The sequence below is a fragment of the Demequina flava genome, assembly GCF_000975035.1.
Classification (GTDB): Bacteria; Actinomycetota; Actinomycetes; order Actinomycetales; family Demequinaceae; genus Demequina; species Demequina flava.
Map to the genome: position 1 here is coordinate 1,000,295 of NZ_BBRA01000001.1, position 56,590 is coordinate 1,056,884.

At 65.9% G+C, this 56,590-nt stretch carries 52 protein-coding genes and 1 tRNA gene (2 of these 53 cut by a window edge); 22 read left to right on the forward strand and 31 right to left on the reverse strand.

The features are described from left to right. Positions 1-139, forward strand: the end of a protein-coding gene (locus AOP74_RS04750; RefSeq protein ID WP_061961194.1) for a hypothetical protein. Its footprint begins 488 nt before the window's first position; 139 of the gene's 627 nt are visible here — the last part of the coding sequence; its start codon lies off the left edge, out of view; the stop codon is at positions 137-139. Between the two features lie 5 nt (positions 140-144). On the opposite strand, the gene radA is transcribed toward AOP74_RS04750, so the two are convergent. Next, positions 145-1,518 carry a DNA repair protein RadA gene (gene radA, locus AOP74_RS04755; RefSeq protein WP_061961195.1) on the reverse strand — a complete coding sequence of 458 codons (1,374 nt, stop codon included), beginning with the start codon at positions 1,516-1,518 and terminating at the stop codon, positions 145-147. A gap of 81 nt (positions 1,519-1,599) precedes the next feature. Between radA and AOP74_RS04760 the strand changes: the two genes are divergently transcribed. Both AOP74_RS04760 and AOP74_RS12335 read left to right on the forward strand, forming a co-directional pair. Further along, positions 1,600-2,859, forward strand: a complete 1,260-nt coding sequence (locus AOP74_RS04760) for a hypothetical protein (protein ID WP_061961196.1) — start codon at positions 1,600-1,602, stop codon at positions 2,857-2,859. Between the two features lie 139 nt (positions 2,860-2,998). Beyond that, complete coding sequence (locus tag AOP74_RS12335) at positions 2,999-4,078, forward strand: lytic polysaccharide monooxygenase (protein ID WP_061961197.1); 1,080 nt, start codon at positions 2,999-3,001, stop codon at positions 4,076-4,078. A gap of 124 nt (positions 4,079-4,202) precedes the next feature. Here the strand turns inward: AOP74_RS12335 and AOP74_RS04770 are convergent, their stop codons facing one another. Beyond that, positions 4,203-4,856 carry a TetR/AcrR family transcriptional regulator gene (locus AOP74_RS04770; RefSeq protein WP_061961198.1) on the reverse strand — a complete coding sequence of 218 codons (654 nt, stop codon included), beginning with the start codon at positions 4,854-4,856 and terminating at the stop codon, positions 4,203-4,205. 76 nt (positions 4,857-4,932) lie between these two features. Between AOP74_RS04770 and AOP74_RS04775 the strand changes: the two genes are divergently transcribed. Further along, entirely contained in the window at positions 4,933-6,387 is a 1,455-nt protein-coding gene (locus AOP74_RS04775; RefSeq protein WP_061961199.1) for a DHA2 family efflux MFS transporter permease subunit, read from the forward strand. Here AOP74_RS04775 and AOP74_RS04780 read toward each other — a convergent pair. Together AOP74_RS04780 and AOP74_RS04785 are read right to left on the reverse strand one after the other, a co-directional pair. Further along, positions 6,350-7,408 carry an aminotransferase class V-fold PLP-dependent enzyme gene (locus AOP74_RS04780; RefSeq protein WP_152649169.1) on the reverse strand — a complete coding sequence of 353 codons (1,059 nt, stop codon included), beginning with the start codon at positions 7,406-7,408 and terminating at the stop codon, positions 6,350-6,352. The two genes, AOP74_RS04775 and AOP74_RS04780, sit on opposite strands and share 38 nt — an antisense overlap. A gap of 41 nt (positions 7,409-7,449) precedes the next feature. After that, positions 7,450-8,055: a dienelactone hydrolase family protein gene (locus AOP74_RS04785; protein WP_061961201.1), complete on the reverse strand. Its 606-nt coding sequence runs from the start codon at positions 8,053-8,055 to the stop codon at positions 7,450-7,452. A gap of 76 nt (positions 8,056-8,131) precedes the next feature. Between AOP74_RS04785 and AOP74_RS04790 the strand changes: the two genes are divergently transcribed. After that, complete coding sequence (locus AOP74_RS04790) at positions 8,132-9,004, forward strand: LysR family transcriptional regulator (protein ID WP_061961202.1); 873 nt, start codon at positions 8,132-8,134, stop codon at positions 9,002-9,004. Positions 9,005-9,007: 3 nt separating this feature from the next. On the opposite strand, the gene AOP74_RS04795 is transcribed toward AOP74_RS04790, so the two are convergent. The 5 genes from AOP74_RS04795 to AOP74_RS04815 all read right to left on the reverse strand — a co-directional run bounded on the left by AOP74_RS04795 (position 9,008) and on the right by AOP74_RS04815 (position 14,335). After that, positions 9,008-9,493 (reverse strand): methylated-DNA--[protein]-cysteine S-methyltransferase, encoded by a 486-nt coding sequence (locus AOP74_RS04795; protein WP_061961203.1) that lies wholly within the window; start codon positions 9,491-9,493, stop codon positions 9,008-9,010. Continuing rightward, positions 9,480-10,973, reverse strand: a complete 1,494-nt coding sequence (locus AOP74_RS04800; protein WP_061961204.1) for a DNA-3-methyladenine glycosylase 2 family protein — start codon at positions 10,971-10,973, stop codon at positions 9,480-9,482. The genes AOP74_RS04795 and AOP74_RS04800 overlap by 14 nt, the downstream gene beginning before the upstream one ends. A 78-nt stretch (positions 10,974-11,051) precedes the next feature. Beyond that, positions 11,052-12,914, reverse strand: a complete 1,863-nt coding sequence (locus AOP74_RS04805) for a carbohydrate-binding domain-containing protein (protein WP_061961205.1) — start codon at positions 12,912-12,914, stop codon at positions 11,052-11,054. 15 nt (positions 12,915-12,929) lie between these two features. After that, positions 12,930-13,712 carry a polyphosphate polymerase domain-containing protein gene (locus AOP74_RS04810; protein ID WP_061961206.1) on the reverse strand — a complete coding sequence of 261 codons (783 nt, stop codon included), beginning with the start codon at positions 13,710-13,712 and terminating at the stop codon, positions 12,930-12,932. Further along, positions 13,709-14,335, reverse strand: a complete 627-nt coding sequence (locus AOP74_RS04815; protein WP_082095994.1) for a DUF4956 domain-containing protein — start codon at positions 14,333-14,335, stop codon at positions 13,709-13,711. The genes AOP74_RS04810 and AOP74_RS04815 overlap by 4 nt, the downstream gene beginning before the upstream one ends. A gap of 171 nt (positions 14,336-14,506) precedes the next feature. Here AOP74_RS04815 and AOP74_RS04820 point away from each other — a divergent pair, with 171 nt between their 5' ends. Both AOP74_RS04820 and AOP74_RS04825 read left to right on the forward strand, forming a co-directional pair. Then, on the forward strand, positions 14,507-15,190 hold the full coding sequence (locus AOP74_RS04820) for a response regulator transcription factor (RefSeq protein ID WP_061961207.1): 684 nt from the start codon (positions 14,507-14,509) through the stop codon (positions 15,188-15,190). Further along, positions 15,187-16,581 (forward strand): sensor histidine kinase, encoded by a 1,395-nt coding sequence (locus AOP74_RS04825; RefSeq protein ID WP_061961208.1) that lies wholly within the window; start codon positions 15,187-15,189, stop codon positions 16,579-16,581. The genes AOP74_RS04820 and AOP74_RS04825 overlap by 4 nt, the downstream gene beginning before the upstream one ends. Here the strand turns inward: AOP74_RS04825 and AOP74_RS04830 are convergent. Further along, positions 16,533-17,054: a hypothetical protein gene (locus tag AOP74_RS04830; RefSeq protein WP_061961209.1), complete on the reverse strand. Its 522-nt coding sequence runs from the start codon at positions 17,052-17,054 to the stop codon at positions 16,533-16,535. The two genes, AOP74_RS04825 and AOP74_RS04830, sit on opposite strands and share 49 nt — an antisense overlap. Positions 17,055-17,134: 80 nt before the next feature. Here AOP74_RS04830 and AOP74_RS04835 point away from each other — a divergent pair, with 80 nt between their 5' ends. Beyond that, the gene (locus tag AOP74_RS04835) at positions 17,135-17,908 is read left to right on the forward strand and encodes an NYN domain-containing protein (protein ID WP_061961906.1); all 774 of its coding nucleotides are present in this window, start codon (positions 17,135-17,137) and stop codon (positions 17,906-17,908) included. Here the strand turns inward: AOP74_RS04835 and AOP74_RS04840 are convergent. The 5 genes from AOP74_RS04840 to AOP74_RS04860 form a co-directional block, all read right to left on the reverse strand. Then, entirely contained in the window at positions 17,886-19,493 is a 1,608-nt protein-coding gene (locus AOP74_RS04840) for an ABC-F family ATP-binding cassette domain-containing protein (RefSeq protein ID WP_061961210.1), read from the reverse strand. The genes AOP74_RS04835 and AOP74_RS04840 overlap by 23 nt on opposite strands. Before the next feature lie 168 nt (positions 19,494-19,661). Next, positions 19,662-20,090 (reverse strand): cupin domain-containing protein, encoded by a 429-nt coding sequence (locus AOP74_RS04845; protein ID WP_061961211.1) that lies wholly within the window; start codon positions 20,088-20,090, stop codon positions 19,662-19,664. A gap of 10 nt (positions 20,091-20,100) precedes the next feature. Continuing rightward, positions 20,101-20,355 carry a DUF4287 domain-containing protein gene (locus tag AOP74_RS04850; RefSeq protein WP_061961212.1) on the reverse strand — a complete coding sequence of 85 codons (255 nt, stop codon included), beginning with the start codon at positions 20,353-20,355 and terminating at the stop codon, positions 20,101-20,103. After that, complete coding sequence (locus AOP74_RS04855; RefSeq protein ID WP_061961213.1) at positions 20,352-21,353, reverse strand: SRPBCC family protein; 1,002 nt, start codon at positions 21,351-21,353, stop codon at positions 20,352-20,354. Before AOP74_RS04855 ends, AOP74_RS04850 begins: the two co-directional genes overlap by 4 nt. A 12-nt stretch (positions 21,354-21,365) precedes the next feature. After that, the gene (locus tag AOP74_RS04860) at positions 21,366-21,713 is read right to left on the reverse strand and encodes an ArsR/SmtB family transcription factor (RefSeq protein WP_061961214.1); all 348 of its coding nucleotides are present in this window, start codon (positions 21,711-21,713) and stop codon (positions 21,366-21,368) included. A gap of 165 nt (positions 21,714-21,878) precedes the next feature. Between AOP74_RS04860 and AOP74_RS04865 the strand changes: the two genes are divergently transcribed. Beyond that, complete coding sequence (locus AOP74_RS04865; protein ID WP_236683719.1) at positions 21,879-23,651, forward strand: beta-N-acetylhexosaminidase; 1,773 nt, start codon at positions 21,879-21,881, stop codon at positions 23,649-23,651. A gap of 82 nt (positions 23,652-23,733) precedes the next feature. After that, positions 23,734-25,662 carry a cation:proton antiporter gene (locus AOP74_RS04870; protein WP_061961215.1) on the forward strand — a complete coding sequence of 643 codons (1,929 nt, stop codon included), beginning with the start codon at positions 23,734-23,736 and terminating at the stop codon, positions 25,660-25,662. Between the two features lie 80 nt (positions 25,663-25,742). Here the strand turns inward: AOP74_RS04870 and AOP74_RS04875 are convergent, their stop codons facing one another. From AOP74_RS04875 to AOP74_RS04885, 3 genes are all read right to left on the reverse strand, one after another. Further along, positions 25,743-27,425, reverse strand: coding sequence for a DHA2 family efflux MFS transporter permease subunit (locus tag AOP74_RS04875; protein ID WP_236683720.1), 1,683 nt, complete (start codon positions 27,423-27,425; stop codon positions 25,743-25,745). 150 nt (positions 27,426-27,575) lie between these two features. Continuing rightward, complete coding sequence (locus tag AOP74_RS04880) at positions 27,576-28,244, reverse strand: DsbA family oxidoreductase (protein ID WP_061961216.1); 669 nt, start codon at positions 28,242-28,244, stop codon at positions 27,576-27,578. 29 nt (positions 28,245-28,273) lie between these two features. Then, positions 28,274-30,262: a GMC oxidoreductase gene (locus tag AOP74_RS04885; protein WP_061961217.1), complete on the reverse strand. Its 1,989-nt coding sequence runs from the start codon at positions 30,260-30,262 to the stop codon at positions 28,274-28,276. 141 nt (positions 30,263-30,403) lie between these two features. On the opposite strand from AOP74_RS04885, the gene AOP74_RS04890 reads away from it, so the two are divergent. From AOP74_RS04890 to AOP74_RS04910, 5 genes are all read left to right on the forward strand, one after another. Further along, on the forward strand, positions 30,404-30,841 hold the full coding sequence (locus AOP74_RS04890) for a hypothetical protein (protein ID WP_061961218.1): 438 nt from the start codon (positions 30,404-30,406) through the stop codon (positions 30,839-30,841). Beyond that, the gene (locus AOP74_RS04895; protein WP_061961219.1) at positions 30,838-31,347 is read left to right on the forward strand and encodes a hypothetical protein; all 510 of its coding nucleotides are present in this window, start codon (positions 30,838-30,840) and stop codon (positions 31,345-31,347) included. The genes AOP74_RS04890 and AOP74_RS04895 overlap by 4 nt, the downstream gene beginning before the upstream one ends. Next, the gene (locus AOP74_RS04900; protein WP_061961220.1) at positions 31,347-31,574 is read left to right on the forward strand and encodes a helix-turn-helix transcriptional regulator; all 228 of its coding nucleotides are present in this window, start codon (positions 31,347-31,349) and stop codon (positions 31,572-31,574) included. Before AOP74_RS04895 ends, AOP74_RS04900 begins: the two co-directional genes overlap by 1 nt. A gap of 82 nt (positions 31,575-31,656) precedes the next feature. After that, positions 31,657-32,352 carry a DUF4386 domain-containing protein gene (locus AOP74_RS04905; RefSeq protein ID WP_061961221.1) on the forward strand — a complete coding sequence of 232 codons (696 nt, stop codon included), beginning with the start codon at positions 31,657-31,659 and terminating at the stop codon, positions 32,350-32,352. Next, complete coding sequence (locus AOP74_RS04910) at positions 32,349-33,371, forward strand: NAD(P)-dependent alcohol dehydrogenase (protein WP_061961222.1); 1,023 nt, start codon at positions 32,349-32,351, stop codon at positions 33,369-33,371. Before AOP74_RS04905 ends, AOP74_RS04910 begins: the two co-directional genes overlap by 4 nt. Here AOP74_RS04910 and AOP74_RS04915 read toward each other — a convergent pair. Next, on the reverse strand, positions 33,355-33,816 hold the full coding sequence (locus AOP74_RS04915) for a hypothetical protein (protein WP_061961223.1): 462 nt from the start codon (positions 33,814-33,816) through the stop codon (positions 33,355-33,357). The two genes, AOP74_RS04910 and AOP74_RS04915, sit on opposite strands and share 17 nt — an antisense overlap. Positions 33,817-33,931: 115 nt before the next feature. On the opposite strand from AOP74_RS04915, the gene AOP74_RS04920 reads away from it, so the two are divergent. Continuing rightward, positions 33,932-35,260, forward strand: coding sequence for an MFS transporter (locus tag AOP74_RS04920; protein WP_061961224.1), 1,329 nt, complete (start codon positions 33,932-33,934; stop codon positions 35,258-35,260). A 79-nt stretch (positions 35,261-35,339) separates the two neighbouring features. Here the strand turns inward: AOP74_RS04920 and AOP74_RS04925 are convergent, their stop codons facing one another. Continuing rightward, entirely contained in the window at positions 35,340-35,591 is a 252-nt protein-coding gene (locus tag AOP74_RS04925) for a DUF6458 family protein (RefSeq protein WP_061961225.1), read from the reverse strand. Positions 35,592-35,882: 291 nt separating this feature from the next. On the opposite strand from AOP74_RS04925, the gene AOP74_RS04930 reads away from it, so the two are divergent. The 3 genes from AOP74_RS04930 to AOP74_RS04940 all read left to right on the forward strand — a co-directional run bounded on the left by AOP74_RS04930 (position 35,883) and on the right by AOP74_RS04940 (position 38,459). Then, positions 35,883-36,794, forward strand: coding sequence for an aldose epimerase family protein (locus AOP74_RS04930; RefSeq protein WP_061961226.1), 912 nt, complete (start codon positions 35,883-35,885; stop codon positions 36,792-36,794). Positions 36,795-36,931: 137 nt separating this feature from the next. Continuing rightward, a tRNA-Gly gene (locus tag AOP74_RS04935) sits at positions 36,932-37,005 on the forward strand. Between the two features lie 83 nt (positions 37,006-37,088). Next, the gene (locus tag AOP74_RS04940) at positions 37,089-38,459 is read left to right on the forward strand and encodes a UTP--glucose-1-phosphate uridylyltransferase (protein WP_061961227.1); all 1,371 of its coding nucleotides are present in this window, start codon (positions 37,089-37,091) and stop codon (positions 38,457-38,459) included. 27 nt (positions 38,460-38,486) lie between these two features. On the opposite strand, the gene AOP74_RS04945 is transcribed toward AOP74_RS04940, so the two are convergent. Both AOP74_RS04945 and AOP74_RS04950 read right to left on the reverse strand, forming a co-directional pair. Continuing rightward, positions 38,487-39,383, reverse strand: coding sequence for a DUF4190 domain-containing protein (locus tag AOP74_RS04945; protein WP_061961228.1), 897 nt, complete (start codon positions 39,381-39,383; stop codon positions 38,487-38,489). Between the two features lie 692 nt (positions 39,384-40,075). Beyond that, positions 40,076-41,926 (reverse strand): bifunctional copper resistance protein CopD/cytochrome c oxidase assembly protein, encoded by a 1,851-nt coding sequence (locus tag AOP74_RS04950; RefSeq protein ID WP_152649171.1) that lies wholly within the window; start codon positions 41,924-41,926, stop codon positions 40,076-40,078. Between the two features lie 106 nt (positions 41,927-42,032). Here AOP74_RS04950 and AOP74_RS04955 point away from each other — a divergent pair, with 106 nt between their 5' ends. Further along, positions 42,033-43,160: a winged helix DNA-binding domain-containing protein gene (locus tag AOP74_RS04955; protein ID WP_061961230.1), complete on the forward strand. Its 1,128-nt coding sequence runs from the start codon at positions 42,033-42,035 to the stop codon at positions 43,158-43,160. A gap of 4 nt (positions 43,161-43,164) precedes the next feature. Here the strand turns inward: AOP74_RS04955 and AOP74_RS04960 are convergent, their stop codons facing one another. From AOP74_RS04960 to AOP74_RS04975, 4 genes are all read right to left on the reverse strand, one after another. Beyond that, entirely contained in the window at positions 43,165-44,616 is a 1,452-nt protein-coding gene (locus tag AOP74_RS04960; protein ID WP_061961231.1) for a dihydrolipoamide acetyltransferase family protein, read from the reverse strand. A gap of 10 nt (positions 44,617-44,626) precedes the next feature. Continuing rightward, positions 44,627-45,640, reverse strand: a complete 1,014-nt coding sequence (locus AOP74_RS04965) for an alpha-ketoacid dehydrogenase subunit beta (RefSeq protein WP_061961232.1) — start codon at positions 45,638-45,640, stop codon at positions 44,627-44,629. Further along, a complete protein-coding gene (locus AOP74_RS04970; RefSeq protein ID WP_061961233.1) occupies positions 45,637-46,761 on the reverse strand; it encodes a thiamine pyrophosphate-dependent dehydrogenase E1 component subunit alpha in 1,125 nt (374 codons plus the stop codon). Before AOP74_RS04970 ends, AOP74_RS04965 begins: the two co-directional genes overlap by 4 nt. Before the next feature lie 127 nt (positions 46,762-46,888). After that, a complete protein-coding gene (locus AOP74_RS04975) occupies positions 46,889-47,665 on the reverse strand; it encodes a hypothetical protein (protein ID WP_152649172.1) in 777 nt (258 codons plus the stop codon). Between the two features lie 533 nt (positions 47,666-48,198). On the opposite strand from AOP74_RS04975, the gene AOP74_RS04980 reads away from it, so the two are divergent. Continuing rightward, positions 48,199-49,167 carry a glycosyltransferase family 2 protein gene (locus AOP74_RS04980; RefSeq protein ID WP_061961235.1) on the forward strand — a complete coding sequence of 323 codons (969 nt, stop codon included), beginning with the start codon at positions 48,199-48,201 and terminating at the stop codon, positions 49,165-49,167. Further along, positions 49,164-50,528, forward strand: coding sequence for a polysialyltransferase family glycosyltransferase (locus AOP74_RS04985; RefSeq protein ID WP_061961236.1), 1,365 nt, complete (start codon positions 49,164-49,166; stop codon positions 50,526-50,528). Before AOP74_RS04980 ends, AOP74_RS04985 begins: the two co-directional genes overlap by 4 nt. Here AOP74_RS04985 and AOP74_RS04990 read toward each other — a convergent pair. The 5 genes in view from AOP74_RS04990 to AOP74_RS05010 are tightly spaced (at most 11 nt apart) and all read right to left on the reverse strand, a layout consistent with a single transcriptional unit that may run on beyond the window. Beyond that, entirely contained in the window at positions 50,503-52,593 is a 2,091-nt protein-coding gene (locus AOP74_RS04990) for an acyltransferase family protein (protein WP_061961237.1), read from the reverse strand. The genes AOP74_RS04985 and AOP74_RS04990 overlap by 26 nt on opposite strands. Further along, entirely contained in the window at positions 52,587-53,855 is a 1,269-nt protein-coding gene (locus AOP74_RS12420) for a DUF6716 putative glycosyltransferase (protein ID WP_369345491.1), read from the reverse strand. The genes AOP74_RS04990 and AOP74_RS12420 overlap by 7 nt, the downstream gene beginning before the upstream one ends. After that, complete coding sequence (locus AOP74_RS05000) at positions 53,845-54,720, reverse strand: N-acetylneuraminate synthase family protein (protein WP_061961239.1); 876 nt, start codon at positions 54,718-54,720, stop codon at positions 53,845-53,847. The genes AOP74_RS12420 and AOP74_RS05000 overlap by 11 nt, the downstream gene beginning before the upstream one ends. 11 nt (positions 54,721-54,731) lie before the next feature. Further along, positions 54,732-55,889 (reverse strand): acylneuraminate cytidylyltransferase, encoded by a 1,158-nt coding sequence (locus AOP74_RS05005; protein WP_061961240.1) that lies wholly within the window; start codon positions 55,887-55,889, stop codon positions 54,732-54,734. Continuing rightward, on the reverse strand, positions 55,876-56,590 hold the 3' portion of the coding sequence (locus tag AOP74_RS05010) for a hypothetical protein (protein ID WP_061961241.1). Its footprint extends 257 nt past the window's final position; the window shows 715 of its 972 coding nt (coding positions 258-972); its start codon lies off the right edge, out of view; the stop codon is at positions 55,876-55,878. Before AOP74_RS05010 ends, AOP74_RS05005 begins: the two co-directional genes overlap by 14 nt.

Here is a 56,590-nt window from a genome sequence, read left to right on the forward strand (position 1 = left end):
CCAAGTGGTGTGGCCAGGCATCTGGCAGGACGAGGACTGTGGCGGGCCCATCAGCGATGTGCGCGCCGGAACGTACTCAGCCGCCGTCTCGGTTGGCGGGATCGCCGCAGAGCCGGTGCCCTTCACGATGGTGGAATAGCACCGCTACTCTCGCGGGATCGCGGCAGCCACGGCGTCGCGCAAGGTCGACACCCGGTGCACTCGGATCCCTGCCGGGTCTTTGTCCGCGCTACCGGAATCCGGCACGATCACGTCCGTGAAGCCAAGCCGCGCCGCTTCCGAGATCCGCTGCGCCATCGCGTTCACTGGCCGCACCGCGCCCGAAAGCGCCACCTCCCCGATGGCTGCGAAACCAGCCTTCACCGGAGCATCGGCCCGTGCGGATGCGAGCGCCAAGGCAAGGGCGACATCGGCTCCAGGCTCGGTCACGCGGGCCCCGCCAATCGTCGAGACGTAGACATCATCCGCAGCTACCGCGAGGCCCACGCGCCGGTGCAAGACGGCCAGGATCATAGAGACCCGCGCGGAGTCGATGCCTGACGTCGCGCGCCGCGGATTGCTCAGCGCACTGGGCGCCACGAGCGCCTGGATCTCAGCGGGCAGTGGGCGTTTGCCGTCGATCGTGATCGTTGCGCACGTGCCCGGCACCTGCGTGCCCTCTCGCGACAAGAACAGTCCGGACGGATCGGCAACGCCTTCAATTCCGGTGTCGTGAAGCTGGAAGCAGCCCACCTCATCGACCGAGCCAAAGCGGTTCTTGATGGCGCGCAGCAGGCGGAGCTGCGAATGTTGCTCGCCTTCAAACTGACACACGACGTCGACAAGGTGCTCCACGATGCGCGGCCCGGCGACCGAGCCGTCCTTGGTCACGTGCCCCACGATCACCATCGCGAATCCGCGGCTCTTGGCCTGCTGGATCAGCGCGGATGCGACTTCACGCACTTGGCTCACGCCACCCGGGGCGCCATCCACCTGTGCCGATGCGATGGTTTGGATCGAGTCAACGATCAGCAGTTGCGGTGCCACCTGGTCGATGTGGGCGAGCACCGCGCCGAGGTCGGTCTCGGCGGCAAGCATGAGGCCCGGTTCGAGGGCGTCGATGCGTTCGGCGCGCAGGCGCACCTGTCCGGCCGACTCTTCACCGGTGGCGTAGAGCACCTTCTGCTTCTCCCGAGCTGCCCGCGCAGCGACGTCGAGCAGCAGCGTGGACTTACCGACGCCCGGCTCGCCCGCCAACAAGATGACCGCACCGGGGACCAGTCCGCCGCCCAGCACGCGGTCGAACTCCGCGACACCTGTCGATCTCCGTTCCGAAGCCGTCGAGTCAACGTCGCTGATCGCGGTCGCGGGATTCGTCGCAGCGGTCGCCTTTGTCGCAGGACCAGCAGGGGCGGCCCCGGCTTCTTCAACCGTTCCCCACTGTTGGCATTCGCCGCAGCGGCCGACCCACTTCACGGCGCTCCACCCGCACTCGGTGCAACGGTATGCGGGCTTGGATGAACGGGTCGCGGAGGGCATGGCCCTACGGTATCCGTGCCCTGTGACACGCGCGGGCACGTCTGTCACGCCCGTGTCGTACCTGCGCCGTACGCTGGGGTCATGGTGCAGGACAAATCCGGCAAGTCAGTGACGTGGGCCCCTGTCAACGCGGAGCGCGAACCCGTCGCACCCTCCAAGCCGTCGTTGCCCACCACGGGGTCAATCCCACGTGTGCCGGTGCCCATTGACGGCGAGGACGGCGAGGTCATCGCGCCCGTCGAGCAGCCCTCCACCGACGAGGTCATGCCAGCCCCAGGCGCCAACCCGTGGCAGCCAGCTGACGGTGACGCCCCCGCCACCAGTGCCGACGCCATTCGCGAACTGGGGGATTCGGCGGTGCGTTCCGCCTCGCTGTCGGCCTCGGGCGCACCCACACCCCTAGGAGGTGTTCCGCAGGTGACATCCTTTGAACCCGAGAACAAGCCGGGAGCAGTACGGCCAGGATGGGTCGCCGGCGACCCCCGCAACAACGCCCCCGAATCCGCGTCGCAGTGGTCCGCGACCACGCCCCACGAGGGCTCTCCGGAGACGCCCGTGTCCCCTGCGTCCCCGGCATCGGCGCCCTCGACCGACTCGGCGCCCACCCCTGACCAACCGGACGACGCCACGGAGGTCATGTCACCCGTGCCCACCTTTGGTGACGAAGGCCCGGCGTATGAACCTCAGGTTCCCGCAGCATCGGCCGATGCTCCTTCCGCACAAAGTGCGGACGGCTCAGATGGCGCGCTGCCTCCCCAAGACGAGGCCAGCGGCGACAAGAAGCCAACGCCCTGGTACGCCGGAGCACCGTTCCTCGTTGTGGTGGGACTGCTCGTGCTCGGCGGCATCGGGTTTGCCGTCTACCAGGCGTTCTTCACGGCAGAGGACGTGACGCTGACCCCAGAAGTGCTCATCGAAGCGCCCGCGGAGGCGGCTGGCGATCCCATCACTCTCGAGGACCCCACTGACTTCCTGGCGGCCATGCCGGGCACGGTTGGTGCATACGTCATGACGGACGCAACTCCGGTTGACCCAGAAGAGGCAGGGCTCAGCGTCACGCCCGCGGAGGTCAACGACGTCACGTACTCCGATGGCACCAGCGAGTTCGCGGTGCGTTCCATCCAGCACTTCAACGAAGAGGACGCGACGGATCAGTACGCGGCGCTGTCTGAGGGCGGATCGGACCCGCAACCGGTGAGCGTGGGCGGTGCGGAAGTAGGCGAACGCGTGACTCTCGAGGGTGATCCCACGAGCTACATGTGGCGAAATGGCACGGCGGTCTTCGAACTCACAGGCCCCGCGGACCAGATCGAATCGTTCTACGGGCAGTTCCCGCTGTAAGGGAGACCACCACATAGGGGTTTGCCACAATTGTGCGGCCTCATGCTCGTTCCTACCCTCAGGAAGAGGTGCGCGCCGGCGCCAGTGCTGGCCACCGGGTCTTAGACCGCGCATCTTCACCTCAACCTGGGAGTGATCGATGCACACCATGACCATTGCTGGTCTGGTGCACGGTCGCGGAACTCGACTCGCCATGGCGGCGATTCTGACGGCGCTTCTCGCTGTCATCGTGGTTCCGGCCGTCACCTCCACCCCTGCCGCAGCGCACGGGTGGGTCACGTCTCCGCCGAGTCGGCAGGATCACTGTGCCGCAGGCACCACGTCCTTCGACTGCGGTCGAATCGCCTACGAGCCGCAATCCGTTGAAGCGCCCAAGGGTTCCATGCTGTGCTCAGGCGGCTCCGACTTCGCAGTCCTCGATGACGAGTCCCTGCCCTGGCCGCGCACGCAGACCGGCACGGACGTCACGTTCCAGTGGAAGCTGACCGCCGCGCACTCAACGGCCACATGGGAGTACTTCGTAGATGGTGAGCTCTTCGCCACCTACGATCAGGGCGGCCAGCAGCCACCGTCGAACATCCAGCACACCCTGACCGGCCTGCCTGAGGGCGATCACACCATCCTCGCGCGCTGGAACATCGCGGACACAGCCATGGCGTTCTACAACTGCGTGGACCTCACCATTGGCGAGGGCGGCCCCAACCCCACGCCATCCCCGACGCCCACGTCGACGGGCACACCCACGCCTACCCCCACGCCGACGACCACCGGCACCCCGGTTGAATGCGCGCCGGCGTGGAACGCCGACACCGTCTACAACGGTGGCCAGACCGTCCGCTACAACGGTTCCGAGTGGAGCGCGAAGTGGTGGACCCAGGGCGAGACCCCCGGCGGCCAGTGGGGTCCGTGGAACAACCTGGGCGAATGCGGCAATCCCACGCCCCCTTCGCCAACACCGACGCCCACGCAGACATCCACACCGTCGCCAACACCTACGCAGACGTCGAGTCCGACGGCGACGCCCTCGCCGTCACCCACGTCGACCGGCCTGCCCACGTGCAGCACCCCGGACTACGAGCCGGGACGCGTCTACATCGGCGGCGACACCGTGTTCTTTGCCAGCGGGAAGTGGAAGGCGCGCTGGTGGAATCAGCAGGAGCCGGCCAACCAGACCTGGGGGCCGTGGGAATTCATCGGCCAGTGCGCGGATCCTCGCTAGAGCGTTTCAATCCGCCTCCCCAGTAGGGCACCTGGGTCACTTTCTTGCTCAGAAGTGACCCTCAGGTCCCACTGGGGAGTGCGGGCACGCCCGGGCGCAAGGGCGGCACGGGCGCCGGCAGTGCTTAGCGGCCGCCGTCCAGCGGAATCTGGCCCCGCGACAGTTCGATCAGCGTGGTCGAGGTCTCGCCAAAGGTGCAGGCCATGAGTTCGTCGGCGGCAGGGTCGCCCGCGGCGTCCGGCATGCGCATCGCGAGCAGCATGGTGGTAAGCATGCCACGGCCGAAGAACGCGTTGGCCTCCTCGGGGCTCAACCCGGCATCTTCGCGAACCACCCGGTAGACCCTGAGAAAGCACTGCCGTGCCAGGGACCCGAGACCCTCGTCGTGGCCCAACGAGAACAACTGCAGCAGCGTCAGCAGGATGCCACGGTCGACCACCAGATTGATGTACGCCACCGACAGCGCCAGGGTCCTGTCGTGCGGGGCCTCGTCGCCGGTGAAGTCGGCGATGGTGGTGCGAAACGCGTCGACAACCTTCTGGGCGGCGCGTTCGGCCGATGCTCGGAAGAGTTTTTCTTTCCCGCCAAACATTCGTACGACGTAGGCCTGGGATACGCCGGCTTGGCGCGCGATGGCATCGGTGGTGCCTCCCGAGTAGCCACGCTCGCCAAAGACCACGGAGGCGGCGGCAAGAATCTGCTCGCGGCGCACGTCCGCGCTGAGGCGTTCACCGCGCCCTGCGGGAGCGGTCGTTGGGTCAAACTCGGAGGCGGACATCTTGACATGTTATCAACCGATAACTAACGTACTTTCTTGTAGTAATCAGTTGATTACATCAAGAAGGGATTCCGACATGACCGCCACCCGGCGCACTCCTCTCACACTCGTGATCATCGCGGCTTCGCTGCCCATGTTCATGGCGATGCTCGACAACCTGGTCGTCACCAACGCCTTGCCCGCACTCGCGGAGGACCTGGGCGCCTCCATCGAGCAATTGCAGTGGTTCATCAACGCCTACTCACTCAGCTTCGCCTCATTCATCCTCATGGCCGTCGCGCTTGGCGACCGGCTGGGCAGGCGCCGCATCTTCATGGGCGGAATTGCGCTCTTCACGCTCGCATCGGTGGCCTGCGCGCTCGCGACCACACCTGCCCAACTCATCGTGGCGCGCGCCATTCAAGGCATGGGCGCAGCCGCACTCCTGCCGCTGTCCCTCGCGCTGCTGGCCGCGAATGTCACCCGCAAGCAGCGTCCGCTCGCCATTGGCATCTGGGGCGGCATCTCGGGCCTGGGCGTCGCGCTCGGCCCGATCATCGGCGGCGCGGTCGTCGAGGGCATCAGCTGGAACGCCATCTTCTGGCTCAATGTCCCCGTGGGACTCATCGCGATCCCCCTCGTGCGCTTCGCACTTGCGGAATCCCGCGGCGACCGCGCCCGTCTCGACCTCCCCGGGCTGGTGCTGGGCATGACGGGCGTCTTTGCGCTGGTGTTCGGCATCATCCGCGGCAACGAGGCCGGCTGGTCCAGTCCCCAGGTGCTTGCCGGCCTGATCGGCGGAACCCTCCTCTTGGTGAGCTTCCTTGCCTGGGAGAGGCGAGCATCGGCCCCACTCCTGCCTTTGACGCTGTTCCGCGATAGGTCGTTCTCCGTCGCGAACGTCGTGGGACTGACCTTCAGCCTTGGCATGTTCGGCGCGATCTTTATCCTGATCCAATTCCTTCAGGTGGTGCAGGGGTACTCGCCTCTCGAGGCCGGGCTCAAGACGATGCCGTGGACCATGGCGCCGCTGATCGTCGCGCCCATCACGGGCCTTCTCATGCCGCGCATTGGCACACGTATTCTGATCGTCACCGGGCTCGCGGCTCAGGCCGTTGGCCTCGCGTGGATCGCGGCGGTCATGACGCCGGACGTCGCGTACTCCGCGTTCGTGCCCGCCTTCATTCTGTGTGGCGTCGGCATGGGAATGGTGTTCGCGCCGTCATCCACCGCGGTGCTCGCCAACATGCGGGACGCGGACCACGCCAAGGCCTCGGGCACCAACTCCACGTTGCGCGAGATTGGCGTCGCGCTCGGCATCGCCATCCTGACCGCGGTCTTCACGGGCACCGGCGGGGACTTCACGCCAGAGGGCTACACGGATTCCGCGATCATCTCCGTCTTTGTGGGGGCGGCGTTCCTCGCGCTCACGGCAGCGATCGCGACGCTCCTGCCGTCACGAGCAGATGAAGCCCGTTCCCAGGGCAACGCGGACGTGGTCGACGCCGAGCCCGCTACACCGCTGCAGCCAGCACCGGTCGTAGTGCGGTAACCGCGCGGCGGACGTCGGCCTCGTCGTTGTAGATGTGGAATCCCACCCGGACGCGCCCGGCGCGCTCGGCGGCACGGATTCCCGCGGCGGCGAGGTCGCACGGCTCGGCCGGGATGGAAACGATCGCGCTTCCGGCAGGGCGCAAGCCGAGCTCCTGGCGGAACAGGTCGGCCAGTCCGGACGTGTGGGCGTAGGCCTGGCCGATGCTGTGGCTGGCTAGGAGCTCGAGCGCAGCCACACCTGCGGGAACCAACTGCCACGGCGGGGAGGTATCGAGGCGCCGGGAATCGGCACTGAGTTCAGGGGTGGCTCCGTAGAGGTGTTCCCAGGGCTTGTCGGCTCCGTACCAGGAGGCACACACGGGACGCACCCAGAAGGCCTCAGGACGGACAGCCGCGAACGCCAAGCCGCGCGGCGTCGTGAGCCACTTGTATCCGGAGGCCACCACCACGTCGAAACGCGTGGAGTCGATCGGCAGCCACCCAGCCGACTGCGAGGTGTCGACAACCGTCTTGGCCCCTGCAACTCCGGCCCGATCCGCCAGGGCATCGAGGTCCACCACGCGACCGTCGCGAGACTGAGCTGCGGACACGGCGACGAGGTCAACGCCCGAACGCACGCTCTCCACGAGGCGGTCCAGTGGCACACGGGTCACCGTCAGACGGGGATCGGTGGCGAAGGGCCACAGCATGGACGTGAAGTCTTCCTCCGCGACGAGCACGTGTGCGCCGTCGGGCAACGAGGCGGCAACCATGCCGACTACCTGGGACGTTGAGCCCGCGAGCGCAATGTCGGCAGGACGGGAGCCCACGATCTTTGCGAACGCCACACGCATCCGCTCAACGCCGGCATCGATCTCGGAAAGGACAAGCTCGCCGTGCTCCCAGGCGCCGGTCGTTGACTCCAGAGCCCGCGCGGTCTGGCGGGCGGGCAGTCCGTAACTCGCCGTGTCGAGGTAACCGCGCGAGTGGCGGAACGCTGAGGCGATCGTGTCGTTGAGCATGCCTCCAGGTTGCGTCACGGACCGGACACCAACAAGATGCCACGTTTTACATCTAGACCTCAATCAGGCTGAGGTATTGCGATGGGAGGCGCATCCAGCCCTGCCAGGAAGTCCGTCACGTGTTCGTAGAGCCGATGCGAATCTTCAGCGTCGTAGTCATCCCAACCTTCGAACGCGAACAGGTGTCCTTCCGCGTCGTAAAGCACTTCCTCGCACAGGCCGCCCGCCATCACCATGAGCGCGGCGTTGTCTTCAGGTTCCGCCCAAAAGTCCTGGCGCGACCAGTGCAGTTGTGCGCTCAGCCGCGACGGCCACATTTCACAGTTCACCCACGCGGGGCCAATCCCCCCGTGGACCATGACAAGCCCTTCCGCTCGGTCGTCCTCGAGCGCCAGAATCTCCGCGACCGCTGCGCCGAGCGAGAACCCCATGTAGACGATGGGGCCGGGCAGCCTCGTCAACTGTTGTGCCGTGAGTTCGGCGAAGTGAAGCGGACCACCTTCGGCGTCCGCGAAGGTCACGGCGTGATCGAGGTCATCGAACTCGACGCCGTCGTAGAAATCTGGGGTGAGAACCTCGTGCCCGTCTGCGCGCAGCGCCCGTGACCATTGCTGCACGTGTTCGGTTGGGCCCAGTGCGGAGTGGAGCAACACCACCGTTGTCATAACTTCCTCCTGAGCGGGGAGGACGTCGCAGTCCGCGCCCCGCCGTTCTTTACGTGTTCAATGCCATGATGGCCTGATGATCGACGTGGAGCGACTTCTAATCCTGCGTGAAGTCGCGCGCCACGGGTCAAAGGCCGCCGCCGCGCGCGCACTCCAAATCGCCGAACCCACCGTCGCGCACCACCTCAAATCGCTCGAACACACCGCGGGCGTGCCGCTGACGATCCGGGTGGGCAGGGTGACGCGGCTTACCTCCGCCGGGGAAGCGCTCCTTGAGCATGCCGACGCCATTGCCGCGTCCTTGGCCAGCGCGGAACGGTCGCTCGCGCAGCACGCCGACCTCTCTGGCGGCCGGTTGCGGATCGCGTCCTTCACCTCGTTTTGCGCAGTGGCGCTGCCGGCACCCCTAGCGCAGTTCGCGCGACGGTACCCGGGCATTGAGGTCGGCCTGGTCGAGACCGAGACCGACGACGCGCTCCAAATGCTCCACGATGGCGTCGTCGATTTGGTGGTGGGGTTCGCCGACGACGCCACCCCCGCCCCGGATGATCTGCCCATCCGGTGGCTCGAGCACGACGAGTACCTCGCGGTGCTCCCCGCCCATCACGCCCAGTCCAGGCGCGCCACGGTGGACATTGCGACGCTTGCGTCAGACACGTGGATCTCCGGCTGTCAGCGGTGCCGTGCCCACCTTCACGCGTTGGCCGCGTCTGGGGGCTTCGAACCTCAGATCGCATTCCAGACAGAGGACTACGTGACCGTGCAACGGCTCGTCGCGGAGGGCCTAGGCGTCGCGATCCTGCCGCGCATGGCACTCGCCGCCAGCCCCGAGGTCACCGGAATCGTGACAGTGCCCACGGCTCCCGTGTCGCATCGCGAGGTCTTCCTCGCCCTGCCACGAGAGCCGTCCGCTGCGGCGAAGACCTTTGCGGGACTCATCGCTCCGTGAGGCTCAGGCTGCTGCTCGTTCCCGATCGAGGAGCGACCGCTTGACCTCAACTCCCCACGCGAATCCGGTCATTGCGCCGGACGCTCCGGTCACTCGGTGGCACGGGACAAACAACGCGACCGGGTTGGCTCCGCACGCGGCCCCAACGGCCCGGCTCGCCTTCGGGTTGCCCAGCGCTGCGGCAAGCTCGCCGTAGGTCCGGGTCTGGCCGGCGGGAATCTCGCGCAACGCGTCCCACACCGCGGCCCTGAACTCGGTTCCCGGCGCCGCAATCGGCACTGCCATCGCGGGCCTGGGGTCGCCGTCGTAATAGGCCACCACGGCATCGGCCGCAGTCACGTCGCCACGTACGCCCGGCCCCCCGTCGAGGCGCGACCGGGCCGCGAGCGCCGCGGGACCCTGGGTCCACCCGGCGGCGACCACGGCTCCCTCATCTTCGATCACGACGAACGGTCCGTCCGGGGTGTCGAAGGTGTCATGAACGCGCATCTGTCTGTCCTTTCTCGAGTGACGCGGCGCGCCACAGGTGCATCATGAGGTAGCTGCGCCAGGGCGCGAGCGAGGCGGTCTCCGCCACGAGTTCGCGCGGCGCATCGAAGCCCAGCGTCCGGGCCCCTGCGCGCACCGCCACATCTCCCGTGAGGAGGATGTCGCTTGCCCCAAGGGTCCGGAGGGCGACGTATCCGGCGGTCCACGGGCCGATGCCGGCGAGACCTTCGAGCGCCGCCATACCTTCGGTGGTGGAGACGCCGGGGTGGAGGGCGACGGTGCCTTCTGCGAGGGCCGCGCAGGCTCCGAGCAATGCAGACCGGCGGGCGCGGGGACCTCCCAGATGGGCGTCCCCGGACTCGGCAATCTTTCCCGGCTCGGGGAAGACGCTGGTGACGCCGTCGACCGCCAGGGCCGGCGGCAGGGGCTCGCCGAGCGCATCCACCAGTCGCGCCACCGCAGTGCGTGCGGCGGCAACCGTGACCTGTTGGCCCAGGATCGCCCGCACCACCATCTCTGCGCCATCCACCGCGCCCGGAACCCGAATCCCCGGGGTCCTGGCCACTGATGGCGCGAGGCGCGGATCGGCCGCGAGCGCCGCGTCGATCGCGACCGGGTCAGCATCGAGGTCCAGTAGCCGGCGGGCGCGCGCGAGCAGCTCCGGTAGATCTGCGAGATCGGTGAGGCGCGCAGTGACGGTCACCTCGGACCGCGCAGGTTCGAGGGTCATCACTGCTGGTCCGCGCGCCAGGCGGAGGGAGCGGGTGTAGGCGCCATCGCTGGCGATCTCCACGCCCGCAATTGCACGCCGCGCGAGCCAGGCAAGAACACCCGCACCATCGAATGGCTCCCGCACGCGCAGGCGCAGGGTCACCGTCCCGGCCTCAACGCCTGCCGGTCCGCGCTCCGCCGCACGCGCATGGCCGCGCACCTCGGTGGGCGTCATCCCGTAGACGTCGCGGCAGGTGTCGTTGAACTGCCGCAGGGAAGCGAACCCGGACGCGTGCGCGACGTCGACGACGGGCATCGCGGTGGAGACGAGGAGCTGCCGCGCCGTCTGCGCGCGTTGCGCGCGAGCAAGTGCGAGGGGCCCGGCGCCAAGTTCCTCCGTGAGGATGCGGCCAAGCTGTCGCGACGAGTAGCCCAATCGGGTCGCCAGGCCCGGCACGCCCTCGCGATCGACGACCCCGTCGGCGATCAGGCGCATGGCGCGCGCGGCGGTGTCCTGGCGCAGGTTCCACGCAGGACTTCCCGGCGTTGCCTCCGGCAGGCAGCGGCGGCACGCGCGATACCCCGCTTGGTGTGCCGCAGCCGATGTCAGGTAGAACGTGCAGTTCCCCGGCTTGGGTGTCCGAGCTGGGCACGAGGGCCGGCAGTAGATTCCCGTCGACTTCACCGCTGTGAAGAACTGCCCGTCAAACCGCGCGTCTCTGCCATGCACGGCGGCATAGCGTGCGGCGAAGTCAGCGGGGGCGGTCACACCTCAAGGATGCCCCCGTCCCCGCTGACACGCTCGCGGTTTTCGGACATTGCTGTCGTAGCGGTGTCAGGGCCCGCCTTACTCGGCCGCGACGGTGCCCGCTTCTGTTCCGCCCGTCACCGAACCGTCGGTGACGAGCCCCGCCGTGGCGGTGCCCGTCACGTCACCGTCGTAAATCACGGTGTACGTGTCACCGGCCACAACATCCGCGCTGGAGAACACGATCGACGCGGCGTCCTTGTCTGCGGTGTACGAGGCAACCAAGTCGCCCTCGGCGTCGACAATTGCGATCGAAGAGCCCGCCGTCACCGTCTGACCAAACATGATTCCGATGACCGCCTGATCCCCTGCGTCCGGAGCCTGGGCCATGCCAGAAGCGCCCGCGGCGACAATCGTTCCGCCGTCCATCGAGAAGCTGCCGTTGTAGTCAAGGGCGCCCTCGCGGTCGGTCGTCGGGCCAGCGATCACCACTGTTCCGCCGGTCATGGAGATGTTGCCGTTGGAGTCCAGGCCATCCGACGTGGAGTTGATGGTCCACGTGCCGCCCGTGATGTCGAGCAGCACGCCGTCAAGGACCTCGTCGCCGGGGCGTAGAGCCGCCTCGTCGATCGCGACCTCGGAGTCAGTCGCCGTGGTCGTGTAACTGGCCTGAACAGTGGTGCCCTCCGAAGAAGCGTCGGGCGCGGTGTCGCCCGCGGTCGTCGCGTCGGGGGCCGTGGTGTCGTCACCCGGGCGTCCGCCACGCTGGTCCGTGCCGCCGGGGAAACCCTCGTCCGTCCCCTCACCGGGCATCGTGCTTTCAGTGTCGTTGATCTCCGAGACAGAGCCGTCCCCGACCTGCATGCCGTCATCCTCGGCCGTGATGTCGCCCGTACCTCCGTCGAGGTGCATGATCGCGGCCTCGAAGCCTTCAAACGACTCGGTGACCACGATCTCGCCATCGGTGACGCGCATGATCCCGTTGGTCGTGATGCCGTCGTCTCCTGCAGCGATCGTGAGTGAGCCGCCTTCGATCGTCACCTGGTTCTCTGCATCGATCGCGTCGGTGCCGGCCGTGATGTCAATGACGCCATCGGTGATCCACACCACACCCACGGGGTAGGCGGAATCATCGGAGTCGAGGACGTTGTCGGACTTCAATCCGTCGCCGCCAGCGTTCACGGTGACGTCACCCTCCAGCACCACCAGGTGGTCCTTGCCGCGCAGGCCGTCATCCGTTGCGGTGACGTCCACGCTCCCGGAGTCAATGACGAGAGTGTCTTTCGAGGTGATGCCGTCTGCCGCGACGCCGTTGACCTCAAGCGAGCCCGAGCCCGTGATCCACAGGTCAGAGGTCGAGTAGATCGCCGCGTTCTCTTCGCGCGAGTCGTCATCGACTGCGTCCGCAGAATCGGACACCGTGTTGGTCGTGCCGTCCTCCAGCCCTAAGACGACCCAGTCGGCATCCACAACGTTGATTCCGGCCACGTCCTCAGCGGTGATGTCCACGCCATCAAGAACCAGGACCACGTCGGCTCCATCCCCATTGACGACGACCTGCCCGGCGCTCAGCTCACCGGACAACACGTACGTCCCCGACTCCGTGATGGTCACGGTGTCGCCGTCGACGGTGGCGCCCGAACCGTCCACCGTCGAGGCGCCGTCGGCCAGCGTGATCTCGGTTGCGCCGACCGTCGAGTAGTCGAGGTCCACCTCTTCGATGTCGAGGTCGGCGTAGTCGGCCTCGACGCGGTCTTCCGTTGCGATCTGCTCGACGTCTGCGGACTCCGTCGTGTCGTCCGCGGACTCACCCGTGCCCGTGGCGGCTGGGTCGACGGCTTCCTCGACCGCGACGGCTGCCGCCGCGGCCTCGTCGTCCGCGCTGATCGCCGCAGAGCAGCCTGTCATCAGCAGTGCGCCGAGGGTCAGCCCGGCGAATATTTGTGTGGTGCGCTTCTTCATGATGGGGAACCTTCCTTAGGCGCCGGCTCGAACCGGCTCGACGAGTGAGACGTGGCCACGCAGCGTGCGCGACCATCGGTTGTGAGGCAGCTCGGGGTGGAGGGCCGCGAGCGCCGTGCAGTATTTGGAAACTTTGGATGGGCGCACGCCGTGGGCCCACAGCGCGCGGTCGACCTCTCCGGCCCGCGAGGCGGACTTCGTTTCGACGATCAACACGTCGCCAAAGGACGCCGCGCGGCCGTCCGTCGCAATCCCCTGGACCTGTGAGTCCACGGTGACCCGAGCATCGGCCGTCAGAAGAGTTGTCCGCATGTACCGGGTGGTGACCGCGGGCGTGAGCTCGGCTGCGGCTGCCGCGATCGCGGGGAAGCCGGAGACGAACTCGAAGGCCTCCCGGGGCAGGTCCGCATCCTCATCGACGTGCATGTCGAGGAACTCGCGGTGCTTCACGGTGTCGCCTGTGCGCGAGCGGAGCTTCACTTCGATTGCGTGGGTGTCCGTGTCGATGTAGGTGCGGGTGCGGACCTTGTAGCGGCGCGGACGCCGATGCGCCGCCGCGCGGTAGCAGTCCCAGCCCGGGGTGTCGTAGTAGGTGGACGCGTAGCGGAACGCGCGCGTGCCGTCGATCTCGAGCACGCGGGGTGCGGGCGCGAGAGACCCGACAACCAAGGCCCAGGTCCCGGGATCCACGAGGTACTTGCGGTCCACGCGCTGCTGGAGCGCGGCGGTCTCATTGATCTCCGACAGCGACACGGGCGCGAGGCCCTGTGCCCATGGGAGGACCGATGCCGGGGTCATCGTGCGCTCCCGGCTGCCACCGGTGCGGTGTGAGCCGTAGGGCGTAGGGCCGATGCTTGGGTCGCCTTGGCGCCGCTACCTTCCCGCACCGCGTAGCGGACGTCGCACAGGGTGGTCTGCTGCACCAGGTCCGTCTTGCGAATCACGACGCGCTTGATGTCGGCGTCGAGGAGGTCCTCAAGCATGAGCGCGGCCTGGGTTTCCGTGCTCACTGCGCGGTCGAGCATCACCTGCTGAGTGCGGGCTGTCGAGAAGAGCTTAGGGCTGTCGCCCACGGCAATCGCGACCAGGAGGATGCCCATGAGGGACAGGCCCACCGCGCCGTTGATGCCGGGGAATCCGCCCAGGAGACCCAGCGCAATCGCGGTGAAGTAGTAGGCGATCTCCGAGTGGTCCATCTCGGTGGAGCGCAGGCGGATGATCGACAGCACCGCGAATATCCCGAGACCGAATCCGAGCGACACGTCCGCTGTGGCCATCGCGTAGGTGACTCCCATGACGCCAACGTTGATCGACAGGAACGCGACGATCATGTCGCGGCGCCGGTGCCTGGGGAAGTAGAGGCCGAACACCAGCACGGTGATGGCGATGAGGTCGGCGGCGATGAGTGCGTAGATGGACATGTGAGTCACCTCGGAAGTTCAGGAGGCTCGACGGTCGAGCCGGGGTATGTCTCCATAGAAGCGATCACGCCTGGGAACTGGCTGGGAGAGACGGCACAGGACCCTGGGATTGTCGTCTTGCCCTAGGAGTGGTCCCAGCGTTCTCCTAGGCTCAGGTGCTTGACTGGTCTCATGACCGACCGACGCATCCTGGTAGTAGACGACGAGGACAACCTGCGCACCATGCTCGTGGCCGCCTTGAAGTACGAGGGCTACGACGTGATCCAGGCTGTCGACGGCGCTGACGGCTTGCGTGCGGTCAAGGAACACCGCCCCGACCTGATCGTGCTCGACGTGATGATGCCCAACGTGGATGGCTTCGCGATGTGCCGGCGGCTACGCGATGCCGGCGACCGCACCCCCGTCATCTTCCTCACCGCACGCGATAGCTCCGAAGACAAGGTCGAAGGGCTGCGCATTGGCGGAGACGACTATCTCGATAAGCCGTTCAACCTGGACGAGCTCGTGGCCCGCGTCGAAGCGGTGTCGCGGAGGTTCGAGCGTGAGCCTTCGTCGTCCGACACCTATGAAGTTGCGGACCTGGTGCTCGACGACGTGTCTCATCGCGTGACGCGCGCCGGCACCGAGATTTCTTTGTCTCCCACGGAGTACCGCCTGCTCATGTACTTGATGCGCAATGTGGGCCGAGTGCTCTCGCGCGGTCAGTTGCTCGAGAATGTCTGGGGCTACTCTGCGGATGACGACCCCGCGGTGGTCGAGACCTACATCGGATACGTGCGTCGCAAGGTGGACGCCGTGGAGCCCAAGCTCATCCACACAGTCCGCGGCGCGGGCTACACGCTGAGGGCTCCGTGAGCGCCCGGCGAACTCTGTCACTGCGTGACCGGCTTGGCTTGGGGTTCCTCGCAGTCGGTGTGATCTCTGTCGTCGTGGCCATCATCGTGGCGTTCACGACGCACCAGTTCTTGATGTCTCAGATGGACGACCGGCTCGACAGTTACGCGGGCCCGGGCTTCTACGACCAACCCATTCGCAGCCTCCCGGACAACCTCCAGCAGTTAGAAGATGAGGAGCGTCCGTCAGAGGCAACGCGGGGATACGTCGATGCGAACGGCACCTTGTACGTCTTTGTGACGAGCAATATCGAGGGAGCGACGGACGCCGTCCCCGTCATTCCCCTGGAGCAGTTGACCGCTGACAGCACGCACTTCACGGCGCCCGCGTCTGAGGGCTCGAGTGAATTCCGCGTGCTAGCCCGCCCTGCTGGGAACGGGTGGGACATCACCGCGCTTCCCCTTGATGATGTGAAGGCCGCGACCAAGCAGCTGATCTTGATCGAGGCCATTGGGATTGTGCTCATGCTCGGCACGCTGGGCCTCGTGGCGTGGTGGGTCAACCGCTTGGGAATCGCGCCCATGCGGCGCATGGTCGGAGCATCGACCCAGATCGCCGATGGCGACCTCGATGTCCGCCTCGACACTAATCAAGGCGGATCCGAGACCAACGAGTTAGCGCACTCACTTAATCAGATGATCGAGAAGCTCACGGACGCGCTTACGGAGCGCGAAAAGTCGGAAGCCCGGCTACGCGAGTTTGTCGCCGATGCTTCACATGAGCTGCGCACACCCCTCACGACGGTCTTGGGGTACGCGGAGCTGCACCGCCGCGGAGCGCTCGCTGATGCTGAGAATCAGAACGACGCCTGGGCACGCACCGAGGCCGAGGCAGCCCGTATGCGCAGGCTCGTCGAGGACATGCTCACGCTGGCCAAGTACGACGCCGAACCTCACCTCGACACCCGCGATATCCACCTGGGCTCACTCGCGACCGAGGTCGTGGCCGACGCGACGGTCGCCTACCCCGACACCACTTTCGTGTTTGCGGGCGGCGAGGCAACCGTCCTCGCCGACGGCGATCGCCTGCGCCAAGCACTCCTGAACGTCATCGCCAATGCCGCGGTGCACGGCGGCGACACGGTGACCGTCTCCGTCGCGGCGAGGGACGAGACTGCCACGATCCGCGTGCACGACAACGGTCCGGGCATGACGCCGGAGGTCGCTGCGCGAGCCACCGAGCGCTTCGTGCGCGGCGACACCTCCCGCCAGCGCGCGACCGGCGGAGCGGGCCTCGGCCTCGCGATCACTGCCGCAATCGTGGATGCCCACGGCGGCACGCTGTCGGTGGAGTCCTTACCCGGTCAGGGCACCTCGGTGACTATCTCGCTACCGGCCGCTGCCTCGGAGTGACGCGAACGCTCGACTGCCAGCTTGATCAGCGGAAGAGCGACCGCCACCGCCGCGAGGAGTTGCACAGCCGCGTTGCGTCCGCCGTGCTCGACCCAGCCCTGCCAACCTCCGCCATAGGGAATCGCGCCATCTTGGACGAACGCTTCGACCCCTATGGGCCAGACCGTGTAGGACACGACCACCAGCGTGAGAGCCGATACCCCAAAGCCGATGGCGAGAGCGGTGCCCGCTGCGCGCGTACCTTTGAGGACTCCGAGGATCAACGTTGCCGCTACCAGCGCCCCCGCAACGGCCCCGCCGAGCAGCCACCACACGGGCACTTGCGGGCCAATCACCCAGACAACTTCGTTGGAGACCGGATCGAGCCTCACTCCATCCATCGAGGCGCTGATGCGCATGTCGGCGTAACCGAGCGCGAGCACCGCGACAAGACCAAGAGCGATTCCTACGAGGGCGTTGACAAAGACCTTCATGCCCAACCACCGTACAGACGCCCATGTGGGGCAAGTCCGGCTTCCGACTCCAGCCGATGTGGGTGTGGAACAGTGAGCACATGGCCACCACTCAGGACCAAGCCCGCCTCGCAGTGCTGATTGACGCGGACAACGCACGTGCCGAACACCTGGAGCGGCTGCTGATCGAAGTCGCGAAGTACGGCACCGCCAGCGTCCGTCGTGCTTACGGCGACTGGACCACACCGCAATTGGGTCCGTGGAAGGAGACTCTTCTCGCTCACTCTGTGCAGCCAATCCAGCAGTTCGGGTTTACGAAGGGCAAGAACGCCACGGACTCTGCACTCATCATCGATGCAATGGACATCCTCCATGCGGGCACGGTTGATGGCTTTTGCCTCGTCTCGAGCGACTCGGATTTCACGCGCCTTGCCGCGCGTATCCGCGAGCAGGGACTGAAGGCGTATGGGTTTGGTGAACGCAAGACGCCCGCACCCTTTGTGGCGGCCTGCGACACCTTCGTCTACGTCGAAAACCTTCGTCGCGACTCAGCACCACAGGAAAGCGAACGCAAGCGAGACTTCACCACCGACCCCGAACTGGCCAAGTGGCTCGCCGAGGCTGTCGACACTGCTTCACGTGACGACGACTGGGCACACTTGGGTGAAGTCGGAAGCAACCTGTCGCGCTTGCGGTCCGATTTCGATACACGCACTTGGGGCTTCAGCAAGCTGAAAGACCTGATGAAGGCCCACCCCGCCTACGAGGTCAAGAACGTTGCCACGGGAGAAGGTCGCCCCACGGTCGTACAGGTGCGCCGGAAGCCCAAGGCGAAGCGGACGCAGCCGAAAGCTAAGTCCAAGGCCGGTCAGTAAAGCCGGCCGCATCGAGCACCCACTCACGGGTAGGTCCCATTCGGGCCACGGCGTCGGCGTCGTGACTCACCACTACGAGGGCTCCCCGGTAGTCCGCGAGCGCCTCGAGGAGGTGCTCGCGCGTCGCGAAGTCGAGGTTGTTCGTGGGCTCGTCCAGCAACAGCAACTGCGGTGCGGGGCGCGCCAATAGAACGGCCGCGAGCGCCGCGCGGAAGCGTTCGCCGCCCGACAACTGTCCTGCGAGCGCATCGCCGGAGGCACCTCGAAAGAGGAAGCGTGCCAACTGCTCGCGTACGTCATGCGGACTCGCTCCCAAAGCGTGCCTGTGCACGTTCTCCACCACGGACAACGCCGGGTCCAACACATCCAGCCGTTGCGGCAAGTACCCCACCGGCACCATCACCTCCGCGTCGCCGGCCAGCGGAACCACGGCATCGGCCGTATCCACGGGTAGCAATGCGCGCAACAGCGTGGTCTTGCCCGCGCCGTTTGCGCCAGACAGGACAATCCGCTCGGGACCCTGCACGAGTGCGTCGACCACCGTCCCGGTGCGAAGGCGCGCGTCAGCCAGCCGCGCCACATCACGCCGAGGCGGCACGTCCGTTCCGGCCAGGTCAATGCGCACTTCGCGATCGGTGCGCGCCGCGCCCTTCGCCTCGTCAAGGCGTTTGGCAGCGGCATCGGCACGGTCCTCGTGGACGGCTGTCGCCTTCGCCTGTGTGGCCTGCGCGCTGGCCTTGCGCGCGTTCGCCACAATCTTCGGCATCCCTTGTGCGGACTTCGCACCGGCCCGTTGACGCTTGCCCTCACCTTCGATGTGCTTGCGCAACTCGCGCTGTTGCCGGGCGGCCTCGGACGCTGCTGAACGCACCTCCGCCTGGGCGCGCTCACGTTCGGCCTCCTTGGCTTGCTCGTAGTCGTCAAGACTTCCCCCAAACCACCTGAGCGAGCCATGACTGAGTTCGCCGATCGAGCGCACCCTGGCAAGGACGCGGCGGTCGTGACTCACCACGAGGGTCGCCCCACGTCGCCGCTCAAGTGCCCCGAGGACCTGTGCCGTCGCGGCCTCGTCGAGGTTGTTTGTGGGTTCGTCCAGGAGCAGGACGTCGGGGTCGGCGTGGAGGGCCGATGCCAGGGCCAACCTGGTGATCTCACCTCCAGAGAGTTCGCCAACAGTGCGGTCGAGGGTGTCGGATGGCAAACCTAGAGAGACAAGGGTGGCGGTCGCACGCTCATCCACGTCCCAGTCGTCGCCGATCAGGTCGAAGTGGCTCTGGGCCACGTCCCCCGACTCGACCGCACGCAAAGCCGCGCGGATCGGCGCCAGGCCCATCGCAGCATCGGTCCGCCCCTCGGGGTCTAAGGCCACGTCTTGTGGCACGTACTGCACGCGAGGTGGACGGTTGACGGTTCCCGAGTCTGGCGCGAGTTCGCCTGCCAGGACTTTGAGGAGCGTGGATTTACCGGTGCCGTTGGTGCCGACTAGGGCGGCCAGTCCGGAGTCAACCGCGCCAGTGACGTCCGTGAGGACGCGGGCGCCGTCGGGCCAGGAAAAGTGAAGGTGAGAAAAGGACAAGGAAGACATGAGGTTCTCGCAGATGCGTCTGGGGCAGAAATGCCGGTGGCAGATGTGCGCATGGCCAGACGAGCGTGTCTGGCGAACCTAGATCTTCAACGGAGTGCTCCAAGCAGCTCGGGGTGATGTCCTGCTCTCAGGATAACCGACCGCGGGGGTGACCGACCGGGATCAAGGTCACCAGGGCATCGGCCGGTCAAAGATGGGCTTAGCGTCATTGGGTAGTTCCGGCAGGTCGCCGCCGTCACCGCGGATGCAAAACCACGTCAGCGGCTCGGTTCCCTCGGGGTCGCAGCGCCAGGTGCGCAACACGCCCTGACCCACGCGGATCACCGTGCCGGGTCCCACGTCGACGAGTTCGTCGTCCAGGCCCATCTGGCCGCGACCGGTCAGGAACACGAAGAGCTCTTCCACGGACGAGTGCGCGTGCCAGTACCCCGCCTCCTCGCCCGGAATCATCGAGTTCACGGACATCCCAATGAACTGCATGGGCAGTTCCTGATCGACCACGCGGCGCCCGTCGCGCTCGCGCGCAGGCACGAACCCGCCGTAGTAATCACGCCAGGATTCGATGGGACCTAGATCGATGCGCTGAAAGTCGCTCATGCCTCCCACGCTACTTGGCGAGCTGGCCCTTCACCCACGTGACGATGGCATTTGCGTGACCATGGCCGATGCCGTGGGTCTCCTTGAGGCCCGCCACCACTTCCATATGGGGCTTGCCATCCTGGAGTTCAGTCGTGGCGATGTCGATCCAATGCTGCATGGGCTCGCCATACTTCTTCTCGATGTTCGGGAAGTAGGAGACGGGTCCAGCGAGTGTCGCTCCTGGTTCGAGAACGGGCGCGTCGATGTGGCGCAGATCGCTCATGCCAGCACCTCCCGCTCAAGCCGTGCGTAGGACTCTTCCATCCCGTCGCCCATGCCGGTTTCGAGGATGATGTCGCGCAACTGTGAGTCGGGGTATGTGATGACGACGGTCAATAGCGTGCCGCCGTCGCGCGGCATCAGGGTCATCTCGTTCAGCGTGGACGGTGCATCCATGCCGATCATCGACTCCGTGTTGACGGCGCGGTGCGGCGCATCAAACTCGAGGACCTCCCCGGTGAAGCCAAACCGCTGGGGCGCGTCAGCATGGGCTCCCTGCTCCTTGAGAAGCTCAGCGGTGGGCTCCCACTCGTAGCGGAACGTCTCCCCCACGGCCGTCGCGACCTCGCACACCGGCATGGTCCAGCCATCGGGTCCGAGCAGCCACTTCTGGAGGAGGTCCTTGTCGTGGTGGGCGGCCCAGACCTGCTCCGCAGTGCCGCGGATGAGGCGAGTGACGCGGACCTGGGTGTCGCCGAGCAACTGAAGGTCGGCCTCGCCAGCGGCGAAGCTGGTGAGGTCCGCGAGGACGTCGTCGATCTGACTCATCGCGGAGGTCAGGCCCTCTTCCATGCCCATACCCAGGAGTTGCTCGAGCTGGTCGAGCGAGCCGAAGTGCGTCGTCGTGATGAGGCGCGACCCGGCGTCAGTGTCCTCGAAGGTGAAGACGATCCGCATTGTCGGCATCTCGGAATTCTCGTTGCCCTCGGCATCCGCGAAGCCGTCACGGACCTCGAACGAGTGGCCGGGATCCACCGCGAGGAACTCCCAGAACCCGGGAGATGTCTGACCGTCGGGTCCGTTCATGACGTACGCGCTGCGGCCGCCCGGGTAGACGTCGTGACGCGTGAACGTGGCGGGCCAGCCCTCAGGCCCCCAGAACTTTTCGATCTGGCGCGGGTCGGTGTACGCCTCCCACAGACGAGTGCGGGGTGCGGCGAAGTCCGCGGTCACCGTCATGGTGAGCGCGTCCAGGTCCTTGTCAACAGAGGTAACAGGCATGGTGGTGACCTTTCAGTCCGTGGTGCTGTCTGATTCGAGGAGAGCGTCCAAGCGGGAAATGCGCTCTCGCCAGATCTGCTCGTAGGCGTCCAGCAGGCGCTGGGCGCGACGGATTGACTCGGGGTTGCCTCTCACAAGGCGCTCCCTTCCGGAAGCGTGCTTGGTCACGAGACCCGCACGTTCCAGGACTGCGACGTGTTTGCTGACCGCCGCGAAGGACATGTCGTACGCGCCAGCGAGCGTGGAGACCGAGGTCTCTTGCACCAGGGTCCGGCGGACGATGTCGCGGCGCGTGGAATCGGCGAGGGCCCGGAAGATTCGGTCGACCTCGTCATCGGTGAGTTCAGTATCTACAACCATTTGGTTATACGTTACGACGACCGCGGGTGCGCGTCAATAGGAACGGGACAATGCTGACACCTCGAGGACTGAGGCGGTAAGGCGAGGCGGCGACGACGGGCCACGAGATTGATGCATCCTCGAACTTAATCGACTTTGCTACCAGGGCAGACGTACGCTCGTTCAGTGACCGATGGCATGCTCGCATTAACCCCCGCCCCCGTCCGCTGGACCCCGGGCGACGACTCTTGGACCCCGACCGGCGCGCTGACCGTGCGCGCGCCCGAGGCCCTCCTCCCCGCCGCCCGCCGCTGGGCCCGCGACACCACCGCAGCGTTCGGCCCCGATGTGGCGCTGACGGTCACCGACGAACCCCAACCAGATGTGGCGTTTGCCTTTGGCGAGGGGATCCGCCCCGGCGGATACGTCCTCGACATTGAACCCGCAGGCGTCACCGTCACGGTCGCTGACCTCTCGGGCGCCCACAGTGCGGTGCAGTCACTGCGACAGCTCGCCGGGCCCCAGGCCTTCCGGACTGCCGCGATCGCGGAGCGCCCGCTGAGCATCGGCACCGGCCGCATCGAGGATCACCCGCGCTTTGGATGGCGCGGCGTGCACCTGGACGTATCGCGACACTTCATGCCCGCGCGCGAAGTCATCCGCTTCATCGACAACGCCGCTGCGCACCACTTCAACGTGTTCCACTTCCACCTCACGGACGATCAGGGCTGGCGCATGCCGATTGACCGCTACCCCGAGCTCACTGAGGTGGGCGCCTGGCGTCCCCGCACGCAGGTCGGCAACGCCTACGTGGACCCCGAGTTCGAGGAGCGCCCGCACGGCGGCCGCTACTCCAAGGACGAGCTGCGCGAGATTGTCGCGCACGCCCGCAGCCGCGGCGTGACCGTCATGCCGGAAATCGACGTTCCCGGCCACGTCGAGGCGGCCATCGCGGCCTACCCGCAGCTCAGCTCGACGGGCGAGCCCGGCTCAGTGCTCACCACGTGGGGCATCAGCCGCGACGTCCTCAATCCGTCTTACGAGAGCCTCGAGTTCTTCAAGCACGTGCTCGACGAGGTCGTGGAAATCTTCGACTCCCCCTTCATCGGGATCGGCGGCGACGAGGTCCCCACCGGTGCGTGGCGCAAGAATCCCGACATCATCGCTCACGCGGAGTCGCTTGGCTTGGCGTCGGTCACGGACCTGCACGGCTGGTTTCTGGGACAGCTCGCCACCTACCTCGAAAGCCACGACCGCCGCGCGGTGGTGTGGGACGAGGGACTGAGCGAGCACCTGCCCCGTAGCGCCGCCGTGACGTCGTGGCGCGGAATCGAGGCCGGCGCGATCGCGATCAAGGGAGGGCACGACGCTGTCATGGCTCCCGAGCAGGTCCTGTACCTGGATCACCGGGCTTCCGACCACCCCGAGGAGCCCATTCCCGTGGGGTTTGTGCGCACGGTCGAGGACGTCCTCGCCTTTGACCCGCTCCCGCCCGAGGTCATCGCCGCGCACCCGGAGCTCGATGCAGTGGAGCACGCCGATGTGATGGTGCCGTTCCCCGGCGATCGACCCGTGGCTGCCGACGGAGAGCAGGGCGCCCTCCTGGGAGCTCAGGCCCAGGTGTGGACCGAGCACCTCGACAATCCCCGCCGCGTCGACTACGCGACCTGGCCGCGCCTGGCCGCATTCGCCGAGGCCGCCTGGTCGCCGCACATGGACCGCACCCCCGGATCAGATGCCTCGCTGGCCTTCATGGAGCGCCTGAAGAAGCACCTCACCGTGCTCGATGGGCTGGGTATCGAGTACCGCCCACTCGACGGACCCCACCCCTGGCAGACCCGCCCTGGCATCGAAACCACCACCCGTGACTTTGACGCGGAGATGGCTGCCGCGGGCTGGACCGGCGCAGGTGGCTGGCACGAGGACGACGACGGCGAGGGCTACACCGCGTCGATCTAGCGCCCAGGCGTTGCCCAAGTTCGCGAACGGCATCAAGAGACATCCCCAACCTGGTTGTACGCCCCGCGACTAGGCTCCCGGTATGACCTACGCCGCGACCCTTGTGCTGATCCTGGCTGCCGGCATGGTGGCCCAGCTCATCGCGGCGCGGCTGCGCATCCCGGCGATCATCGTGCTGATCGCGGCCGGGCTCATCCTGGGCCCCATTTCCGGGATCATCATCATTCCGGGCGGGAACGAAGAGGTCTCTGCCCTCATCTCGTTGGGTGTGGCTGTGGTCCTGTTCGAGGGGGCGATGGACCTACGCTTCAGCGAAATCACGCGCGTGAAGAAGGGCGTGAGGCGCCTCACCCTGTTCGGTCCACCCATCGCCATGTGCCTGGGGGCCCTCGCGGCGCATTACGTCGGCGACATTGAGTGGCCGGTGGCCTGGGTCTTGGGCGCACTTCTGGTCGTCACCGGGCCCACCGTGATCATTCCCCTGCTCCGCCAGGCTCGGCTCAACCAGGAATCCGCCTCCCTGCTGAAGTGGGAAGGCATCATCAATGACCCCATCGGCGTCCTGCTCGCTTTCCTGACGCTGCAGTACTTTCTGATCGCCGATGCGGACATCGACCCGGACCTGCAAAATGTCGCCCAAGCGCTCGGAGTCGCCTCCGTCGTGGTGACCCTCGTAGGCGCCGTAATTACCGCCGTCGTGCTCGGAACGCTTGCGGGTTACGGCATCGGCCTGGTATTCCGGCGAGGCTGGGTCTCGGGCCACCTCAAGTCGCCGCTCCTCCTCGTGATGGTCCTGCTCGTGCACACGCTGTCGGACATTGTGGTCCACGAGTCGGGTCTTCTCGCGGTGACCATCATGGGCGTGATTCTCGGCAACATGAACCTGGCCGAGCGCGACCAACTCCTGGACTTCAAGGAGGGGTTGTCGGTCATCATCCTGTCCGCGCTGTTCATCATCATTCCGGCGCAGCTGGAAATTGAGCAGTTGATGCTAATCGACTGGCGAATCATCGCATTTGTCGTCGTTCTGATGGTCGTGGTGCGGCCGCTGACGGTTGCGCTTGTCACGATCAAGTCGCCGATTCGCTGGCAGGACCGCGTGCTCTTGGGATGGATCTCTCCGCGCGGAATCGTGGCGGCGGCCACGGCCGGTATTTTCGGCCCGGAACTCATCGAGGCGGGCTACGACGACGGCGACGTCTTTCTGCCCACTGTCTTCCTCGTCATCATCGTGACCGTCATCGTGCACGGATTCACGATTGGGCCGCTGTCGCGCAAGCTTGGGCTGTCCGCGGGTCCCGCCAACGGCCTGCTCATTGTGGGCGCGTCGCCCTTCTCGACGTCGTTGGCGGCCGCGCTCCAAAAGGCCAACGTTCCCGTGCTCGTCACCGACGTTTCCTATCAACGCCTACAGCCACTGCGAATGTCCTCGGTGCCCGTGTACGTGGGTGAGGTGCTGTCCGAGAACGGCGAGCGCCACATCGCGGACATCAGCCTCAGTTACTTGCTGTGCGCCTCGGACAACGACTACTACAACGCGCTGGTGAGCCGGTCGTACGGGCCAGACTTTGGCTATCACCGCACGTTCCAGCTGCCCACTCACGAGTCCTCTTCCGACGAGGAAAAGCGCGTCACGTTCCAGCGCCGCGGCTCGTACGCATTCGACGGCGAGTCCGACTACTTCACCCTCAACGACCGCGCGACGAACGGCTGGTCTGTTCACACGACAAAGATCACCGCGGACTTTGGGTGGGAGGACTGGCAGGCTCGCCAGCGCGAGCGTGATGTGGAGTGGATGCTCGTGGGCGATGTCTCGGCGGAGTTCGGGTTCCGCTTGGCCTCATACGACCAGTTCTTCTCCCCCGCGGAGGGCCACACGCTGCTGTACTTCGCTCCCGATCACTCCAAGCGCGACAGAGCTGCGGAGCGAGAGGCGGCCTCGGGCGCGGTACCCGCGGTCAAGAGGGCCGATGCTGGCTCGGCAAAGAGCGCTAGGTCACCTCAGGAGTAGGGAGCCGGCCACAGCATCGGTCCGCCGGAAACCTACGGCCCTGAATGCCTCGAGCCCCTAACCCCGCCGAGTATGTACGGCTAGGGGGTGGGGGACTGGCGGGCTGCGCGACGGACCAGCAGCGAACCACCGAGTCCGATGGCGAGGAAGCCGGCCGCGACGAGCAGGGATCCGCGGGTAGCATCAGCGAAGCCGTCGGAGAGCGCATCGACGACGTCAGGCGTCGTCGCACCCAGTGGACTGTCCTCACCGAGTTCGCGTCCTTGGCTGATGATCGAGCCCGCCGAATCCGCGGTAGCGTCCGTGAGTTGCTGTACCTCGGCATCGGGGAGGTCGAGCGGGTCCAGCGAGGTCGGAACCGTGGTCGCGAGCGCGGCCGCGAGCGCTGCGCCCACCACGGCCGTGCCGAGCGCCGAGCCCACCTGACGGGCGGTGGACTGGGCGGCGGAGCCCTCGCCGGACTGTTCGGGCGGCACCTGGCTCAGGGTCGTGCTCGTGAGCTGGGCGGACGCAAATCCGAGTCCCGCACCGTAGACGATGAGGACTGCGCCCAACGCCCATGCGCTGACGCCTGCAGTCGCGATCCACGCCACAAGGAGCACGCCGATCACTTCGAGGCTCAGGCCCAGCACAACCACGTTGGGAGCGCCAAAGCGCGCGGCGACGTGGCGGGCGGACGCACCGGAAACGAATGCTCCCAGCGCCATCGCGGCCAGGACATAGCCAGCACCCATCGTGGATAGCGCGAGCACGTTCACGAGGAACAGCGGCAGCACGAAGATGATGCCGAACTCGCCTACCGCGACGGTCATGGCGGTGAGGTTTCCCCACCGGAAGGTGGGCAGGCGGAAGAGGGTGAGGTCGAGGAGCGCGAGCCGTCCGCGGCGGGCTTGGCGCTTCTCGTTGACCACAAAGAGCGCGAGCAGGAGGGCGCCAATCACGATTGCGACGGGCACGATCGAGACCGGAGCCGTCGCGGGCCATGTCCACGGGCCCAGACCAAGGTCAGCCGTGGGAGCCCACCAGCCGAAGGTCTGACCCTCGATGAGCGCGAACACGATCGCGCCGAATCCCAGCGCCGAGGTCAGCAGGCCGCCCAGGTCCATACCCGGGCGGAGCTTCGCGACCTTGGTCTCGGGGACAAACATGAAGACGCCGATAAGCACGATCACACCGACCGGAAGATTGACCAGGAAGATCCATGGCCACGTAAAGGACGTGGTGAGCCAGCCACCTGCGAGCGGTCCAAGTGCTGCGGCACCGGAGATGACCGCGCCCCAGATGCCAAAGGCGGCGGCGCGGTCCTTGCCACGGAAAGTGGCATTCACGGTGGACAACGTGCCGGGGAGGATCGCAGTCGCGCCCAGGCCCTGGACAAGACGGCCGCCGATCAGCGCACTGGCGGAGTCCGCACTCGCCGCAACAAGGGAGCCGATGAGAAAGAGAATGACGCCGCCCACAAGGACGTTGCGCCGTCCCAAGCGGTCGCCAAGCGAGCCCGCCGTGAGCAGGAACGCGGCCAAGACCACCGCGTAGGACGCCGACACCCACTGGGCGTCGGACAGGTCCAGCCCCAGATCCTGAACGATGTCCGGGATCGCGACCGCGACGATGGTTCCGTCGATCACGACCAGCGACAGCGCAAGCGCCAGGACAATCAGAGACTTCCAGCGGTTTGCGTGCGCCTTGTCGTCGATCGGGGGCTCGGCGGCTCCGTGCTCAGCGGGCTCGGGCGCGGGCTGTTGCGGCGTGTTGGAAGTCACGTGTCGACACTAGCCGAGGGCGCAACGATCACCACGACCATGTAAGTCGACAGAGCCTGGCGACCCCAGCTTCGGCCGTCAAAAACCTACGGCCAGGGCCGCCCAAACTCCGAAACCCCGCCGTGTATGTACGGCCAGGGGAAAAGAAGGTTAGCCGGCTGCTGCTTGGGTCAAGATGTCCCGGTACTGCTCGGTTGCGGCCGCGCCGGGGATCCCGAAGCGCTCGCCGATGACGGTGAACGGCACGCCCGTGGCGCCCAGTTCCGTGGCCTGGCGCTGCTCCGCGAGCACCATGTCGGCGTGCTCATCGCTGGCCAGGACGGCCAGGGCAGCGTCGCGGTCCATGCCTGCGGCTGCGGCAGCATCGGCCAGGTCGGAGGGGCTCGACAGGTCGAGCGCGCCCGAGAAGTGGCCAAGCTGGATCGCGTGGCGCACCACAAGACCGAGGTCTTCTGCGGCGGCGACCAAGCGGTGCGCGTCCAGAGTGTTGGACACGGTGCGGTCCTCGACGAACGGCAGTCCGAGCTCCTCGGCCATGCCTGCGAGCTGCTCGTGCTGAGCGTGGAGGGTGTCGGCGTCGGATCCGAACTTGCGGCCCAGGTACGCCTGCACGGGCTCCGTGGTGGTGCGTTCGGGGTCCAGCTGGAAGGCGCGCGGGATGATCACCACGGGCGCTTCGATCGAGTCGGCGGCGGCTACGAGGCGGGCTTCGCCGATGTAGCAATACGGGCACACGATGTCTGCCCATGCGTCGACGCGGACGGCGGAAATGGTCTGCTGAGTTTCAGTCACAGTGGGGCCAACGAGTGCGCCGGCCATGAGATTCCCGCAAGGCCCAGAAACCGCGGCTAGAAAATGTCGCCCGGGTACCCGTCGTCGTCCTTCGATGCGCCCACCATGTCCGCCATCACCCGGTACGCGTTGGCGATCGTGGTGAGTACCGGTGAGGCACCACCGTTGGACACGTGGGTCGCGGCATCGATCACGCGCACATTGCCGTGACCCCACACGCGCCCGACCGGATCGACCACCGACGCCGCAGGCGTGACACCCATGCGGGCCGTTCCCGCCTGATAGCGACTGACGACCGGCCCACCCGAGCCCGTGTGCGTATCAACGGGAACCACTTGGTTCGCCCCAGACTCCCGCAGCCAGTCCACGGCGCGCTCGCCCAGGAAGCTGCGGGTCCGCTCGTCCTCGGGGTGAAGATCACCGTGCAGAACGGGCTCCGGGATGCCCCACTCATCGGTGACGGTCGCTGACAAGGTGACCCTGGCATCGGCCGAGGGGACCTCATGCGCCGTACCCACGATGCGCTGCATACGCGGCAACAGCCGCGCCAACCGCGGCATCAGGTCTGTCCCGGACCACGGCAAGAGCCCCACGTGCTGGAGTTGGCGGAGGGCCGATGCTGGGGTCGGGACATAGTCATTGCTCAAGACTCCGCCGCCCACCACGGCGGGGTTGCCATGGCGGAAGTCGGAGGTGGCGATGCCGGCTCCGGGGCCTTCGAGGTCGCTGATGGCTTCTTCGAAAATGCCGATCGCGCCCACCTGAGCCTGTCCCTGGAGGTAGCGGCCAACTTGGTCGTAGCGATTGCCGATTCCGGTGGGCTCACGGTCGCTGCGGCTGGACAACAGGATGCGAGCGCTCTCGACGGCGCCGGCTGCGATCACGACCTCGTCCGCGTCGATGCGCCGCTCCCACAGCCCGGTCTCGTCGAGGCCGCGCACGAGCACCCCGGACACGGACCCATCACTGCGGGTCGTGAGGTGCGCGGCGCGGGCGGAAAGGATGAAGCTCGCGCGTCCGGTGCGGGCGGCCCGCCACAGCGCGGTGTTCTGCGAGCCGGCTTTGGCGCCCACGGGACAGGCGAAGCCAAGGCATTGGGAACAGCGCACGCACGCTGCGCGGCCGCGATAGGGCTCGGAGTTGATGAGCATTGGCACGGGGAGGGTGCGCCAGCCGAGTGAGTCGGCACCGGCGATCAACCGCGCTGCGGGGCGTGTGCGCGGAAGTGGGGGCAGTGGGTAGGGAACGGAGCGGTGGCCCTCGGTGTCGCGCGGGCCGGGGGCGCCGCTGACGCCCCACTCGAACTCGGCGTGGGCGTAGTACGGCTCCATCTCGTCGTATGTGACGGGCCAGTCCGCCTGCGCAGACCCCTCTGGCACGCCGTACGTCGAGGCCATCGTGAAGTCTTGGGGCGCGAACCGCCAGGCTTGGGCACCGTAGACGCGGCTTCCACCGCCAAGTCCAAAGGCACTGGCACCCCAGCGCGGGTCCGAGGGGCCGATGCTCTCTTCGGTGTTCCCGACGCGCTTGTGGGTCGAGGGCGATTGCAAATGGTCGCGCGCGAGGTCTCCCGTTGTGGGAGCACCGCCGCGTTCAATCACGAGCACGGACCGGCCAGCCTCGGCCAACTCCTGCGCGGCCACTCCGCCCCCAGCGCCGGACCCGATGACGATCGCGTCGTAGCGAGCCATGAGTTCCCTGCGCGTCACGACAGCTGCAGGCACTTCGTCAGGCATGTCCGAGCCCGAGGGCTTGCCGTCAAAGCCGGTGCGCCATCCCAGCGCCTTCCAAGTCGCGGGCTGGGTCACGGTGATCTGGCCCACCAGCCCGGCGAACCACTGGGCGTCGCGGTTGTCGCGCATCTCCACCAGGTCGGCTGGTGTGCCTTGGCGCGCAAGTCTCGCGAGGCGTTCCCGCCAGGCGGGGTGATCGTGGTCGAGGACCATCTGGAGCCGGCGCAGGACCTCGGGCGAGTCCGACGAGGGCCATGGGCCTCCCGGCAGGACCGCAGCCACCCAGGCGGCGAGGTCGGCATCGACTGTCATACCTTCAGCCTAAAGCGCTCAGGTGACGCCTCTGTTTCATGCGAAACGCGAGCGATGTAAAGAACTCTTGACATCTGGTTTCCGGCGGCCTATCGTCATCATGTCAAACATTCTTAACATCGACACGATCCAGGAGACACCATGAGCGAGGAACGATCGTTCGAGGAGCGGCAGACCGCGGCTGGCCTCGCCATTGGTCTTGTAGCCGTGCTCGCCTACGTCGCGGTTCTGACGGTGCGCGCGCTGACCGACGACCTGCCCCTCACGGAGGTCGCGTGGCAGGGGCCGATGCTGGTGTGCGTCGGCGTTGGCGGCGTAGCTTACGCACTGCTCTTCCTGGCGTTGTGGTTGCGCCAGCGCGGCGAGACGCTCACCGATGAGCGCGACGAGCACATCCGCGCTGCGGGCGAAGTTTCGGGAGCGTCACTGTCCGGACTCGGCGTGCTCGCCGCACTGGTGATGCTCGCGCTCGACGTCGACACCTTCTGGATCGCCAACGTCCTGTTGCTGGTCACCTTCGCCGGCGCTGTGGCCCAATCAGCAACCGTGCTCGGCGCATACCGTGGAGGAATCGCATGAACGCCGCCCAAGACTCAGCGTCGACAGCACCGTTGCCGGATGACGCACCCGAGCCCATGACCACTGCCCAACGGGGCGTGTGGGTCTTCCTCGTCACCAACATCTCTGCTGCCATCGCTTACGCAATCGTCGTGGTGCCGCGCGCCCTGTCGCAGCCCATCGAGGACGTTTCATGGGTGACGCCCATGCTGTGGGCGATCGGGTTTCAGATCGTCGGCACCATTGTCGGGTCGATTCTTGCCGCGATCGGGTCTGCAGTGAGCCTCGCTGCGCGTGGACGTGAGCCTGAGGTGGAGATGGTCACGGACGCCCGCGACAAGGACATCGAGCGCTACGGGTCACGCATGACTCAAGGCGTGCTCGGCGCCGGCACATTTGTCGCTCTTGTGCTCGCGATGCTGGATGCTGACACGTTCTGGATCGGCAACACCATCTTCTTCTTTGGAGTGGTCAGCGGAATCGTCGAGGCCGTCGTCAAGATCCGCGCATACCGCAGGGGCCTGTAATGGGCCGTTCCACGCAGGTCACGAACTCCATCAGGCAGTTGCGCTCTGAGCGCGGCGGCCTCACACAGGCCGAGCTGGCTTCACGCATTGGCGTGACTCGGCAGACGGTCATCGCCATCGAGCAAGGGCGATATTCGCCGTCGCTCGAGATGGCATTTCAAATCGCTCGCGCGCTCGGAGTCTCACTCGACGACGTGTTCCAGTACCCCGACAACGAATCCGCGTAGGACTCCACGCCCGCACCACCGCTTGGCCACGTGACGTGGCCGCTACTACCCGTACCCAAAAACGCATCCTCCAGGAGACACCATGACCACCACCGACACCGTGCGGACTGCCCGCGGGACCGGGCTCGCCTATCTGGGCCTCGCCCTCACCGGCATGGCCGGCTTCCTCATCATTCGCCCTCAACTCTTCACGGATTCGCCGGCGGAGACTCTGGCCAACCTCAGCGAGAAGCCCGAACTCGCAGCTGCCGCAGTCGGGATTGAGATGGCCATCGTGCTCACGCAGGCGCTCGCGGCCGTGTGGTTCTACAAGCTCTTGCACGACATCCGGCCCGTGGCAGCGTTCGCGACCGCAACATTTGGACTGATGAACGCAGCCGCGATCATGGCGTCGGGCGTGTTCATGGCGACGGCAGTGGCCATTGCGGGCGACCCTTCGATCGTGAGCGGGGCCGATGCTGCGGGCACCATCGGCGTTCTCGCGCACCTGAGCGATGCGGCCTGGGGCCTGGGGGGCTTGTTCTTTGGGCTGTGGCTGATCCCGATGGGGTGGGCCGCGGTCACGACGCGCCGCTTCCCGGTTGTGCTGGGATGGACCCTGATAGTCGGAGGGGTTGGCTACGTGCTGTCGGCCTTCGCGGGATGGGGATTGGACGGAGCGCCCGGGTGGTTCGTCGAGGGCTTGGCTTTCCCTGCAACACTCGCCGAGTTTTGGATGATCGCCTACCTACTGTCCGTTGGCATTCGGCCATCTACCGACCAGGAGAACCGCTCATGAGCACCATTCCAGAAACGATGACCGCCGCTGTCCAACCCGGCTACGGACCGGTCAGCGGCGTCGCCGCGGCCACACGAACCGTCCCCTCACCCGCCCCGGGTCAGGTGCTCATCCGCGTCGAAGCGGCAGCTCTCAACCCAGCCGACGTCTTCACCATCACGGGAACTCCGGCCGTGGTCCGGGCGTCGAAGGGAGTTCGTAGCCCCAAGCAGCCGGTCCCGGGCTCCGACGCCGCGGGCGTGGTCGTCGCGGTTGGGGAAGGCGACTCCGAATGGAACGTAGGCGACCGGGTCTTCGGCATGGCATCGGGCGCGCTCGCCGAGTACGCCTTGTCAAAGGTCGCCTGGCTCGTGCCAACTCCCGATGGGGTCTCATCGGAATCGGCGGCAGCCTCCGTGATGGTGGGCCTCACCGCGCTCCACGGCCTGCGCCGCGCGGGCCTCGACCCGTGGCCCACCACCGGCGAAGACCAGCCGCTCGCAGGTAAGCGAGTACTCGTCATCGGTGCCGGCGGCGGGGTGGGCTCGGCAACGGTGCAGATCGCCGCGGGCGCCGGAGCGCATGTCACGGGTGTCTGTTCCGCTGGTGTAGCCGATGCCGTGGCCGCCCTGGGCGCCCACCGCACCGTGGACTATGCGACGGAGGATGTCCTCGCGTTGGAGGGCGGGTTTGACCTCATTCTCGACAACGTTGGGGCGGTCCCAATGCTTGACCTCGAACAGCTCGTCGCCCCAAGCGGCATCCTGTTCCCGAACTCGGGCATCCCGGGACCAGACGGCGGTGCCATCACTCGCGTCGCCAAGGCCAACTGGCACGGAAAGGTGCGTCGCCGCCGGATCGGCACGTTCCTGTCGACGGTCATCCAAAGCGACATGCAGCTGGTTGCGGACCACCTGGCCGACGGAAGTTTCACCCCGCTGGTGGACTCACGCTGGAACCTGACCCAAGCATCGGCCGCATTGCAACACATTGCCGACGGGCACGTCCACGGGAAGGTTGTCGTTACTCCGGGACGGTGACGAGGCGCCGGTAGCCCAGGCCCGCAAGCAGGGCCGCGCCGGCAGCACAGGCGAAGATGATCACGGCAGCGGCACCCTGGTCACCCACGCCCAAGAACGTCACGACGACCACCGCGGCGACTGCGCCAATGCCCGCGGCGTTGAAGCTCTCGGTTGCCGCGGCCATTGCGAGCAGGGGTAGCGCGAGCCACTCGGTTGCCGGTGCCTGCGTCATCAGCACGACCCACAGCAGGAGGAGCGCACCCCACCACGCGCCGCGCGACCGCCTGCGCACAGCGAGTCCGCCGGCGGAGAAGACGCCGAAGAACAGAACAGTTCCAAGCACCACACCCAGGGGCGCGCCACCTTGGTCCTGCCACGCCCCCACGATGCCAATCACACCCGCAGCCATCACAGCGATCACGAGAACGGCGCGCAACAGGACAGCAAGGCGAGGGGAAGGCATAGCGGCCATTGTCCCAAATGCGTGGAAGCGCTCGGGACGCTGCCCACCCGTCCACGCGGGCGGCGATCCCGACGTAAGTTAGAGGCATGCCCATCGTGAATCGCCCCGGACTCGCATGAGCCGCACCTTCGCATCGCTGGGCTACTACAACTACCGCCTGTGGTTTGCCGGCGCGCTCGTGTCCAACGTGGGCACGTGGATGCAGCGCGTCGCCCAGGACTGGCTGGTCCTGACGCATCTCACCGATGATTCCGGCGTCGCTGTCGGCATCACGACCGCGTTGCAGTTCCTGCCGTTCCTGCTGCTGGGCCCGTGGGCCGGCGTGCTCGCTGACCGCGTCGACCAGCGCAAGCTCCTCATCATCACGCAGAGCGTCGCGGGCGCACTCGGAGTGGGTCTCGGCGCCTTGGTCCTGACCGGGCACGCCGAGTTGTGGCAGGTGTATGGATTCGCGTTCGCCCTGGGAGTGGTCGGCGCAATCGACACTCCCGCGCGTCAAACCTATGTGGCCGCCCTGGTGCCCCCGGACGGCCTGTCCAATGCGGTGGGCCTCAACGCAACCGCCTTTAACGGAGCGCGACTCGTGGGGCCCGCTGTGGCCGGACTGACGGTGGCCTGGGTGGGCATCGGCTGGGTCTTCATCATCAACGGCCTGACCTTCGTGGCCACCGTGATTTCGCTCATGCTGATGCGCAAGAGCGAACTGTGGGTGATGGACCGCGCTCCCCGCGAGCCCGGACAGGTCAAGGAAGGCCTGCGTTACGTGCGCGGGCGGCCGGAGATCATCGTCGTCATGATCGTCATCTCCACGGTGGCGGCCTTTGGCCTAAACTTCCAAATGACGTCTGCGCTGATGGCGCGCATCGCGTTCGAGCGCGGCCCCGAAGATTACGGACTCATGGGGTCCGTGCTCGCGATCGGCTCGCTGGCCGGGGCGTTGCTGGCCGCGCGTCGCAAGCGGATCCGACTGCGACTCCCGCTGGGCGCGGCGCTGCTGTTCGGAGTTTCTAGTGCTGTCATGGCCGCGATGCCGACCTTCGAGCTGTACATGGTGGCCTCGGTTGCCGTGGGCTTTTCCGCACTCACGATGCTCACGAGCGCGAACGCGTTGGTGCAGACCACGACTGAGCCGCGCATGCGTGGGCGCGTGATGGCGCTGTACTCGATGATCTTGCTGGGCTCCACGCCGATCGGATCGCCCATTGTGGGGTGGATCGGTGAAGAGATTGGGCCACGCTGGGCCGTCGGGATTGGCGCGATCGCCGCGATCGTGGTCTCGCTCGCGGCCGCGGCCTGGGCCGTGCGGTACTGGAATATGGAGGTCACGTACCACCGGCATCGGCCCCACCTCGAGTTCACCTACCCCAGCCAAAGCCGAGCGCGCGACGATGCCCTACTGCGGCTACGCGCCCAGTCGGTGGAGGATGCGTCGAGCCAGCCCTAGCGTCTTTACTGCCTGAAAGAAAGAAGTGCCGGGACCCTAGAGGGATCCCGGCACTTCTTCGCGGTATCGGCGCGAGGGGTTAGCGCTCCACGCCGTCGCGGGGTTCGCGGGAGTCCACGTTGTGGTGGTCAACGTGCTCCTCAGTCACATGCGTGTGCTGTGACTTGCGGCGCTGGCCGTTCATGATGAGCGACACGATGATGCCGACGGCACCCGCACCCATCAGGATCCAGCCCACGAGGGCCAAGTTGACGGCATCAACGGACTCGTTCAGGGCGAAAGCCAAGATGGCGCCTACTGCGATAAGAAAAATGCCGGAACCAATAGCCATGGTTCTTGCTCCTCCCTCTCAGGGCAGCGACGCCACCGTCCGGTTGCGGACCAGGGGAATCTCCCCGCGGCATCGCGTGCGTAGAGGGCAACGGGAGCTCCCTTCTCAGATATTCCGAGGCAGCCTGTGCGCCGCGTGCGCGCCCAGTGAACTCCCCGGTGTACACGGCGCGGACCCGGCGTTGGAGCCGGTCCACGCCTAGGTTTCCTGCCCTCCCGCTCACCCAACGGAGCGTGAACGTTCACGAAGTGTCGCCTGACTCGAATCGAATCGATGCGACACAATGAGGACATGACGGACACCGTGACGATTGAGAACGAGCGCTGGCGCATCGGCTTCCTCCCGCAGATGGGTGGGTCGCTCGCATTTGGCCAGGTACGCATTGACGGCGAGTGGGTCGATGTCCTGCGCCCTACGCCCGACGACGTGGAAATCACCAATCACACCGCGTCCTATCCACTGGTTCCGTGGTCCAACCGCATCCGCAACGGGCTCCTGCGATTCTCTGGGCGCGAGTATCAGCTGCGCCCCAACTGGCCCGACGGCACCGCCATCCACGGCGCGGCATGGGAGTTTCCCTGGGCCGTGGCAGATCGCTCCGAGACTCACATCACTTTGGAGTTCTCATCAACCGGCCTGTACGGCGTCAACTGGCCGTGGGAGTTCACCGCCCGTTTCACGTATGCGCTGGACGGAGACGACTTCACCTGGACGTACTCGGTCACGAACGACGCTCACGAGACGTTCCCGGCGGGCTTTGGACACCACCCGTACCTCTTGCGGTCGGTCGCCGGCTCCGCAGACCCTCACCTGCAGGTCAACGTCGAGAAGGCGTACGACCTTGAAGAGTGCATGGCGACGGGGCCCGCGGGCGAGATCCGTCCCGCGGCAGACTTCCGCGAGTCGCGGGAGATCGGTCAGACGTTCGTGGACGACTGCTTCACGGGTCGCACCGGCGAGGATCTTGCGACGATCACCTGGCCCGACACGTTGACGCTGAACTTCACCGCGGATGCGGCTCTCGAGCACGCGGTGCTGTACATCCCGCCGGGCCGCGATTATTTCGCCTTCGAGCCCGTGTCCAACGCGAACGACGCCTTCAATCTCGACGAGGACGGCGTTGCCGGCGCGGGACTGTTCCTCCTCCAGCCAGGGGAGACCAGGACCGCATCGTTCACCATCGCGGCCACCCCGCAGCGCTAACCCGTCCGGGCTGGCGGGCAGGAACTGACTCGCGACGAGGCCCCGACCCTGGGCCAGAACTGGTGAGTTGGTCGCCTTGCTTGACCCCAGCATCGGCCCGCTAGGATAGGGGTCTGCGGTGCCGCTGGCGCCGCAACGCGGGTGTAGTTCAATGGTAGAACTTCAGCTTCCCAAGCTGATAGCGCGGGTTCGATTCCCGTCACCCGCTCCACTGGCCCCAGGCGCGTGGGGCGCCGGGCCGCCGCACCGTTCACGCCTTGTTCACGTTCACATCGTGGCACTAGGCTGGGCCGCATGAGCGCTGAAGGACTTCTCAAAGCCCAAGACAAGATGCGTGCAGAAGGCGTCGACACCGCCGCGATCGACGTCTTCACGCACTACTACGGGGAACTCGAGGCGGGCGCGACCGGCCTGATCCCCGAAGAGACCATCACCCCGCTGCTGGACCCCACCAAACTCGCTGACGTCGACGTGTCAGCGGACGAGGCCAGCGAGGCTCTCCGCCGCACTGCCATCATCAAGCTCAACGGCGGTCTCGGCACCTCGATGGGCATGGACCGCGCCAAGTCCCTGCTCCCGGTGCGCGACGGCAAGTCCTTCCTCGACATCATCGCCGAGCAGGTCTCCCACGCGCGTACCCAGCACGACGCGCCCTTGCCGCTCGTGCTCATGAACTCCTTCCGCACGCGCGTCGACTCCCTCGAGGCGCTCGCGGCACACCCGGGTATCGAGGTCGACGGACTCCCTTTGGACTTCCTCCAGAACAAGGAACCCAAGGTGCGCGTCGACAACCTTGAGCCCGTGGAGTGGCCCGCAGACCCATCGCTCGAGTGGTGCCCCCCGGGCCACGGCGACATCTACACGGCCCTGCTGGCCTCCGGTGTCTTGAAGGCCTTGCTTGACGCGGGCTACAAGTACGCGAGCGCGTCCAACTCTGACAACCTCGGCGCCGTCCCCAGTCCGGAGATCGCGGGCTGGTTCGCCGCCTCGGGCGCTCCGTACGCGGCAGAACTGTGCCGCCGCACCCCCGCCGACCGCAAGGGCGGCCACCTCGCGATCCGCACCGCCGACGAGCAGCTCATCCTGCGCGACACAGCCCAGACCCCGCCGGATCAGATGCACTACTTCACCGACGAGCACCGTCACCCCTACTTCCACACCAACAACCTGTGGTTCAACCTCGAGGCGCTGTACGCGGCGCTGACCGAGAGCGGCGCAGTGCTGGGCCTACCGCTGATCCGCAACAAGAAGACGGTGGACCCGACGGACTCGTCCTCGCCGGAGGTCTTTCAGATCGAGTCGGCCATGGGTGCCGCGATCGAGGTGTTCGAGGGCGCGACCGCCATCGCGATTGAGCGCGAGCGCTTCCTGCCGGTCAAGACGACCAACGACCTGCTGCTTCTGCGTTCTGACGCTTACCGTCTGGACCCCGACAGCGGCCTGCGCCTGGACGTTCAGAACGCTCCGCTGGTCGACCTCGACTCGGCGTACTTCAAGACCATGACCAAGTTCGATGCCCGCTTCCCCCACGGAGCGCCGTCACTACGGGAGGCCTCGTCCTTCACCGTGCGCGGCGACTGGACGTTTGGCGCCGACGTTGTGGTGCGCGGCGACGTGACCCTCGAAGGTTCCGGACACGTGGCTGACGGGACCGTGCTGAGCTAGCGCCAGCATCGGCCCGCGGCCCGCTCACTACGAGCAGGCTCCCTCGACCACGCCCTCGGTAGGCAAGTACGAGTATGCGTCGTTCTCGCCGCCCTCATACGTGAGATCGAGGCACCACGAGGCCGGCGCATCGCCGGTCAGTGTCATCTCGTGCGCGCCCTCGAGTTCGGAGGCAATAGTCACGTCTCCGACCATGTACTCGGTGCCAGAGTCGCTCAGGACGGGCATCGCGTTGCTGGCCACGACCTGCGTCGCCACCTCCGCTCCCACGGCGTGAATGTCCTGCTGGGCGTACACGTCGATCTGCGCGGCCGGAGGCCCCTGGAGGTAGAAGTACACCCCTACGCCGGTGGCGACGAGCGCTACCCAACCCAGGATTGTTCCCGCCAGAGCGAACGAGCGGTTCGTGGCCTTGCCGTTCTTCGCGGCGCGCAGTCCCAGGTGGCCCAGGATGATGGCCACCGGTGACAGCGCCAGCAGCGCCGTCACGAACGCCGTGACGCCCATCCAGTTGCGCTCGCTACTGACTGGCTCATCAGCGGGCGCCGTGCCGTCAGCCGCCACGCCATCTGTGCCCTGGCCGCCGTCCGCAGTCTCGGGAGCGTCGTCCCCAGGCGCATCGACGGGATCCATGACGGCAGTCGGGGCGTCGTCCTCAACGGGATCCATCACTTCGGTGGGCGCGCCGCCCTGCTCAACCCCAGCATCGGCCATATCAGGATCCGCGTCCTCGTCCACGATGGGCTCGGCACTCGGGTCGTGGTCGCCGTCAACGGCGGGCGTGCCGTCCTCTGGGTCCGTCGCATCGGGACCCGAGACGCCCATGTCATTGCGCGCCTCAGCCTCCTCCGCCTCGCGCAGTTCGCGGCGAGTCGGGAGGGACTGGCCGTCGCTGTCCGGTACGGGGTCGCGGGTGTCATCCATGGTGGTCCTCCGACGAGCTGGTTCGTTGCGATCAAGGTACCCCGCTGACACGGGGCGGGCGCGGAGAAGTGCCCGCGCGCCTTGGGTCGTACTTGGCGTGTCGGTCACTTATCCAGGGCCGATGCGCTTCTAGCCTGGCGGTGCGGCCACACCCTGCGTGTGGCCTGAGCAAGGCGAAGGCCCCCCGAGATTCGGGCCCGGGGGGCCTTGCCATGGCTCGAGAGTTCTCACAGCCTGGGGATAACCCCGGCGCGATGGCCGCCGTTGACGACGCGGCTTCGATGCCCATGTGGACAACGACCTCTCTGCCAGCGACCGGTGCCGCGAGACTCCTGCGCCGTCATCCGCAGTGACCCAAGGACCGCATAGATGCGCCCCCTGAGGTCCCGGTCTCCCGTTGTCCTGATCGCCCAAACGTCTCACACCACACATGCAGTAACAGCGCAAATAGCAGGCCATTCGCCTCGCAAAGCTCAACCGCGCCGCGATGCACCGCCCCTTCGATGCGGACACCGTCGGGAACATGGTCGTGTTGTTCGTTCGTTAGACCTAGTCGTACTCGCCTCCGCCGCGACACGCAAGCCAGATCCGGACCCGATTTTCTGTCCAGAGTTTTGCTCAGGCTTATCCACAGGCGTGCCTCCTTGTTTAGGGACTGTTCACACGGCTGTGGACAAAATCTGTGGATAAAGTCAGTCGCTCTCGCGCTTGTCGCGATCCGAGACCTGGGCCAACATCGCGTTGTATGCCTTGAGCTCGGCATCCTCGTCGCGATCGGCCTGGCGGTCCTTACGCCGCGCTTCCTTTTCGTCCGACAGCCGCCACGCGATGATCACGCCAATTGCGAGCGCCAGCACTGGTAGCTCGCCGATTCCCCAGGCGATGTTGCCGCCGTACTGTTGGTCCGTAATTGCGTCCGGTCCCCACGTGCGGCCCATGAGGCCAAACCAGGTGGGCGCGAGCAACACCTCCGAGGACGTCAACGACACTCCGAAGAAGGCGTGGAACGCCATCGTCGCGAACAGGAGGACTACCCGCATGGGGTACCCGGGGCGCTTGGGTCCGGGGTCGATACCGATTAACGCGTTCGCGAAGAGGTAGCCGACGAGGGTGAAGTGCAGCACCATCAGCAAGTGGCCCACGTGGTTGCGCAGCGCGAACTCGAACAGCGGCGAGTAGTAGAACACCACGAGGGAGCCGGCGAAGTTCACGGCAGCCACGATGGGGTTGGCGAAGAACTTGACCCACGAGGACTCCACGACAACGCGCGTCCATTCACGCGGGCCGCGGGTACCGTCTTTCCGGGGGGCCAGCGCGCGCAGGGCAAGCGTGACGGGGGCGCCCAGCGTCAACGGGATGGGCGCGACCATCACCAGCAGCATGTGTTCGACCATGTGTCCGGAGAACGTGACCATGCCGTAGACCGTGGGTGCGCCCTGGGTGATCCAGACGAGCACCGCCACGCCCACCAAGAAGGACACCGTGCGGTACCACGGCCACTCATCGCCACGCCGGCGCAGCCGCACCACCCAGCGCACGTACGTCACGGCCATCGCGACTAGCACGAAGGCACTGAGGATCTCGAGGCGCCACTGCACAATCCAGTTGAGTGCACTGGGTGCGGGCGGGAGATCGTAGCCCGTGAGGAAGTACGCGGGAGTGGGCTCCTCGACCGCGACGATCGGGACCGGCGGGGCGGTGCCGGACATCACGACAGCGATCACGATGACGGCGGCGATGGCCCCCACGTCGACCATCATCACGCGCCAGAAACGCTCGCGAACGCGCTCAACGCTCAGGCGCGGAAGTGCCACGCGCCGGTGCCAGGCCGCGAGCGCGACGGCGAGGCTCATCAGCGCGATCTTGGCGGTGAGGAGCCAGCCGTAGGTTGTCGTGACGAAGTCCGCGACCGAGTCCATGCGGATGTACGCGTTCGCCACACCGGAGACGATCAGGGCGATCGCGGCCCACAGCATGACCTTGGAGCTACGGATCACGGTCGTCTTCGCGTCCACACCCAAGGGCCCGCGCATGGCGAACAGGACGCCGACCATACCCATCCACAGCGCGGATCCCGCCAGGTGAAGGAACATCGCAGACGTCGCCAAGTGGTGATCCGTGGCACCCGCGGCGTGACCCGTCTGGGCCTGCCATCCAAGCGCCCACAAGAACGGCACCAGTGACCAGGCGGCCGCGGCCGGAGTGCGCACCAAGCCGACCAGCACCGACACCACTAGCGCCGCGATCGCCATCTGCAGGTACGCCTGCCCCAGCGGGATCGTGGTGGCGAACGACCACACCTCTTCCACGAAGCGCTCGGGCTCCACGGCATCGTTCCTAATGAACGCGTAGGAGACAAAGATGTACGCCACCGCAGACAGCGCCCACACGGCACCGGCGATGCGCGCGACTTGCGAGGCGCGCGTGACCGCAGCATGGCGGGCAGGCAGAATCGCGGCGATCATGATGAGGGCGCCAGCGGTCAGGCCTAAGGCGATGTCGCGCACGGCTCCCGTCATCGTGACGAGGGTCTCGACGGGCACGGCACAAGCGTACGCGTCGCCCACGACACCACTGCACGGCTGTGGACGGATAGCCAGCCTTGCCCCAGCATCGGCCCGTGTCACTGGCCACCGCTAGCGTGAAGTCATGCTGACTCGCCTCGACATTCGCGCGCTACGTCAACGGTCGCTGCTCTTGGACGGTGCGCGGCTGGACAGCGTCGACGAGATTGTGACGTGGTTTGGCGCCATGCAAGCCCAGGACCTGGCGAGTGGCCTGTGGTCACTGGGGATGCGGTTGGCGGGGAATCCGGCCGATGCTCGGGCTGGGCAGGCCGCAACGCTCGCCCAGGTGGAGGCTGCCTTGGAGGCAGGCGAGGCGCTGCGCACGTGGCCGATGCGCGGCACCATTCACCTGGTTCCTTCGCGGGATGCGCGCTGGATGCTTGACCTCATGGGCGCGAAGCCGCTCGCGGGAGCAGCAAAGCGGCGCGAGTACCTCGGGCTGACCGACGACGACGCTCAGCGGACGCTCGAGGTGCTCGGGACCGAATTGCGTGGGGCGCGGCTGACGCGAGACGAGTGCATCGGCGCACTCACCGACGCCGGGGTCAACGCCGCGGGCCAGACGGCTTATCACCTGCTGTGGTTCGCGGCGCAGTCGGGGCTGACGTGCATCGCTCCCCATCGAGACGGCAAGCAGACGTTCGCGCTCCTGTCCGAGTGGGCTCCCGACCAGGTAGAGCTGTCCCGAGAACAAGCGCTGGCGACAATTGCAATGCGGTTTGTGCGCAGCCATGGGCCCGTTTCGGTGAAGGATATGGCGCGCTGGACCGGCCTGGGCGTACGGGACTGCAGGGCTGGTCTTGTGGGTGCAGGCGACGCCGTGGAGGAGGTCGCCACCGAGGACGGGCCGATGTTCATGGCTGCCGGTCTTGTTGCTCGCGGTGGCGGCGATGGGGCGGAGGCGGCGGCAGTGTGGGTCACCGCGCCGGGCTTTGACGAGGTGTTGCTGGGGTATGCGGACCGCTCGGCGCAGGTGTCCGCTGACGACTTCACGCGGGTGGTGCCCGGAAAGAATGGGGTGTTCCGCGCGACGCTGCTGCGACACGGCGAGGTGGTCGGGACCTGGAAGCGCGCTGGTGGCGCTGGGGCCGTGGTCGTGGACGTCGAGTCCTTCAGGCGGCTCGGCGCGCAGGATCGCCGCGACGCCGAGCACGCCTTCACCGCCTACGGCACCTTTGTGGGGCAGCCGGTAGAGGTGCGGTGGGGCTGAGCGGTTACGCCCAGACCAACCCCTGAGAGGGGTCGTTCATGACACGTCCGACGTCGGCGAGGACGCGTGCGCCCAGTTCGCCGTCGACGAGCCTGTGGTCAAAGCTGAGTGCCAACTGGGTGACCCAGCGAATCTGAATCTCGCCTTCGTGGACCCACGGCTGCTGGCGGATCGAGCCGAAGGCCAAGATCGCGGCCTCACCCGGGTTGAGGATCGGGGTTCCGGTGTCGATTCCCAGAGCGCCAACGTTGGTGATCGTGATGGTGCCATCGCTCATCGCGGATGGCTTCGTGGAACCCGAACGCGCCTCTGCGGTGAGGTGCTGAAGCTCGATCGCGAGCGCGTGGAGCGGCAAGCGGTGGGCGTCCTTGATGTTGGGAACGACGAGGCCGCGAGGGGTCGATGCCGCGATGCCGAGGTTCACATAGTGCTTGAAGACGATCTCCTGCGTCTCCTCGTCCCACGAGGCGTTGACCTCGGGGTGACGGCGCACGGCGAGCAAGAGCGCCTTGGCGACGAGTAGGAGTGGGGTGACCCGGACGTCCTTGAAGTCGCGGTCTTCCTTGAGTCGCTTGACGAGATTCATAGTCTCCGTGACGTCGACCGTGAGGAACTCCGTAACGTGTGGAGCCGTGAATGCGGAGTGCACCATCGCCTCGGCGGTGCGCTTGCGGACGGACTTGACCGGAACGCGCGTGGTGCGCCCGTCGTTCATCGTGGTGCCCTGCGCGAGCCACGGCTGGTCGTCGCTCGGGTACGTGGACAGCGTCTGCGCAGAGGTGGCCTTGAGGTGAAGCTCGACGTCCTCGCGAGTCACCAGGCCGCCGGGGCCCGACGGCGTGACCGTGGTCAGGTCGAGGCCCAACTCCTTGGCGAGCTTACGTACGGGAGGCTTCGCCAGCACGGGATAGTCGCTTGCGTCTTGTTCCCCGCCGATCGGATCCAGAGCATCGGCCCTGCGCGGGCGGCGCTTCGCGGAACCGGCCTTCACGCCGTAACCCACGAGAACGGCGCCGGATCCTTCGTCGTCATCGTTGGACTGGTCGCTGCGTGAAGAACCTGCGGTCGCGGGAACGGGGTCTGCGGCCGCCTGCGCGTTGTCCGAAACCTGAACCGTCTCGCCGTGAGTTGTTGACGTGGCATCTGTGGTGGACGCGTCAGCGGACTGAGTTGCATCCTCAGGGGCCGGCGCTGCGGGAGCCTCGCCATCAGGGTCCACGTCGACCTCGAGAATGGGCGCGCCCACCTCGACGGTGTCCCCCACCTGAGCGATGAGGCGCGTGACAACACCCGTGAACGGGCTGGGCAACTCGACGAGTGACTTGGCGGTCTCGATCTCGACGATGGCCTGGTTGACCTCAATGGCATCGCCCTCGGCAATGTGCCAGTTGACGATGTCGGCTTCGGTCAGGCCTTCACCTGCATCGGGGAGATTGAACTGCTCGTAGGTAGGCATCTCAGGCTCCTCAGTGCTTCATGACACGGTCAACGGCATCGAGCACACGGTCAATGTTGGGCAAGAACTCGTGCTCGAACGTGGCACCAGGGTAGGGGGTGGAGAAGCCGCCCACACGGAGGACCGGGGCGTGGAGGTGGAAGAAGGCCTGCTCAGTGACGCGGGCGCTGAGCTCTGCTCCCACTCCGAATGCTGTCGAGGCCTCGTGGGTGATGACCACGCGGCCGGTGCGCTTGGCGGACTTCACGACTGCGTCTGAGTCCATCGGGGAGATCGAACGCAGGTCGATGACCTCAACGTTGGTGCCATCTTCTGCCGCAACCTCTGCCGCCTGAAGCGCGAGGCGCACGGTCGGGCCATACGCCACCAGGGTGACGTCGCTGCCTTGGCGCGCGACCCGGGCCTTGCCCATTTCTGCGGTGGCGTTGGCCGGCCCGGTGGCGCCGTCGAGCTGAGCGGCGACGCGCGCCGTGTCGACCTCGCCCTTGTCCCAGTAGCGGGCCTTGGGCTCAAAGAACATGACCGGGTCGGGGCACGCAATGGACTGCTGCATGAGGTCGAAGGCGTCCTGAGGATTGGCCGGAGAGACGATGCGCAGGCCGGGCGTGTGAGCGAAGAGCGCCTCGGGGCTTTCGGAGTGGTGCTCGATGGCGCCAATGCCGCCGGCGTACGGGACGCGGATCACGACCGGTAGCTGGATGTCGCCGCGCGAGCGATAGTGCATCTTCGCCAGCTGCGTCGTGATCTGGTTGTACGCAGGGAAGATGAAGCCGTCGAACTGGATCTCGATGACCGGGCGGAACCCAGCCATCGCCATGCCGATCGCGGTGCCCACGATTCCGGACTCTGCCAGGGGCGAGTCCATGACGCGGTCGTCACCGAAGTCCGCGTGGAGGCCGTCCGTCACGCGGAAGACGCCGCCGAGCTTGCCGATGTCCTCTCCCATGAGAGTGACCTTGTCGTCACGCTCCATCGCAGCGCGCAGGCCGGCGTTGATGGCTCCCGCCATGGTGAGTGTCGTCATCGTCCAGCCTCCTCGGTGTCGAAGGACTCCTGGAAGCGCTCGAACCACACTCGCTCTGCATCGACGGCGGCGTGCGGAAGTGCATAGACATCTTTGAACATGTCGAGCAGCGGCGGGCGCTTCCAGGACTTCACGGTGGAGCGGGCGCGCTCGCCCAGAGCCTTGGCTTCCTGGGCGACATCCTCGCGGAACTCATCGCTCAGTTCGCCGCGAGCGCTCAGGTAGGTGTCGAGGCGGGCGATCGGGTCGCGGTCCGCCCAGTACTGCTCCTCTTCCTTGTCGCGGTAGCGCGTGGGGTCATCAGAGGTGGTGTGGGCACCCATGCGGTAGGTGAGGGCTTCAATGAAGACGGGACCCTTGCCGCTACGCGCGTGGTCGAGGGCCCACTCGGTGACCGCACGGCAAGCGATAACGTCGTTGCCGTCGACCCGGATGGTGGGCATTCCAACGCCGCGGCCGCGGTCTGCCAGTGGCACCTTTGTCTGGCGCGTGACGGACTCCGAGATCGCGTACTGGTTGTTCTGGCAGAAGAAGACGATGGGGGCGTTGTAAACGGAAGCGAAGATGAGGGACTCGTTGACGTCGCCCTGAGATGTTGCTCCGTCGCCGAAGTAGGCCACAACCGCGCCCGGCTCCTGCTCGGGATTGGCCTTTTGCTCGCGGGCCTTGGCCATGGCGTAGCCGGTGGCGTGAAGCGAGTGTGCTCCGATCACCAGCGTGTAGAGGTGGAAATTGTGCTCTGCCGGGGTCCACGCGCCGTGCTGGAGCCCACGGAAGATGCGCAAGACCTCGACAAGGTCCACGCCCTGGAGGTGTGCGACGCCGTGCTCGCGATAGCTCGGGAAGACAAAATCGTTGTCGCGCAACGCACGACCGGAACCGATCTGCGCGCCCTCCTGGCCGAGCGACTGCACCCACAGGCCCAGCTCACCCTGGCGTTGAAGGCTGGTGGCTTCGAGGTCCCACGCGCGCACCACGGTCATGGCGCGCCACATCTGGCGCAACTCCTCGGCATCGAGGTTCTGCACGTACCGGGAAAAGGTCTCGTGCTCGACGGGTACACCCTCGTGGGTGAGCATCGAGACGAGTCCGTCGGTCGACAGTGGGCCAGTCGAGTCCATCCGCACTCCTTCGCAAACGACGGCGGGTGTGGGCCCGCTTGTCCTAACCTACGCAAGCGTAGGCTACGGAACCGTAGGTTTGCAACAGAGGCGAGAGTCCGCGCGGGTTCACATGGCCAATTGCCGACTAACGCCGGGCCTCTAGGAGCCCCAGCACCACGTGTACCGCAAGGTCCGTCGGCACGACATTCTTCTCGACAGCAGCGCCGGCTCGCGCTTCCCGCACAAACTCAGCGCGGTCGCCAACCATGTCCAAGCCCCAACTCTCAAACAGATCCCACTGCCTCTCGGCAAAATCCGTCAGTCGACTTGTCAGAGCGCCCGGCACACCAGGTAGGGCTTCGTCCCTTGGTGGGGTGCGCGACGCCTGCAAGCTTTCGAACGCACCCCGATGGAGGTGGCTTCTGATCACCCCATCTGGTACTCCCGCCTCCCGCGCCGCTTGCCCCACGGAGAGCACAAAGGACACCTCTGCTGCCGTCAACCCGCGGTTGCGGTGTGCGACTAGCTGGGGAGATTCTGCTGAGAGGAGCGCTGGCCGCACCCCTAGCAGCGCACCGAACGCAGTTGCAACGCGGTGAGGCTCAGCCCGATCCGTCATGATCACGTGCACATTCGATGCGCCGAAAGCATCAACCCACGGTCCGAGCCGGTCCGCTTGGCGTTCGATTGGGATTCGGCCGCGCACCCGCGTGCCTGACTCCGAAAAGTCACGGCCGGCAAGCCACTCCCCCAGATCTACCGTGATCTTGCCCGCCCGCACATCTTCTTGCCACAAGGACACCAGGAACTCCCCGTAGTTCCTCACCGTGTACACGATGTGTGCATCCGCACCCAATGTCCGGCGGGCGTGCTGTATTGCTGCGGAGGGAAGGGTCGAGGCCCATTCATCCGAGATCAACATTCGCGCTCCGGACTCGGGTCGCGCCTGAAGCACTAGTTCCGCCCATTCCTCGCCATCGCCAGCTCCTTCTCCGTACGCCCGGAGGCTCCGAACCGGGTCCCGGTGCCGATGCGCGCTCTTGGCTCCAGGGCGACATGTCGGATAGATAACTCCAGCCTCTCTCAACTCCGCGCGCCCGACATCCGCGGCCCGCTGGATGGCTGATGTCGCGGTCTTCGGAGATCCGATGTGAAACAGGGCGGCCCCAGCGGGAATAGGAGCGGAGGAGTGGGCAGTGGCGAAACTCATGATTGTGTGGCCTTCCTGGCGACCAACGTGACCGCCGCAACAAGCTTGCTTTGGGAATCTACGGAACTCGGGTTACGAACCCCTGAACAGCGACCTAGGCAACCCCTACATGTGCAAGCACGGCCGCGCGGCCTCAGCATCCGCGGCAAGGTGACATTCGAGTGAAGGTCTGTTCACATACCGGTGAAGTGCGCGCCATGGGTTCTAGGCTTCCATTAACAAACCCTGGAGAAACCCCCTCATTCATGACTGAGTTGAGCATCGTTGTACCACTTCACAACGCAGAACGTTTTGTCCCGACGTGCCTGGAAACCATCCGTCGCACTATCGAGCCAGGTTTTCAGTTCATTCTGATTGACGACTGTTCAACGGACTCCACACCAGAACTCATCGCCGACGCACAGCGGGAGATCCCGTCACTCACCGTGCTCCACAACGATGTCAACATCGGAGTTGCCGCATCACGGAACCGAGCGCACGAAGCGGTCGAGGGACGCTATCTCACCTACTTCGACGCCGACGACTGGTGCTCACCGCAACACTTTCGCGGCATGCTAGATGCCATCAAAGCGCTCAACGTCGACTTCGTCCGCACCGCGCACGTCAAGGTCACCGGGCTAGAACGGCGCGTAGTACGGGTGCCTAACCAGACAGTAGACGTGCCTCTTCCTGCGACATCGGGAATCGGTGCCGCAGGTGCTTCAAGTGCAGTCGATTACCCGTTCTTGTGGGCAGGCACGTACGACTTGACTCGGATTGACTCCTCTTGGCTCCCGTTCAATGAAAACCTCCGCACCGCAGCCGACCGTCCGTGGTTTTGGCGTCTCTACATGAATGCCACTTCAACGGCCGCACTGTCGCAACCGAGTTACTTTTACCGAAAGACTATTAACTCGACCGCGCTCACCCAAGCGGGCAATCCCTCAACCTTGCACTTCACAGACGCATACGACGACGTTCGAGAGCTCGTGCTTCCAACCGGCAATGTGGAGTGGATCCGCAAGGCCGTCTATGCGACCGTGCGTATTGTGTGCTTTCACATCGACAAGCGCGAGCGTCTTACCCCTGAACTCCAGCGCGACCTAATCGGGCGCTCTACGCGATTGCTGCAGCAACTGCCCCCCGAGCATCTCGAGTACGCTGTCCGACGCCTGCCCTTCGCGCGCAGGATGATGGTGCAGCGACTACTCCGGGCGGAGGTGGCGGCCGCATGACCGATCAGGTGTTCATCGCTCCGACGTTCATGTGTGCGGCGACGATGGCCGCAGCAGTGGATGCGGGCGAGTTTGAGCAAGGGCGCCGAGCCCTCGTTATTGCCAACAATGCGGCCATCCCCGAAGTTACCCCCGCACTGCACGAACACGACTGGTTTAAGCCGATTGCTGACCGTTTTGACGCAATTGCTTATCTCAACGACTACATCGCGCCACATCACCCTCGTACCTGGCGCCCGCGCAAGAGCACCATGGACGACCTCGCTGGGCGAATTCGAATCGAGTTAGGTATCGGTCCCGACCCGCGAGTCGTCAGCCAGTCTCTACTTGTCAGGCCAGCCTTGGCTCTCGCACAGTCGTTCGGCTCGGGCCCTATTACAGCGGTGTCCGATGGCCTCATGGCCTATGGCCGCGGCCGTCTTCCGTTGGCGACATCATTGGCCGACCGTCTCGACTCGCTCTTGTATCTCGACCTCTTGCCAGATGTCGCGCCACGATTGTTCGCCGAACTTGAACCGTCGCTGATACGCGTCGGGCCTGGCGAGTTTCGGGCGATCAGTGGCGACGTTGCGGCGCATGTCGACGCGGCATCCAGCTTTGGGACCGCACCCGATGCGCTCATTCTTGGTCAATACCTTGCCGACCTAGAGCTATTGACGGACGACGAAGAGGAATACCTACACGCGGAGATGGTTCGCGCCGCGCACGCCCTCGGAGCATCGACTGTCGCGTTCAAGCCGCATCCGTCCTCCGTGGCGACGGTGAGCGCTCGGATGGCACAAACCGCGAGGTCCCTAGGCCTGGAGTTCCAAACTATTCACACGCGGCTTCCGCTCGAAGTGCTACTTGAGACGTGGCAGCCGCAACACGTGATCAGCAATTTCTCGACGGGTCTGGCAACGGCGTCCGGCATCTACGGGCTCGAAGCCCACACCGTCGGTGCACTGGACGTGGCACGAGCTCTTCCCACGGAGACCAACTCCAACCTAGTCCCACTCGCACTCTGCTACGCCGCCTACCCGCGCTACGAACGCACGGATGAAGGCGCGGGCACGCTGATTGCAGCGCCGGAGGCCAACCTGCAAGGTGTTATCGACGCTCTGGCCGCGAGGCTCGAAGGGCATCCGCACCCCGCCATAGCAAGCGGGCACACCATTACCGATCCTGGCCTTGTCGAACTAATGAAGCCCCTCACGCGGCCCCAACGTCCCCCGCTCCGAAAGCGCCTGCGTCGCAGAATCGTCACGACCTTGCCGATGAGCATCCGCCACTACGTGCGCAAGGTACGACGACGTACACGGCGCTCGGTCAAGACTGCGCGCGACATCGCGGCGGTCATGAGCCTGCCGATACCAAAGTAGACGCGAGCCGGGTTCCTAGCCACGGGGCGAGGGTACGAGCGAACGTCTCGGTCATGTGGCTGCTCGTGTCCCGGTAGACCACCGCGCCGGATATGACAGTCGCGCACTTGGAGTCGCACAGCGACGGATTCACGTCCAAGTACCGCACCTCTGAAACCGTGTCGGCGGCGGCGCCGAGAACTGCAGGCCGCGCAAGCGCCTCGGTTGCGTCACGCTGGCAGTCTGGTTCGGGCCCTGTCGAGGCAGCCAGACAACGTAGTTGCTCCTGGTCCATTTGTGGCGTGTCCTCGAGAACTACGACGGAGCCAACTACCTCCAGCAAGTTTTCCCAGCGCTCGGCATAGCCATCGACAGCCAACGCCTCTGATCGCGATGAGTCCTCCGCGAACTCATGCGCCCGAGTCGCGGACGTCACCACCAGGTCGGGCTTCGACCGAGCGATGCGCTGTAAAACTTCGTCGTTCCACTCCACGCAACTGTCGCGGTGGTCATCGTTCGCGAGTTGGCTAGCGGCGTCTGTGAACGGACAGGCCGCCTTAAAGTAAACAGTCAGGTTCCAGTTCTGTTGAAGGGCGACCTGTTCGATGGCCGGAAACCATTGGGCTGCATGAGAGTCACCAACCAAGACCACCGAAGCATCGGCCGTGTTCTCGCTCGCACCATACTCACAAGTCTTGACCTCGCTCTGGACCGGCGATGTGCGGCACTCGTCGTCGTATACCGGCGACACGTCGTCCTCAACGCCGGTGCGAGCTGGCTCGACATCGGCCCACTCCACCGTGGAACAGTCCAGTTCCTCTGTCCATGATTGCGCACCCAGGCACGCCTCCTGGTTCGCAGCAAGCGGTCTCGCATCGCCGTCGTCAGCCCGTTGTGCAAGAACCCATGCGGCTGTCACAACGGTGGCCACGGCGGCCGCGGCAGCCACGAAAGTGCGCCACGTGACTGGCCCGCGTCCATGCCTCAGTCGCTCTTCGACGAGACGATGCGTGGCTGCTGCCATGACGAGTGTGAGCACCAAGATGGCTACGAGCGTGATCGCATCAGCATCCCGCTTCAGGGCGAAAGGAACCAGCACGATCAGTGGCCAATGCCATAGGTACGCCGTGTAGGACACTGCACCTAACCACTGAACGCCGGGCAACCGATAGAGACGTCCAAGAGGACCGACATGGCGGTCCCCCGCTGCTATCACCGCAACTGTTGCGAGCACAGGCACCAGCGTCACTGGCCCAGGAACTGCCGTAGCCGAATCGAATTCCCAGAACACAAACAGAAGAACTGAAATTCCAGCTATTCCGAGTGTGGGTCGCCACCACTGCGCCAGCAATCTCGACCTGTGGTCTCGGGCCTCATCGCGAGACCGCATTGCGAGTGCGGCAAGCAGGGCGCCAGCGGCGAACTCCCACGCACGTGCTGTTGTGACGAAGTAAGCTGCCGCGTCGTGCTGGTCGATGAGCACCCATGCGTGCGCAAGTGAAGCTACCCCCACGAATGCGATGGCGGGCACCACGATGCGATGACCACTCCTGTCCATCGCTAACAGCGCGACCAAGAGCACCGGCCATGCGAGGTAGAACTGCTCCTCTACAGAGAGTGACCAGAAATGCTGCACAGGCGACGCGGCGCCGTCAGCTGCGAGGTAGTCGACTGCGCTCGCCGCGAGCGCCCAGTTTTCGACTATCAGTGCCGAGGCAGCAACCTCGCGCAGGAAACTTTCCCAGTACGCGGCGGGCACCACGAGGAAGACTGCGATCACGGTCGCCGTGAGAACCGTAATCGCCGACGGCAAGAGCCGCCGAATGCGCCTGCCCCAAAATGACGGAAGGTTGATGTTGCCGTGTTTGCCGTGTTCTCGTATGAGATGGCCGGTGATGAGGAATCCCGAGACAACGAAGAAGACATCGACCCCGATGTATCCGCCCGGCAGTGCATCGGGCCAAAGGTGATAGACGATGACAGCGCCCACGGCGATCGCCCGGAGGGCCTGAATCTCAGTACGTACCCGAGTGCTTCCCCGCGGGGCGGAGACCGTACGCACCTCGGCCGGTGTGGCTGTCACCATGATGCCGCTTTCGGCGCGGCGACGCGCCTAAACCCTCTCCGGACCAGCCGCGCCGCGCGGGCCGCACGGGACAGCGCCCGCGCTTCGGGCGACGCATCCGCACCCAGGGCTCGAAGTTCGAGGCGTGCGCGCTGCCAACGCACCGTGAAGCCTCGGCCCGCATCCAGTTGTTGCAAAAGCCCCGCGTCTCGTCGGAGAACCACGTCGTCTAGGCGGGTGAGCCAATCCTGATCGTCCTGCGAGTGAAAATAGTTGTTGTCACGCCACTCAGGTTCAACCTCGTAAAAGCGCGCGGCCCGTAGATCGTCCAAAGACCCCCAAAGGCCCGCCCCTACGAAGGCGGTGTTAATGAGCTCAGGTGCTACCCCAAAGTCATCGAGCACGAGGGTAGGCACGCCATAGGCGATGGCCTCGACGATCGCGGTCGAACTTACGCTCGCCAGCCCCACGGCACGCTCGAGATGCCCGGCCATCGGCCGATCTGAGATTTGCAGGTTCGCGGGCAACTCCTGGTCCTGGCTGAAGTGGTCTAGAACTTCCGAGTAAGGAATGTCCTCACGGTGCGTTTGAGACTCCCCTGCGAGCGCGCGCACTTTCATGACGACGGTGAGGTCTGGTCGCGACCGCGCGAGGTCGACGAGGGCCTTCACAACGCGCGCGCGATCAGCCATCGCTGCCGGCACCAATGCTTGGGCCGCGAAAATAACCTCGGATCGTTCCTCCAGTACCGGCCGCTCCGTTGCCCGCTGAATGAACGGCAAGGTTGCGAGACACAGGCGCCCGCGCATCGGTCCACTCTCCGCGAGGCGCGCGTAGGCTTCCACCTCCGTGCGACTGTGTAGAACCATGAGGTCCGCACCGGCTCGGTAGTCCAGACCACGTTGCTGTGCCGGAAACGATATGCCTGGTAGTCCCGTCACAACCACGGGACGACCGACACGCATCCGAGCTATCCCATCAAGCATCAACCGCGCCATGGGTCCCCTTGTCGCGAGGAACACCACATCCGGGCGCTCACGAGCAAGTCGCCTCAGTTCATCGTCGTAGCGCTTCACAGCAACGTCGGCCGGCGCAAACCCCGTTCCTTCAAGGGCCGAGGCGGTTTGCGCCGCCGACGGTGTCGCTGTGCCACGAAGAACTCTGAGGTTGACCTCTCCTCGCCCACGGAGACAGTGGGCGACGTGGGCCCCCCATTTGAGGTACGAGTCCGAGTCCGCGTAGACCCAAAGGCGCCGTGCGGCGCGAGTTGTGTCAGGCGTCAACGCGGCGAAGCTTGCTCAAAGGCGCAAGCTCACCCGGGAAGACCTTCTTCACGCCATCGCCCATGCCCTGCTCAATGATGCGCACGTCGCGCACCAAGTTCTTCAGGCCCGAGGGCTCGAGCGAGGCAGCGTGGTCCGAGCCCCACATGGTGCGGTCCAGGGTGATGTGGCGCTCGATGGCGCACGCGCCAAGTGCGGCGGCAGCGATCGACAACTGCAGACCGGGCTCGTGGCCCGAGTAACCCGTGGGTAGCTCGAACTTGTCGCGCAGGGTGGGAATCATCAGCATGTTCGCCTCGTCCGCGGGCAGCGGATACGTCGAGGTTGCGTGCAGGATAACCGTGTTGTCGCGGTCGAGAACCTCGACCGCGCGCTCGATCTGCTCCATAGTCGACATGCCGGTGGACAGGATGACGGGCTTGCCGGTCGCTCGGATCTTCTCGAGCATCGAGATGTCGGTCACAGAGGCCGACGCAATCTTGTAGGCCACGGTGTCCATCGACTCAAGGAAGTCAACCGCGGGCTCGTCCCACGGCGAAGCGAACCAGTCGATGCCGCGCGCCTTGCAATACGAGTCGATCTGGGCGTACTCCTCGCGCTCGAACTCCACCTTGTAGCGGTACTCGAGGTAGGTCATCTGACCCCATGGCGTCTCACGCGGAGTCGACTTCATGTGCTCCGGCGTGGAGATCTCCGGCGTGCGCTTCTGGAACTTCACCGCCTGGCAGCCCGCGTCGATCGCCACGTCAATGAGACGCAAAGCGTTGTCAACGCTGCCATTGTGGTTGAGACCGATCTCCGCGATCATGTACACGGGCTGGCCCTCACCAATGAGGTGGTTGCCGATCTCGACTGATGTAGCCATGGCACTTCTCCTTAATTCGAAAGAATCATCTGAGCGAGCTCGCGCAATGCGCCGCGCCCGCCTTCTTTTGTCAGGTGGATTCGCGCCGCCGCGAGAGCCGCAGGGTGCGCATCCGGTACTGCCACAGGCCAACCCACAATCTGCATGCTGGCCACGTCATTGACATCATTTCCGACGTACGCAACGTCCGACAGCCGAATTCCCCGCTGTTCACACCATTGGTGCACGACGTTCACCTTGTCGTCGACGGCGTTCACTGTTTCGACACCGAGTTTGGTGCCGCGCGCCTGAACAACGGGGTTGCGTTCCTTGCTCAGAATCAGCATTGGTAGCCCTGCGTCACGCAGCATTCCGAGGCCCATGCCGTCGCTGCGGCTTACAGTTACCGACTCGGTTCCGTCCTGAGACACAGTCACCAAGTCATCCGTGTGGACCCCATCGAAGTCCATAATCAGCCCCCGGATGGGCCCGATCTCGCTGCCACCTAGGACCGGTGCCAAAGCCCGCGCAGCCTCCAGTTCCTCCGGAGTGTCGATCTCCATACCGCTGATCGCGGGAACCTCTTGGAGCCCTACCCGCCCAAAGAACCTGTGACGCGCGGCACGGAAGCCTTCCGCATCCATCACGTAGAAGGCACCGGACTCCTGAAACTGCGCCTCGCGGTCCTGCCGGCGTGGCCGGTACGCGGGGTCATGATTGACACCCGCCGCGCCGCCGTCACGCAAGGCCCACAAGAACCCGTGGGTTTCGTACGCAGAGAAAACCGAGTCCTCGGCCCCCGAGGTGACGCGACCTACGGAAGCCTCCAAAGCATCGGCTGGGATGAAGGGAGAGGTCGCTTGAAGGAAGACAAGCGTGCCCACCTCAGTGCCAGATGCCTCGATCACGTCCATCGCGTGGAGCAGTGCGTCTTCACTGGATGCCAGGTCACCAGCGATCGCTTTAGGGCGGTCGACGACGAGCGCGCCGGCTGAGCGCGCAGCGTCAGCGATCGCAGCGTCATCGGTCGACACGTAGACCGCGTCGATGCTCGGTGCCGCCTGCGCTGCCGCTATGGCCCGAGCGACCAACGGCACTCCGCCAACCCGAGCAACATTCTTGCCTGGAACACCCTTGGAGCCGCCGCGGGCGGGAATTACTGCGACAACAGGACCCTTACACTGCGGCAATGCTCGCCCGCCTGGTCACGACAGTGTCGAGTACGTCCCGCAAAGGCTGATCGGCGAGGGGCGTAAGCCACGCCTCGGGGACAGGAGTCACCGCAAACTCGACGTCGTCCGCCAACACGCTCGGGAGTGTCGCAACCACGGAGGAAGGCAGGGTCGACACGCGCTTCACATGGGTTGCCGCCGCAATCACGACTTCAATGGGCAGTCCCGTGCGGCGCAGCTCAACGCCGGGGATCGCAGCCCACATCGTGAGGGATGCTGGCGTCTCACGCCGGTGCGGGAAATAGGCCACCGGGCCTTCTGCGGTGAGCGCGCGGAGCCAATCCATATATGCCTCGGGGCGCACATATCCGTCGTCGGCAAGCGCGCTACCCACGACCACGTGCTCGTCGTGAGAGGTTCCAAATTCGAAGTCTGCCGAGCGCAGCCAGACGTAGTCGTTCGCTTGGACGCGAAGGCCCTTTGCAGCAAGCGCGGCGACCTCGGGAGCGCTGGCGTAGGCGGTGAACAGGGCGAGCCTCTGGCGCCGCATGGCGTTTACGAGCCGTGATGTTGTCGAGGCCCCCAAGGCCCGCATCGGCAAGCTCTCCGGCTTACCGTGTCGCGCCAACGCCACGCCCCGGTCGAGCCGGCGCGCGGTCGACAACATGGCCGAACCGTCGTCCACCATTACCAGGTCCCGCACGCCGGTGTAGGTCAGC

Bases quoted from the DNA above. Each gene is read 5' to 3' on its own strand.
- AOP74_RS04885 (WP_061961217.1), bottom strand. From the start codon at position 30,262: ATGACAGTCGATGCCGACCTCGCCGCCTGGGTGGCTGCGGTCCTGCCG.
- AOP74_RS04975 (WP_152649172.1), bottom strand. From the start codon at position 47,665: ATGTTGATCTCGGATGAATGGGCCTCGACCCTTCCCTCCGCAGCAATA.
- AOP74_RS04925 (WP_061961225.1), bottom strand. From the start codon at position 35,591: ATGGCTATTGGTTCCGGCATTTTTCTTATCGCAGTAGGCGCCATCTTG.
- AOP74_RS04970 (WP_061961233.1), bottom strand. From the start codon at position 46,761: ATGGACTCGACTGGCCCACTGTCGACCGACGGACTCGTCTCGATGCTC.
- AOP74_RS12335 (WP_061961197.1), top strand. From the start codon at position 2,999: ATGCACACCATGACCATTGCTGGTCTGGTGCACGGTCGCGGAACTCGA.
- AOP74_RS04820 (WP_061961207.1), top strand. From the start codon at position 14,507: ATGACCGACCGACGCATCCTGGTAGTAGACGACGAGGACAACCTGCGC.
- AOP74_RS04870 (WP_061961215.1), top strand. From the start codon at position 23,734: ATGACCTACGCCGCGACCCTTGTGCTGATCCTGGCTGCCGGCATGGTG.
- AOP74_RS04760 (WP_061961196.1), top strand. From the start codon at position 1,600: ATGGTGCAGGACAAATCCGGCAAGTCAGTGACGTGGGCCCCTGTCAAC.
- AOP74_RS04845 (WP_061961211.1), bottom strand. From the start codon at position 20,090: ATGAGCGACTTTCAGCGCATCGATCTAGGTCCCATCGAATCCTGGCGT.
- AOP74_RS04980 (WP_061961235.1), top strand. From the start codon at position 48,199: ATGACTGAGTTGAGCATCGTTGTACCACTTCACAACGCAGAACGTTTT.
- AOP74_RS04835 (WP_061961906.1), top strand. From the start codon at position 17,135: ATGGCCACCACTCAGGACCAAGCCCGCCTCGCAGTGCTGATTGACGCG.
- AOP74_RS04990 (WP_061961237.1), bottom strand. From the start codon at position 52,593: ATGGTGACAGCCACACCGGCCGAGGTGCGTACGGTCTCCGCCCCGCGG.
- AOP74_RS04960 (WP_061961231.1), bottom strand. From the start codon at position 44,616: ATGCCTACCTACGAGCAGTTCAATCTCCCCGATGCAGGTGAAGGCCTG.
- AOP74_RS04850 (WP_061961212.1), bottom strand. From the start codon at position 20,355: ATGAGCGATCTGCGCCACATCGACGCGCCCGTTCTCGAACCAGGAGCG.
- AOP74_RS04920 (WP_061961224.1), top strand. From the start codon at position 33,932: ATGAGCCGCACCTTCGCATCGCTGGGCTACTACAACTACCGCCTGTGG.
- AOP74_RS04985 (WP_061961236.1), top strand. From the start codon at position 49,164: ATGACCGATCAGGTGTTCATCGCTCCGACGTTCATGTGTGCGGCGACG.
- AOP74_RS04900 (WP_061961220.1), top strand. From the start codon at position 31,347: ATGGGCCGTTCCACGCAGGTCACGAACTCCATCAGGCAGTTGCGCTCT.
- AOP74_RS04770 (WP_061961198.1), bottom strand. From the start codon at position 4,856: ATGTCCGCCTCCGAGTTTGACCCAACGACCGCTCCCGCAGGGCGCGGT.
- AOP74_RS04905 (WP_061961221.1), top strand. From the start codon at position 31,657: ATGACCACCACCGACACCGTGCGGACTGCCCGCGGGACCGGGCTCGCC.
- AOP74_RS04775 (WP_061961199.1), top strand. From the start codon at position 4,933: ATGACCGCCACCCGGCGCACTCCTCTCACACTCGTGATCATCGCGGCT.
- AOP74_RS04915 (WP_061961223.1), bottom strand. From the start codon at position 33,816: ATGCCTTCCCCTCGCCTTGCTGTCCTGTTGCGCGCCGTTCTCGTGATC.
- AOP74_RS04880 (WP_061961216.1), bottom strand. From the start codon at position 28,244: ATGGCCGGCGCACTCGTTGGCCCCACTGTGACTGAAACTCAGCAGACC.
- AOP74_RS04785 (WP_061961201.1), bottom strand. From the start codon at position 8,055: ATGACAACGGTGGTGTTGCTCCACTCCGCACTGGGCCCAACCGAACAC.
- AOP74_RS04855 (WP_061961213.1), bottom strand. From the start codon at position 21,353: ATGCCTGTTACCTCTGTTGACAAGGACCTGGACGCGCTCACCATGACG.
- AOP74_RS04795 (WP_061961203.1), bottom strand. From the start codon at position 9,493: ATGCGCGTTCATGACACCTTCGACACCCCGGACGGACCGTTCGTCGTG.
- radA (WP_061961195.1), bottom strand. From the start codon at position 1,518: ATGCCCTCCGCGACCCGTTCATCCAAGCCCGCATACCGTTGCACCGAG.
- AOP74_RS04890 (WP_061961218.1), top strand. From the start codon at position 30,404: ATGAGCGAGGAACGATCGTTCGAGGAGCGGCAGACCGCGGCTGGCCTC.
- AOP74_RS04930 (WP_061961226.1), top strand. From the start codon at position 35,883: ATGACGGACACCGTGACGATTGAGAACGAGCGCTGGCGCATCGGCTTC.
- AOP74_RS05000 (WP_061961239.1), bottom strand. From the start codon at position 54,720: ATGGCTACATCAGTCGAGATCGGCAACCACCTCATTGGTGAGGGCCAG.
- AOP74_RS04810 (WP_061961206.1), bottom strand. From the start codon at position 13,712: ATGACCCCGGCATCGGTCCTCCCATGGGCACAGGGCCTCGCGCCCGTG.
- AOP74_RS04945 (WP_061961228.1), bottom strand. From the start codon at position 39,383: ATGGATGACACCCGCGACCCCGTACCGGACAGCGACGGCCAGTCCCTC.
- AOP74_RS04910 (WP_061961222.1), top strand. From the start codon at position 32,349: ATGAGCACCATTCCAGAAACGATGACCGCCGCTGTCCAACCCGGCTAC.
- AOP74_RS04955 (WP_061961230.1), top strand. From the start codon at position 42,033: ATGCTGACTCGCCTCGACATTCGCGCGCTACGTCAACGGTCGCTGCTC.
- AOP74_RS04805 (WP_061961205.1), bottom strand. From the start codon at position 12,914: ATGAAGAAGCGCACCACACAAATATTCGCCGGGCTGACCCTCGGCGCA.
- AOP74_RS04860 (WP_061961214.1), bottom strand. From the start codon at position 21,713: ATGGTTGTAGATACTGAACTCACCGATGACGAGGTCGACCGAATCTTC.
- AOP74_RS04965 (WP_061961232.1), bottom strand. From the start codon at position 45,640: ATGACGACACTCACCATGGCGGGAGCCATCAACGCCGGCCTGCGCGCT.
- AOP74_RS04940 (WP_061961227.1), top strand. From the start codon at position 37,089: ATGAGCGCTGAAGGACTTCTCAAAGCCCAAGACAAGATGCGTGCAGAA.
- AOP74_RS04840 (WP_061961210.1), bottom strand. From the start codon at position 19,493: ATGTCTTCCTTGTCCTTTTCTCACCTTCACTTTTCCTGGCCCGACGGC.
- AOP74_RS04815 (WP_082095994.1), bottom strand. From the start codon at position 14,335: ATGTCCATCTACGCACTCATCGCCGCCGACCTCATCGCCATCACCGTG.
- AOP74_RS04830 (WP_061961209.1), bottom strand. From the start codon at position 17,054: ATGAAGGTCTTTGTCAACGCCCTCGTAGGAATCGCTCTTGGTCTTGTC.
- AOP74_RS04790 (WP_061961202.1), top strand. From the start codon at position 8,132: ATGATCGACGTGGAGCGACTTCTAATCCTGCGTGAAGTCGCGCGCCAC.
- AOP74_RS04895 (WP_061961219.1), top strand. From the start codon at position 30,838: ATGAACGCCGCCCAAGACTCAGCGTCGACAGCACCGTTGCCGGATGAC.